General features: G+C 46.0%; 49 protein-coding genes and 1 tRNA gene. 25 read left to right on the forward strand and 25 right to left on the reverse strand.

Annotation, left to right across the window (positions count from 1 at the left end):
* Nucleotides 1–71: 71 nt before the first annotated feature.
* Nucleotides 72–494, reverse strand: a complete 423-nt coding sequence (locus QUA53_RS20715) for a hypothetical protein (RefSeq protein ID WP_333099602.1) — start codon at nucleotides 492–494, stop codon at nucleotides 72–74.
* 293 nt (nucleotides 495–787) lie between these two features.
* Here QUA53_RS20715 and gnd point away from each other — a divergent pair, with 293 nt between their 5' ends.
* On the forward strand, nucleotides 788–2,242 hold the full coding sequence (gnd, locus tag QUA53_RS20720) for a decarboxylating NADP(+)-dependent phosphogluconate dehydrogenase (RefSeq protein WP_333099601.1): 1,455 nt from the start codon (nucleotides 788–790) through the stop codon (nucleotides 2,240–2,242).
* A gap of 60 nt (nucleotides 2,243–2,302) precedes the next feature.
* Here the strand turns inward: gnd and QUA53_RS20725 are convergent, their stop codons facing one another.
* On the reverse strand, nucleotides 2,303–3,787 hold the full coding sequence (locus tag QUA53_RS20725; protein WP_333099600.1) for an alpha-amylase: 1,485 nt from the start codon (nucleotides 3,785–3,787) through the stop codon (nucleotides 2,303–2,305).
* Nucleotides 3,788–4,134: 347 nt separating this feature from the next.
* Here QUA53_RS20725 and QUA53_RS20730 point away from each other — a divergent pair, with 347 nt between their 5' ends.
* Nucleotides 4,135–4,605 carry a restriction endonuclease gene (locus QUA53_RS20730; protein ID WP_333099599.1) on the forward strand — a complete coding sequence of 157 codons (471 nt, stop codon included), beginning with the start codon at nucleotides 4,135–4,137 and terminating at the stop codon, nucleotides 4,603–4,605.
* A 75-nt stretch (nucleotides 4,606–4,680) separates the two neighbouring features.
* Nucleotides 4,681–5,094: an alternative ribosome rescue aminoacyl-tRNA hydrolase ArfB gene (gene arfB, locus QUA53_RS20735; RefSeq protein ID WP_333049207.1), complete on the forward strand. Its 414-nt coding sequence runs from the start codon at nucleotides 4,681–4,683 to the stop codon at nucleotides 5,092–5,094.
* Nucleotides 5,095–5,226: 132 nt separating this feature from the next.
* Here arfB and QUA53_RS20740 read toward each other — a convergent pair whose 3' ends face one another.
* On the reverse strand, nucleotides 5,227–5,505 hold the full coding sequence (locus QUA53_RS20740) for a helix-turn-helix transcriptional regulator (RefSeq protein ID WP_333099598.1): 279 nt from the start codon (nucleotides 5,503–5,505) through the stop codon (nucleotides 5,227–5,229).
* Nucleotides 5,506–5,850: 345 nt separating this feature from the next.
* Between QUA53_RS20740 and QUA53_RS20745 the strand changes: the two genes are divergently transcribed.
* Both QUA53_RS20745 and QUA53_RS20750 read left to right on the forward strand, forming a co-directional pair.
* Nucleotides 5,851–6,849: a hypothetical protein gene (locus tag QUA53_RS20745; protein ID WP_333099597.1), complete on the forward strand. Its 999-nt coding sequence runs from the start codon at nucleotides 5,851–5,853 to the stop codon at nucleotides 6,847–6,849.
* Between the two features lie 7 nt (nucleotides 6,850–6,856).
* Nucleotides 6,857–7,018 (forward strand): hypothetical protein, encoded by a 162-nt coding sequence (locus QUA53_RS20750; RefSeq protein ID WP_246276752.1) that lies wholly within the window; start codon nucleotides 6,857–6,859, stop codon nucleotides 7,016–7,018.
* Between the two features lie 609 nt (nucleotides 7,019–7,627).
* On the opposite strand, the gene QUA53_RS20755 is transcribed toward QUA53_RS20750, so the two are convergent.
* From QUA53_RS20755 to QUA53_RS20800, 10 genes are all read right to left on the reverse strand, one after another.
* Nucleotides 7,628–11,176 carry a PAS domain S-box protein gene (locus QUA53_RS20755; protein WP_333099596.1) on the reverse strand — a complete coding sequence of 1,183 codons (3,549 nt, stop codon included), beginning with the start codon at nucleotides 11,174–11,176 and terminating at the stop codon, nucleotides 7,628–7,630.
* A gap of 532 nt (nucleotides 11,177–11,708) precedes the next feature.
* Nucleotides 11,709–12,008 carry a Uma2 family endonuclease gene (locus QUA53_RS20760; RefSeq protein WP_333160148.1) on the reverse strand — a complete coding sequence of 100 codons (300 nt, stop codon included), beginning with the start codon at nucleotides 12,006–12,008 and terminating at the stop codon, nucleotides 11,709–11,711.
* Nucleotides 12,009–12,023: 15 nt separating this feature from the next.
* The gene (locus QUA53_RS20765; protein ID WP_333099595.1) at nucleotides 12,024–12,287 is read right to left on the reverse strand and encodes a hypothetical protein; all 264 of its coding nucleotides are present in this window, start codon (nucleotides 12,285–12,287) and stop codon (nucleotides 12,024–12,026) included.
* A gap of 206 nt (nucleotides 12,288–12,493) precedes the next feature.
* A tRNA-Val gene (locus tag QUA53_RS20770) sits at nucleotides 12,494–12,567 on the reverse strand.
* A gap of 87 nt (nucleotides 12,568–12,654) precedes the next feature.
* On the reverse strand, nucleotides 12,655–14,721 hold the full coding sequence (locus QUA53_RS20775; RefSeq protein WP_333099594.1) for a serine/threonine-protein kinase: 2,067 nt from the start codon (nucleotides 14,719–14,721) through the stop codon (nucleotides 12,655–12,657).
* 106 nt (nucleotides 14,722–14,827) lie between these two features.
* On the reverse strand, nucleotides 14,828–15,274 hold the full coding sequence (locus QUA53_RS20780) for an SRPBCC family protein (protein WP_333041342.1): 447 nt from the start codon (nucleotides 15,272–15,274) through the stop codon (nucleotides 14,828–14,830).
* An 88-nt stretch (nucleotides 15,275–15,362) separates the two neighbouring features.
* Nucleotides 15,363–16,799: a 9,9'-di-cis-zeta-carotene desaturase gene (gene zds / locus QUA53_RS20785; RefSeq protein WP_333099605.1), complete on the reverse strand. Its 1,437-nt coding sequence runs from the start codon at nucleotides 16,797–16,799 to the stop codon at nucleotides 15,363–15,365.
* Between the two features lie 60 nt (nucleotides 16,800–16,859).
* Nucleotides 16,860–17,186 (reverse strand): type II toxin-antitoxin system PemK/MazF family toxin, encoded by a 327-nt coding sequence (locus QUA53_RS20790; protein WP_333099604.1) that lies wholly within the window; start codon nucleotides 17,184–17,186, stop codon nucleotides 16,860–16,862.
* A gap of 34 nt (nucleotides 17,187–17,220) precedes the next feature.
* The gene (locus QUA53_RS20795) at nucleotides 17,221–17,475 is read right to left on the reverse strand and encodes a hypothetical protein (RefSeq protein WP_333099593.1); all 255 of its coding nucleotides are present in this window, start codon (nucleotides 17,473–17,475) and stop codon (nucleotides 17,221–17,223) included.
* A gap of 108 nt (nucleotides 17,476–17,583) precedes the next feature.
* Entirely contained in the window at nucleotides 17,584–19,236 is a 1,653-nt protein-coding gene (locus QUA53_RS20800) for a DUF6930 domain-containing protein (protein ID WP_333099592.1), read from the reverse strand.
* A 244-nt stretch (nucleotides 19,237–19,480) separates the two neighbouring features.
* On the opposite strand from QUA53_RS20800, the gene QUA53_RS20805 reads away from it, so the two are divergent.
* From QUA53_RS20805 to QUA53_RS20815, 3 genes are all read left to right on the forward strand, one after another.
* The gene (locus QUA53_RS20805; RefSeq protein WP_333075296.1) at nucleotides 19,481–19,834 is read left to right on the forward strand and encodes an iron-sulfur cluster assembly accessory protein; all 354 of its coding nucleotides are present in this window, start codon (nucleotides 19,481–19,483) and stop codon (nucleotides 19,832–19,834) included.
* An 87-nt stretch (nucleotides 19,835–19,921) separates the two neighbouring features.
* Nucleotides 19,922–20,338, forward strand: coding sequence for a tetratricopeptide repeat protein (locus QUA53_RS20810; protein ID WP_333041347.1), 417 nt, complete (start codon nucleotides 19,922–19,924; stop codon nucleotides 20,336–20,338).
* Between the two features lie 196 nt (nucleotides 20,339–20,534).
* Nucleotides 20,535–20,732, forward strand: a complete 198-nt coding sequence (locus QUA53_RS20815; RefSeq protein WP_006632682.1) for a hypothetical protein — start codon at nucleotides 20,535–20,537, stop codon at nucleotides 20,730–20,732.
* Between the two features lie 277 nt (nucleotides 20,733–21,009).
* Here QUA53_RS20815 and QUA53_RS20820 read toward each other — a convergent pair whose 3' ends face one another.
* Nucleotides 21,010–22,641 (reverse strand): DUF3352 domain-containing protein, encoded by a 1,632-nt coding sequence (locus tag QUA53_RS20820; protein WP_333099591.1) that lies wholly within the window; start codon nucleotides 22,639–22,641, stop codon nucleotides 21,010–21,012.
* Between the two features lie 148 nt (nucleotides 22,642–22,789).
* On the opposite strand from QUA53_RS20820, the gene thyD reads away from it, so the two are divergent.
* Nucleotides 22,790–23,716 (forward strand): thylakoid membrane protein ThyD, encoded by a 927-nt coding sequence (gene thyD, locus QUA53_RS20825; protein WP_333099590.1) that lies wholly within the window; start codon nucleotides 22,790–22,792, stop codon nucleotides 23,714–23,716.
* Nucleotides 23,717–24,106: 390 nt separating this feature from the next.
* Here the strand turns inward: thyD and QUA53_RS20830 are convergent, their stop codons facing one another.
* Complete coding sequence (locus QUA53_RS20830) at nucleotides 24,107–24,556, reverse strand: REP-associated tyrosine transposase (protein ID WP_333099589.1); 450 nt, start codon at nucleotides 24,554–24,556, stop codon at nucleotides 24,107–24,109.
* 386 nt (nucleotides 24,557–24,942) lie between these two features.
* On the opposite strand from QUA53_RS20830, the gene QUA53_RS20835 reads away from it, so the two are divergent.
* The 5 genes from QUA53_RS20835 to QUA53_RS20855 all read left to right on the forward strand — a co-directional run bounded on the left by QUA53_RS20835 (nucleotide 24,943) and on the right by QUA53_RS20855 (nucleotide 27,608).
* Entirely contained in the window at nucleotides 24,943–25,794 is an 852-nt protein-coding gene (locus QUA53_RS20835) for a hypothetical protein (RefSeq protein ID WP_333249053.1), read from the forward strand.
* Between the two features lie 543 nt (nucleotides 25,795–26,337).
* A complete protein-coding gene (locus tag QUA53_RS20840) occupies nucleotides 26,338–26,658 on the forward strand; it encodes a hypothetical protein (RefSeq protein WP_333099587.1) in 321 nt (106 codons plus the stop codon).
* Complete coding sequence (locus tag QUA53_RS20845) at nucleotides 26,655–27,080, forward strand: hypothetical protein (RefSeq protein ID WP_333099586.1); 426 nt, start codon at nucleotides 26,655–26,657, stop codon at nucleotides 27,078–27,080. Before QUA53_RS20840 ends, QUA53_RS20845 begins: the two co-directional genes overlap by 4 nt.
* A 7-nt stretch (nucleotides 27,081–27,087) precedes the next feature.
* On the forward strand, nucleotides 27,088–27,336 hold the full coding sequence (locus tag QUA53_RS20850) for a hypothetical protein (RefSeq protein ID WP_333099585.1): 249 nt from the start codon (nucleotides 27,088–27,090) through the stop codon (nucleotides 27,334–27,336).
* A complete protein-coding gene (locus QUA53_RS20855; RefSeq protein WP_333099584.1) occupies nucleotides 27,330–27,608 on the forward strand; it encodes a type II toxin-antitoxin system PemK/MazF family toxin in 279 nt (92 codons plus the stop codon). The genes QUA53_RS20850 and QUA53_RS20855 overlap by 7 nt, the downstream gene beginning before the upstream one ends.
* A 281-nt stretch (nucleotides 27,609–27,889) precedes the next feature.
* On the opposite strand, the gene QUA53_RS20860 is transcribed toward QUA53_RS20855, so the two are convergent.
* Both QUA53_RS20860 and QUA53_RS20865 read right to left on the reverse strand, forming a co-directional pair.
* Complete coding sequence (locus QUA53_RS20860) at nucleotides 27,890–28,831, reverse strand: glutathione S-transferase family protein (protein WP_333099603.1); 942 nt, start codon at nucleotides 28,829–28,831, stop codon at nucleotides 27,890–27,892.
* Between the two features lie 208 nt (nucleotides 28,832–29,039).
* Nucleotides 29,040–29,942, reverse strand: a complete 903-nt coding sequence (locus QUA53_RS20865) for a hypothetical protein (protein ID WP_333099583.1) — start codon at nucleotides 29,940–29,942, stop codon at nucleotides 29,040–29,042.
* Nucleotides 29,943–30,274: 332 nt separating this feature from the next.
* Between QUA53_RS20865 and QUA53_RS20870 the strand changes: the two genes are divergently transcribed.
* Both QUA53_RS20870 and QUA53_RS20875 read left to right on the forward strand, forming a co-directional pair.
* Complete coding sequence (locus QUA53_RS20870) at nucleotides 30,275–31,210, forward strand: class I SAM-dependent methyltransferase (protein WP_333099582.1); 936 nt, start codon at nucleotides 30,275–30,277, stop codon at nucleotides 31,208–31,210.
* Nucleotides 31,211–31,513: 303 nt separating this feature from the next.
* The gene (locus tag QUA53_RS20875) at nucleotides 31,514–31,837 is read left to right on the forward strand and encodes a hypothetical protein (protein WP_333099580.1); all 324 of its coding nucleotides are present in this window, start codon (nucleotides 31,514–31,516) and stop codon (nucleotides 31,835–31,837) included.
* Nucleotides 31,838–31,869: 32 nt separating this feature from the next.
* On the opposite strand, the gene QUA53_RS20880 is transcribed toward QUA53_RS20875, so the two are convergent.
* Complete coding sequence (locus QUA53_RS20880) at nucleotides 31,870–33,222, reverse strand: cytochrome P450 (protein ID WP_333099578.1); 1,353 nt, start codon at nucleotides 33,220–33,222, stop codon at nucleotides 31,870–31,872.
* A 197-nt stretch (nucleotides 33,223–33,419) separates the two neighbouring features.
* Between QUA53_RS20880 and QUA53_RS20885 the strand changes: the two genes are divergently transcribed.
* On the forward strand, nucleotides 33,420–34,322 hold the full coding sequence (locus QUA53_RS20885) for an alpha/beta fold hydrolase (protein ID WP_333099577.1): 903 nt from the start codon (nucleotides 33,420–33,422) through the stop codon (nucleotides 34,320–34,322).
* An 85-nt stretch (nucleotides 34,323–34,407) separates the two neighbouring features.
* Here the strand turns inward: QUA53_RS20885 and QUA53_RS20890 are convergent, their stop codons facing one another.
* The 6 genes from QUA53_RS20890 to QUA53_RS20915 form a co-directional block, all read right to left on the reverse strand.
* Nucleotides 34,408–35,268 (reverse strand): methylated-DNA--[protein]-cysteine S-methyltransferase, encoded by an 861-nt coding sequence (locus tag QUA53_RS20890; protein WP_333249056.1) that lies wholly within the window; start codon nucleotides 35,266–35,268, stop codon nucleotides 34,408–34,410.
* Between the two features lie 274 nt (nucleotides 35,269–35,542).
* A complete protein-coding gene (locus QUA53_RS20895; RefSeq protein ID WP_006632696.1) occupies nucleotides 35,543–36,049 on the reverse strand; it encodes a MogA/MoaB family molybdenum cofactor biosynthesis protein in 507 nt (168 codons plus the stop codon).
* An 83-nt stretch (nucleotides 36,050–36,132) separates the two neighbouring features.
* Nucleotides 36,133–36,468 (reverse strand): photosystem II reaction center protein Psb28, encoded by a 336-nt coding sequence (gene psb28, locus QUA53_RS20900; RefSeq protein ID WP_333075282.1) that lies wholly within the window; start codon nucleotides 36,466–36,468, stop codon nucleotides 36,133–36,135.
* A gap of 199 nt (nucleotides 36,469–36,667) precedes the next feature.
* Nucleotides 36,668–38,128, reverse strand: a complete 1,461-nt coding sequence (locus tag QUA53_RS20905; protein ID WP_333099575.1) for a DUF1565 domain-containing protein — start codon at nucleotides 38,126–38,128, stop codon at nucleotides 36,668–36,670.
* A 324-nt stretch (nucleotides 38,129–38,452) separates the two neighbouring features.
* A complete protein-coding gene (locus QUA53_RS20910; protein ID WP_333099574.1) occupies nucleotides 38,453–40,180 on the reverse strand; it encodes a hypothetical protein in 1,728 nt (575 codons plus the stop codon).
* Nucleotides 40,181–40,277: 97 nt separating this feature from the next.
* Nucleotides 40,278–41,333 carry an SMP-30/gluconolactonase/LRE family protein gene (locus tag QUA53_RS20915; RefSeq protein ID WP_333099573.1) on the reverse strand — a complete coding sequence of 352 codons (1,056 nt, stop codon included), beginning with the start codon at nucleotides 41,331–41,333 and terminating at the stop codon, nucleotides 40,278–40,280.
* 224 nt (nucleotides 41,334–41,557) lie between these two features.
* Here QUA53_RS20915 and QUA53_RS20920 point away from each other — a divergent pair, with 224 nt between their 5' ends.
* The 6 genes from QUA53_RS20920 to QUA53_RS20945 all read left to right on the forward strand — a co-directional run bounded on the left by QUA53_RS20920 (nucleotide 41,558) and on the right by QUA53_RS20945 (nucleotide 49,704).
* Nucleotides 41,558–44,674: a BTAD domain-containing putative transcriptional regulator gene (locus QUA53_RS20920; protein ID WP_333099571.1), complete on the forward strand. Its 3,117-nt coding sequence runs from the start codon at nucleotides 41,558–41,560 to the stop codon at nucleotides 44,672–44,674.
* Between the two features lie 187 nt (nucleotides 44,675–44,861).
* Nucleotides 44,862–46,070 (forward strand): flavin monoamine oxidase family protein, encoded by a 1,209-nt coding sequence (locus tag QUA53_RS20925; RefSeq protein ID WP_333099569.1) that lies wholly within the window; start codon nucleotides 44,862–44,864, stop codon nucleotides 46,068–46,070.
* 244 nt (nucleotides 46,071–46,314) lie between these two features.
* Nucleotides 46,315–46,836 (forward strand): DUF4242 domain-containing protein, encoded by a 522-nt coding sequence (locus QUA53_RS20930; RefSeq protein ID WP_333099567.1) that lies wholly within the window; start codon nucleotides 46,315–46,317, stop codon nucleotides 46,834–46,836.
* A gap of 151 nt (nucleotides 46,837–46,987) precedes the next feature.
* Nucleotides 46,988–47,731: a hypothetical protein gene (locus tag QUA53_RS20935; protein WP_333099565.1), complete on the forward strand. Its 744-nt coding sequence runs from the start codon at nucleotides 46,988–46,990 to the stop codon at nucleotides 47,729–47,731.
* A gap of 98 nt (nucleotides 47,732–47,829) precedes the next feature.
* Nucleotides 47,830–48,552, forward strand: coding sequence for a peptidylprolyl isomerase (locus tag QUA53_RS20940; RefSeq protein WP_333099564.1), 723 nt, complete (start codon nucleotides 47,830–47,832; stop codon nucleotides 48,550–48,552).
* 81 nt (nucleotides 48,553–48,633) lie between these two features.
* A complete protein-coding gene (locus tag QUA53_RS20945; RefSeq protein ID WP_333099562.1) occupies nucleotides 48,634–49,704 on the forward strand; it encodes a class I SAM-dependent methyltransferase in 1,071 nt (356 codons plus the stop codon).
* A 327-nt stretch (nucleotides 49,705–50,031) separates the two neighbouring features.
* Here QUA53_RS20945 and QUA53_RS20950 read toward each other — a convergent pair whose 3' ends face one another.
* Entirely contained in the window at nucleotides 50,032–51,756 is a 1,725-nt protein-coding gene (locus tag QUA53_RS20950) for a zinc metalloprotease HtpX (RefSeq protein WP_333099560.1), read from the reverse strand.
* A 226-nt stretch (nucleotides 51,757–51,982) separates the two neighbouring features.
* Between QUA53_RS20950 and QUA53_RS20955 the strand changes: the two genes are divergently transcribed.
* On the forward strand, nucleotides 51,983–53,266 hold the full coding sequence (locus QUA53_RS20955; RefSeq protein ID WP_333099559.1) for a glutamate-5-semialdehyde dehydrogenase: 1,284 nt from the start codon (nucleotides 51,983–51,985) through the stop codon (nucleotides 53,264–53,266).
* Between the two features lie 138 nt (nucleotides 53,267–53,404).
* Nucleotides 53,405–53,533 (forward strand): hypothetical protein, encoded by a 129-nt coding sequence (locus tag QUA53_RS20960; RefSeq protein WP_333099557.1) that lies wholly within the window; start codon nucleotides 53,405–53,407, stop codon nucleotides 53,531–53,533.
* Nucleotides 53,534–53,862 lie beyond the last annotated feature (329 nt).

Consider the following 53,862-nt stretch of genomic DNA (forward strand, 5'->3'; position numbering starts at 1 on the left):
TAGGGTTTCATCATGAGACTCCTCAAAAGATTGGGGTAGTGCTATTATCCTCTATCCTTTACATAAAAGCACTACCTCCCCGTCAACGTATCCGCATAAGGATCCGGCAAAGCTTGCTGCACCTCCAAAAGCGGCAAAGGATCTCCAGTCAACTGTTGGCTAATCAAATTTTTTTTTACCCCATCCCCCTTGCGATCGCGCTCTTGCAAATGCGATAATTCCTCTTGATAAACCGCAAGAATCCGCGCCAAACTCGCCGCCAAATCATCCCAATTCTCATCTCCTCCCAACTTCTCAGAAATTCCCTCAAATAACTCTCCCGCTTGCCTTTTTTGAACATAAGCTTTCAAAAGCTTTCCCGACTTTTGCAAAACGGCCTGATAAATATCCCCATCAGACCACCACAGACCCTGTTGACTCAGCAGCCAAGTCAAAATATACTCGCGAGCGTGTTGCTCCTTCACCCAGGCCGCGAGATACTGCAAATCTTCCATAGTTACAACAGTCTCCTCAATTGTCCTTAAAATGTCCGCTTGTTTGTATCTACCGTTACTGCGATCGACATAATACCTGCCTTATCATCACCTGCCCGCGTCATTAATATCCCTTAAATCTTAAAAAAACCCTACTGATTTACCAAACAGCAATTCTGAGAATATAAAAATAAACCTAAACCTCCTAGGTCTATTGTCCAATACTTTTAGTCCACCGGAAAGCGGTACACCCCGCCTCGCTTTCCTCTCTCGCAAATCAATCCTCAAGCGGGAACAACAAGCGGGTTATTAGCATGACAAAGCAAAATTTTGGTTTAATCGGTCTAGCAGTGATGGGCGAAAACCTAGCGCTCAACGTCGAAAGCAGAGGCTTCTCCGTGGCTGTGTACAACCGCACCGCAGCCAAAACCGACGACTTCATGGCACAACGCGCCCCCGGCAAGAACATTGTAGGCACCAAGACTCTGACAGAATTCGTCGATGCCCTAGAAACCCCGCGCCGAATCTTAGTCATGGTGCAAGCTGGGAAACCCGTAGATGCGGTCATCGACCAGCTCAAACCCATGCTGTCACCGGGCGACATGATTATTGACGGCGGCAACTCGCTATACGACGACACCGAACGCCGCACCAAAGATTTAGAATCGATGGGACTGGGATTTGTCGGCATGGGCATCAGCGGTGGCGAAGAAGGCGCGCTGAATGGTGCTAGCTTGATGCCCGGTGGCACCCGCACTGCTTACGGCCTACTAGAGCCCATTCTCACCAAAATTGCGGCTCAAGTAGATGACGGCCCCTGCGTCACATTCATCGGCCCCGGTGGCGCCGGTCACTACGTGAAAATGGTTCACAACGGTATTGAGTACGGGGATATGCAGCTCATTGCTGAAGCCTACGATTTGCTCAAAAACGTTGGTGGATTGAACGGCCAGCAGTTGCAGGAAGTTTTTGCCGAATGGAATACCACAGACGAACTCAACTCGTTTTTGATTGAAATTACGGCTAATATTTTCAAGTACAACGACCCAGAAACTAAGCAACCCTTAGTTGAGGTAATTATGGACGCAGCCGGCCAAAAAGGCACCGGCCGCTGGACTGTTATGAGTGCTTTGGAATTGGGCGTGAGCATTCCTACAATTATCGCTGCTGTGAATGCCAGAATCATGTCTTCTTACAAAGACGAGCGCGTTAAAGCTTCCCAAGTACTGACGGGGCCTAGCGGCAAGTACGAAGGCGATACTAAAGAGTTTGTGAACAAAGTCCGGGATGCGCTTTACTGCTCGAAAATTTGCTCCTACGCGCAAGGAATGGCACTGTTAAGCGCGGCATCGAAGTCGTACAATTACGATTTGAGTTTGAGCGAAATTTCCCGAATTTGGAAGGGTGGCTGTATTATTCGGGCTGGATTTTTGGACAAGATTAAAACAGCTTTCAAGGACGATCCCACGTTGCCGAATTTGCTGTTAGCGCCGGAGTTCAAACAGAGCATTCTCGATCGCCAATCGGCTTGGCGAGACGTGTTAGCTACTGCTTGCCAACTGGGGATTGCAGTGCCAGCATTTAGCGCCTCGCTGGACTATTTCGATAGCTACCGGCGCGAAAGATTGCCGCAAAACCTCACGCAAGCTCAGCGTGATTATTTCGGGGCTCACACCTACGAGCGCACCGACAAACCGCGCGGCGAATTCTTCCACTCTGAGTGGACGCAGACTGCTAAAGAATCGCTGCAAACCGGTACTACCGATTAATTAATTTTTGTAGGGTGCGTTTCGGCGCACCTTACAGATAGAACATGAGATTACTGCCAACTAATCTTTTTCCTGAATCCACACCGATACTGAACCGCCTTGACAGCGAAACTCGCCCCAACCCCACTCGTTAGTAGAAACAGGTTCCTGAATATGCCCTGTTAAGTCCACAAACTTAGCATGAGGTTTACCAACTTCCATCCACTTGAAACCCTCCGGGCCGTCACTCATAATTACTGCCATTGCCTGTGGATGTTTCCCATTGCCCAATCTCGTCCAGCCAATGGTATTCCAATGATCGAAATAGTCATGTTGAGGGCCGTAGGCGAAGTTTTTGCGAGCATGGAGAAACTTGTCAATTAACGATCGATGAGAGGGCAAAACAATTTTATACCGCTTGCCATCACGCCCCCAATCTTCATATTCTGCACCGTAATAATCGCCGTAGAAAACGCACGGATAACCTTCTCTTCGCAATAAAATAATCGCATAAGCAAGAGGTTTAAACCACGGTTCTACAACAGATTCAAGTGCTTGCAGCGGTTGGGAGTCGTGGTTTTCGACAAACGTTACTGCATGAGTCGGTTGCTGCTGCATCATTGTACCGTCTAAGATGCGCCGCATATCGTAGTTACCGCCCTGTTGGCTGGCGTAATGAAAGTTGTAATGCAGCGGCACATCAAAAACTGACATTTTGCCCTTAACTGAACCGACATACCAGTGCAGGATATCGATATTTGGTGCCCAATACTCACCGACAACAAACAAATCTTTGCCGACATATCGCTCCATTTCATCCAACCATTCCGGAAAAAACCAAGACGATATGTGCTTGATGGCATCTAAACGGAAACCCTCGGCACCTGTTGTGTCGAGATACCACTTACCCCAGCGTGTAATTTCATCTCGTACCCATTGATCTTGGAAATCCAAATCGCACCCCATTAAATATGCAAAATTGCCATTTTCTAGGGCAACATAGTCATCAAACATTTTCCCTTCTACCAAATAGACTGTGCCGCGATCGTCTGGATTGTATTCGTTGTAGTCTACTGCGTCAAAATGCCACCAGTGCCATTCAAATTGGGAATATTTACCTTTGCGTCCGGGAAAGTTAAAATGAGTGTAGCTTTTGATTTCTTGCAACCAACCTTTGGGATTTAGCCGATCGTGGTAAGGATAAGGAGTTGCCTTAAATATCTCTGCTGCATCTGCACCAATTTTATGGTTGATAACTACATCGGCATAGATTTGGATCTGAGATTGGTGCAGGGCTGCGATCGCATTCAAATATTCCTGCTTAGTACCATATTTGGTGCGAATTGAACCTTTTTGGTCGAATTCTCCCAAATCAAATAAGTCGTAAACCCCATATCCAACGTCGCTTTGCCCGCCCATTCCTTTGTAAGCTGGGGGCAGCCACAGTGCCGTAAAACCCGCATCAGCCAATTCTTTCGCTTGATTTTTCACCTCATCCCACAGGGTTCCTCGATCGGGAATGTACCAGTGGAAATATTGCATCATCGTGCCGTTGATATCTGCCATTTTTCACCCTTGCCTTGAGATGATACTGACAATTTAAGGCGATCTTAGGCTACAGCCTTGCCCATTGTCACTGTATCCCCATTAATTTTTTCTAAAACTCCGGTTTGGGTGTGATTAAAGTTTTGTTACAGTTTTCAACTATAACATCCCTTGACTTTCGCCTGACTCTTTGAACCATACTTGAACTTGAGTGCAGACAAAAAGCCCAATTCCTAGATCGGAAATCTAAAAGAATCACTAAGTAAGCTCACAAGGTACTTGTGAACTTACTTGTTATCTTAGTAAATAACTATACTGAGCAAATCTGCTACCATCAGAATTACTCCTTATTAAAAAAATGTAATTTTATGAAATCTTTTATTGGAAGAGCCGCTGCCGTTTTGGGTGTGATTGCGACATCGGTATTGGATACATTGAAAGAAGAAAAGGAAAAACAGCGTTTATTAGACAGTGGTATTCTGGAAGTGGATGAGATGACGGGCAAAGAGTTTGAAAAATTTTTAGAGTTTCATTTTAGAAACTTTGGTTATGGTGTTACTTTAACTCAAGATAGTCAAGATTATGGGGCGGATTTAATTTTATACAAAGATGGATTAAAAACTGTGGTTCAAGCGAAAAGAAGCAAAAATCCAGTTGGAATTAAAGCAGTTCAAGAAGTAGCGGGAGCGGTCAGACATTACAAAGGAAATAAAGGAAGAGTAATCACGAACAACAGATTTACAGAAAATGCTTACAATCTTGCTAAATCTAACGACGTAGAGTTGTGGGATAGAAAAAAACTCATCGAATTTATCTTGACAGCTAAGAACTGTAAATAACTTATATACTAAACTAAGTTATATATAAAAGATGCACTGCTTTCCCAGTATCTTTAATTTCACTGATGATGGATCATGCTACAAATTTCTAATACAGTGTTCATAGACGATCGCGAAATCGAGATTAGTGCGATTCGCTCTCAAGGTGCGGGGGGGCAAAATGTAAATAAGGTGGCGAGTGCGATTCACTTGCGCTTTGATATCCCAGCTTCCTCATTGCCCGATCGCTACAAGGAGCGTTTGTTGCAAATCAACGACCAGCGCATCACCTCCGAAGGTGTGATTGTCATCAAGGCGCAGGAACACCGCAGCCAGGAACAAAACCGGGAAGAGGCTTTGAGACGGCTGCAAGAACTGATTAAAAGTGCGATCGTCATACCGAAAAGGCGCAAACCCAGCAAAGCAACTCGCAGTTCCCAGCGCAAGCGTCTCGACAGCAAAACCAAGCGAGGGCAGATTAAAGCTCTGAGAGCGAAAATTACGGATTGAGGGATGAAAGGTTGATCGGGCTTCTGAGTTTTTAATTATAGCCTTAGTATTTTCCGGGCTTGGGCGCATGACTCAAGCGCTTTTCCCTAGACATTTCCGAACCCCTGCAGGTTAGTTGTCGTTAGGCGAGAGCTATCGACTTGGTAAGTCATCGGGAATTTTGGTTACATCTAATCCTAAAAGCTCAAACATAGTTTTTAGAGAAACCTGGTACAGGTTAGCCAGTGCAGCTACGTTTTCAACATTTGGCATGGACTTTCCTGATTCCCAGTCAGCTTGCATCCGCTCAGAAACGCCGATATGTTGTTTGACTTGAGGGCGGGTTAGGCCAGCTTGTTCTCTGAGAAGCCTTAATGGAGACTTGTCCTTTTCTTGCAAATTTTCTTCCACAGTGCATGAAGTTTGTTTCATGAAGCGAACCTCTTGACATGGTTGTTTAGATGAAGTAGACTTCATGTATAGCGACCAAACAAAGGCCCCCTGGCGAGCCTACTTTCGTCAAAATGCAGGTTTGAAAGACCGCCTTATTTTTCGTGTCTATCAATCGTGCCTGCATACCCAAGCGTATTTTTGCGGCTTGGGCGCATACCTCAAGCCTCTTTTCCTCAAGGCCGAGGAGGTGATGTCATGTAAAAGGTCGATCGACCTCACAGGACAACACAACTCAAAATTGTATCAAAGATCCAGACCAAAACTTCTCCTTTGCGATCGCACAACTTCCGTGCTATCGTGCCATTTCTCGAACCATTCCCGATCATGCCCACATCTATTGACAACTTCTACCTAGGCGATGTCGCCTCCAACTTTCACTTTGCAGGCCCGCTGCTAGACTTTGAAGAAGAAATCCAGAATCAATCTCCCTTTCACGATTTAGACTACCTGACAGGCGAAATTAAAAGGGGATTCCTAGACTACGTGCGTCAAGGAATCATGCTGGACGCGATCCGAAAACTGCGATTGTACAAAAACAAGTTCAAAACTTTTAAAACTTACTGCGAACAAGCATTAGGCAGGCAGTATTTTTACTGCACGCAAATTATCAAAGCTGCTGGCATTTGCCTGCGCTTAATTAAAGCCGGATTTGAGATTTTGCCTAGCTGCGTCGCTCAAGTTGTTCCTTTGTTCAAACACGCAATTACCGACCAATATGGCGACTGTCGTTTACAGGAAAAGTGGCAAGAAGTTGTCGATGTCATCCCCAAAGAAAGGATTACCGCAGTAACTATTGCCGAAACAGTTGACAACAATCCCAACCTCCGGCTAAAACAAATTCGCATTAAAACCGACACCTACGCCCTTTTAACGAAAAAAGCAGCCGCAGCCGGACTGTCAATTTCGGAGTTTTTGGCAAGGTTGGTTGGCGAATACAATCCCAGAAATTTAGACCAGCCAGCAGAACATACTCCCGAACAAGAGGAGATTTTAGACCAATTAGACGCGGAGTTTAAGAAGCCGGCAACGGAACAGACTTCAACTTCTGCCCCAGGAAAAGTTAAGTCTAAAGGTTTTGGAGTCAAAGTTGACCCTAAAGGTGGTAAAAGAGAAGTTAAGGCGAAAACTTCGGAAAGGGAAGTTAAGGCGAAAACTTCGGAAGGTGAAGTTAAGTTCAAAAATCGGCAAAGTGAAATCAAAGCCGAGAAACAGTCGAATTCATTTAATGAGAAAAATCATGAAGTCATCTGCCCAAAATCCAATCATGCGTCAACTGAAATTAATGGAGGTTCAACTGAACGAAATTCAGTGCCACCTTATTAAAGCCACAGTGTTGAATTGGTGGCAAATAGTTTTGCCTGACGGACAGAAGATTGCGATCGAACACGCGGGCGGCGGACACTGGATTTTTCGGGCTAACGGGCTTGAGAAATCTCATCCAGAAGTGCGGCTAGCGGTGTTAAGGGCGATCGCCGAAGGCTGTCGCCGATAAGTTACGGCTAAGGACACGGCGCGGTGCCGTGTCCTGAGATGGACTGGCGGACTGGTGGGCTGGGGGCGATCGACATTGCTTAAGGTTGCGATCGGAATTTCCCAACTGTGGGGCCAAGTTAAAATTTCCCGCGTTGTGGGTCCAGGGCAAGCGTCAAGGATATATTATCGGGTTTGGGGAGCAATGCCTTAGCAGAGCCTATTCATACATCTAAGCCAAGCAGCATTAGGCTAGCCCTCAATTCGTGACATTTTCTTCCCCGACTATACTCAAAAGACATCTCGAATAATCAATTTGAAATCCTTACTCAACCATCATATCAAATCTGTTAGCATCAGAATTACTCCTATCTCTCTACTCTTTATCTGCGTTAATCCTTTGTCATCTGCGCTTGCTAAAATTCTATTTTTTTACCGCAGATGAGGGCAGACAAACACAGATTAACGCCGATGAATTATATCAATTTTCGTTGCACCATCCAGCGGGAATTGTTGACTGTTGACTGGATTTGACTATTTCGATGCAAGCGGAATTTATCTCATTCAGTTTTTCGACTGACAGTTAACAGCTAACAGTCAACAATCATCAGGAGTGCAACCGTAGTTAATATTACTCTATTGGATGAAGCAATTTCTCAATTGTCTCCACTAATGTTTCAGGCTCAACAGGCTTGGGAAGATGCCTTTGAAATCCGGCTGCTAGTGCTTGCTTTTGATTGGTCTCCCCTGCATACGCTGTCAGGGCGATCGCGGGAATCTCTCCTCCCTCCTGTGTGGAAAGTTGTCTCACTTGACGAATCAACATATAGCCATCAATTTGTGGCATTCCAATATCAGCAATCAAAACATCTGGCTTAGATTCATTGAGTTTTTGTAGTGCATCTTTTGCTGAAGATACAGAGATAACTGTGGCTCCCGCTTCCTCCAAAATACATTGAACTAACTCTAAATTGTCTACTTCGTCATCGACGGCCAGGATACATAATCTAGCCAATGGTAAACAGTGAGATTTGAGTGAGAGATTATCGTTGCGATCGCTGTTTGCATAATTGCTTCTGGCGAATAAAGGAAGTGTGACAGTAAATGTTGCTCCCTGTCCTTCTCCAAAACTTTCGGCTTTGACAGTTCCACCATGTAGCTCAACGACGTGACGCACGATCGCTAATCCCAGCCCTAATCCACCAAATGTTCTCGTAATACTGCTATCGGCTTGTCGAAATGTGTCAAATACATAGGGAATAAATTCTGGCTTAATCCCTTTCCCTGTATCCCTGACTTGAATTTGAGCAAAGGAATCAATTTTTTTTAGCTCAACTTCAACTCTACCTCCAGTGGGGGTAAACTTAATGGCATTGGTGAGCAAATTCCAGACAACCTGTTGCAATCGGGTAGCATCTCCTAACACATCGCCGACATTGGGTTCTAGCTGAGTTTGAAGTTGAATGTTTTTCGCTTCGGCGGCTAAACTAACTGTTTCGATCGCAGCTTTAAGAGTTGTTTTCAAATTAATAGGAGTAGAGTTCAAACTCAGCTTCCCTTGCAGAATGCGAGAAATATCTAGCAAATCCTCAATCAGTTGAACTTGCAACTCGGCGTTGCGTTCAATTGTTTCGAGAGCTACCGCCGTCTTGCCAGAATCCAAGGTTCCCCTTCGCAGCAGCCGAGTCCAACCCAGAATCGGATTCAACGGAGTTCGCAATTCGTGCGACAAGACAGCTAAGAACTCATCTTTAATTCGGTTAGCTGCTTCTGCTTGTGTCCGTGCTTGCGATTCTGACTCGTAGAGCCGTGCTCGGTCGATCGACTGCGCTGACTGCTGTGCCAGTGCCAAAACGAAAGCCCGATCGCTCTCACAAAGCTGGGGAAGGGTGGAAAAACTCAGCGACAGTCCACCAACGGCTTGTCCTTCAATCAACAATGGCACTGAAATCCAGGCTTTTGAACCAGCCTTGGCATAAGCTTGGGCTAAATCAGGATAACGGGCAATTCGGTTTTCGATAGTTTCTAGCCAAACAGGTTGCCCACTTCGCACGGCTTCTGCCAGAGGATAGGGTGCATGAATCGAAAAACTGCGCTGAAATTCTGCTACGTGCTCGTACCCGATGGCTTTAATAATCTCCAGTTCGCTTGCATCCTGGTTTAATACCGCAACCAAACCACAACTTGCTCCGAGTGCGGACATTCCCTGTTCAATAATCACCTGAGCCACTTGAGCCGAGGTTAGGGATTCAGACAAAGCTGTCATCACCGTCAGCAGTCGAGCCGTCCGGTTAGCAGCGAGTTCGGCGGCTAATTTCGCTTGTTGTGTTTCATTATAGAGACGAGCGTTATCAATGGCGATCGCTGCTCGCTGAGCCAAATCTTCCGCCAAGGGAATGTCTTCTAGGCGATAGCGGCGATCGGATTCAGTAAACACAAAGGTAATGCTACCCAACACGCGCCCGCGTGCCTGTAGCGGTGCAATGATGCAGGACTTTAACCCAACTCCACGTATGATTTCCAGGTATTCAGCATTCGGCACTGCGGCAACTAACTGTTCATCTGTAATCTCAATCCCAATTTCAACCTGTCCTGTTTGCATCACTTTAGCAATGCCATACCCATCATCGAGATGTCTGGGAAAGCGTTGAGCCAACTCCCAGCCAAACTTCACTTTTTCGGGATCTGAATGAGCAACTGCAACCCGGCCAATTGTGCGATCGTCATTCAGCAGATCGACACTACACCAATCTGCAAAATAAGGAACTGCCAGCTTTGCAACGCTTTGGAGAGTTTGTTCATACTCTAGTGAAGAGGAAAGGACAGCACTCACTTGGGCTAAAAATGCTGATTTTTCCTGAGAAACCTCTGCTAAAGCACGGGCTGCCTGTTCTTGAACAAGCTGTACTCGTTCGTCTTCGGTTTGCTTGCGTTCAGTAATGTCGCTGAAAGCAGCAATGATATTGATAATTTGTCCCTCTGCGTCAAACAAAGGGGAAGCATTGATCGAGAGAATCCTGCGAGTTCCATCGGCATGGCTAATGCCATGTTCAATACCATAAACAGGCTCACCTGTTTGCATAACCCTCGCAAATGGGAGTTCCTCTTCTGGGAAAGGATGACCCTCCACGGTTGTAATGAACCAGGATGGATCGTTATAGCCTCGCTCCAGAATGTCGCTGCTAGTTAATCTTAAAATCCTCTCTGCTGCCTTATTCGCGGCAATAATCTGTCCGGTAGAATCTAGAATGGTGATGCCATCAGGAATAGTTTGGAAGATGCTAGATAATTGCGCTTCACCCTCACGCAGAGCAGTTTCTGCCTGCTGGCGTTGTGTAATGTCGTGCATCACGACAACAGCACCCTGTTTTTCGCCGTTTGCGGCAATAATTGCCTGTCCAGTTGCTAACAGCATTCGCGCCGTTCCATGCTGCGGAACAATCATCATTTCCACATCACGAACGTTCTGTCCTTGCAATGCCTGGAACAGGGGAATATCCTCTGTATTCATGGGTGTTTTGCCGTCGGGCAAATACAAGTTATAATACTGGGCCCATTGCTCCGGTGGAACTGGCTGCTGAGGTAGTCCATGAAAATCTTTAGCTGCTTGGTTAAATACCGTCAATATGCCCTCGGCATCGCAAGCTACAATGCCAGCTTGAACGTTGTTTAGAATTGCCTTCAAAAAGTCCTGTTTTTTCTGGAGAGTGGCTTCCACCTGCTGGCATTTGGCGATTTCGGCTTTCAATTGTCGATCTAGTTGAGATGTTTGAGTCGTATCTTGGAAGTAAATAAGTAAGCCATTTTCACTCTTGATGAGGCGAATTCTCAACCACTTGTTGAGTGAGGGGTAGTGTTCTTCAAACTCGATCGCCTTTGGCGTTGCGATCGCTTGATGACAATACTTATATAGCTCAGAAGTAAGATCGACCGAAAATATAGTCCATATATTTTTGCCTATCAGGTGTTGCCACTTCTTGTTTAAAAGCTGCTCTGCTTTATAGTTGACATAGGTGCAGTGCCACTCTGAATTAATAGAAATAAAAGCCTCAGTCATGTGAGCGACTATCACCGCAAATCGTCGTACTTCGAGTGCTGGGCAGTGCGTACATAGCTCTTGAGGGAAATTTACAGTAAGCTCTTGTCCATGATTCAAGGAGTGTGTACGTTCTACATTCATTGCGGTTAGTCCTGCCTATTTACCTATTATGCCAGTTATTGTTAGGGAATCAAGATATAATATGCCCAAAACCTAAGTCATTCAGTGTTTAAGCACACGGGCGATCGCCACTCATGGGACAGCACCGCTAAAAATTCGTCTTGAATCCGGTTAGCGGCTTGTGCTTGAGGCCGTGCAAGACGATCGCATTCTAACTGTTGTTCTCTTTCTTTTTCTGCTTGCTTGCGCTTTGTTCACGGATGGGGATAGTGCCGACGAGAATCGGGCTATCGTTTCTTTAACACCGAACTCATGCAAACTACGCAACTGCCCAGCAACAGCCTCGACGAAACGTGGCGACTGTACTAAATCTCTGGCCTAGACATATTCTGTCATTCCTAATTAATAATGCCAAATCCACCAGTTTGGTTGTAGAAACAACAAAACCCGCTTTGTGGGCGGGTTTTAGGTGACAAAACTGGACTCTAAAAAGTGACCCCTACAATGGCATTGTAGTGCTCTAACCAACTTAGCTATGCGATCGCCTCCGCACTTATCCACCGTTAAAAATTTGCTTAGCGGTCAAATTTAACTCGGGAAACACCGCTGATTCAATCCTTTCCTCTGACCGAAACAGCTTAATTTGATACTCACCATCTACTAACTGATAAACCGATAAAGTAGGCTGTTTAGGATAACCAATATAACGGCTACACCCTAAACCCAAATAATCTACAATCCAATATTTAGGAATGCTTAATGCTTCACACTCAATCATTTTATGTGCACAATCATCCCGCCAATTTGTGCTGACAATTTCAATAATTAATTTAATCGAATTTTCCTGAGTAATAACTGATTCTCTTTCCTATCTAGACTCATTGGCTTCTACGGCTTGTTTATCTAATACAATCACATCTGGATCGTAGCCAGAGTTATCGTTAAATTTAATTGTAGATTCCTTCGGAATAAAGTAAGGAATTTGGTTGTAATCGCCTGATTTACAAACCCAATTCGGTCGCCTGAAAACCCGCACTCGCTGAATGTTTACCAGTTGGATTGGGCATTTCAACCATAAATCCGTTATGTAATTAATAGCGTCCGTTTTCTGGTTTCCATTCCAGGAATTCATCAAAAGTCATTAACTTAGATATTGCTTGAGTCATGGTAAAGTCTCCAATGCTCTAATATCATTAATATCATTTGATTCTGATTCAGTAGGGTGCGTCAGATTTTTAAGTTCATTATCTAACTAATAGGTTAATTGTCTAGGGAAAGAAAAAACTCTCGGTAGGAGGGCAAACCTAAAACCCTTGATTTATAAATGATGGAAATTTATGGACACAACTGGACTCGAACCAGTGACCCCTACGATGTCAACGTAGTGCTCTAACCAACTGAGCTATGCGTCCTCACGGATTCCTAATGTAGCAGAACATTCGATCGCCTGTCAAGCAGAAATATGAGATTTTTTTAAGCGGGCACTCTTGACATCGCCCTTAATGCCCAATCCCCCGCCAAATCTTCACAGTTCGATCGCCCGCACCGCTAGCCAAACTCCCTCCATCAGCACTAAACGCCACCGACAAAACCTCCCCCCCGTGGCCCGTCAGAATTTCCAGCAAACCCCCCGTACCCGCATCCCACAAATAAATCGTGCCATCCCGACTCCCCGTCGCCAAAACCCGACCATCAGGACTGAACGCCACACACAAAACATCCCCAGAATTGTCCCTCATACTCCGCAGCAGTGTCCCTCGCCCCTGTGCATCCACCCGCCACAGCTTCGCCGTACCATCCCGACTGCCACTCGCCAAAATTAATCCTTCTCCTACTCCCCCCCTTACCAAGGGGGGGCTGGGGGAGGTCTGACCGGCAGGGGACACAGAGGAAGTCAATCCTTCTCCTACACCCCCCCTTACCAAGGGGGGGGTCGCAGCAAAAACGATCGCCCGCACCCAATCCCCGTGCTCCGCCAGAGTACAAATCGATCGACCTTTTTGCCAATCCCACAACTGCACAGTCATATCCCGACTGCCACTAGCCAAAAACTCCCCGCCAGGACTAAAAGCCACCGCCTCCACCCCGCCAGCGTGACCCGTCAAAGCCGACATCCGCCTTCCCTTATTCAAATTCCACAACTGCACAGTTTTGTCCCGACTGCCACTAGCCAAAACCTGACCATCCCGACTAAAAGCCACAGCATAAACCCTGTCTTCGTGACCCCGCAAAGCGTACCACCACTTACCCTTATTCAAATCCCAAATTTGAATTGTTTTATCACGGCCGCCACTAGCCAAAGTAGCGCCATCAGGACTAAACGCCACACAAGTCACCCAGTCAGAATGACCCGTGAGAGTGTACCACCGCTTACCGGTCTCCAACTTCCACATCTCAATCGTCTTGTCCTCACTGCCGCTAGCTAAAGTCGCGCCATCAGGACTGAAAGCTACCGACGTGACAGCATTAGAATGCCCTACGAGAGTGTGAACACACCTCCAAGTAGGCGCGCGCGCGGGTACAACCCGCTGCATCGGCGGCACAGGTATAATTGTGCCTGCAACCGTTGGCGGCACTGCATTCTGCAACGCAGGGGTTCTCTGCGGCATGGAAATTTTAGGCGCTGGTAGCGGCGGTGTCCCCGTTCCCGCCCCCGCCGACTGCAGCTGCAAATCTTTCAATACCTCAGCTACTGATTTGTAGCGCCGGCTGAGACTTGATTCGATCATTTTGTCGAGGATGCGACTTAATTTCGGATCGATTTGAACTTTTAAAAAGTCTCGCCAAACCCAAGCATCTCGATTGATATCAAACAAATCAAAAGGAGATATTTGAGTCAGCAAATAAATGCAAGTTACTCCCAAACTGTACAAATCGCTGGCATAAACCGCTTGACCTCTAATTTGTTCCGGCGCCACAAATTCGGGAGAACCGATGACTGTACCGGTTTCTCTCAAACCCTCCACAACTTTTGCAGCGCCAAAATCAACTAAAACTAATTCCCCGGTTAATGTTGGGTAAGTATAAATGATGGGAGTTTGAGAAATGCGGCGGCGGATAATATTGGGCGGTTTAATATCTCGGTGAATTACACTGCGATCGTGTACGAACTGCAATACTGGCAATAAATCCTTCAGCAGACTGAGAATCTGACTTTCGCTGAAAGGCCCAGTCCGTGCCAACTCTTCCTGTAAATTCTGACCTTCTATAAATTCCTGTACCAGATACTGATAACGTTCCTGCTGAAAGTGCGCTAGCAGTTCGGGAATTTGCGGGTGTTTCCCCAATTCGTCCAGCCGCACCGCTTCTCGGTTGAATAATTCTGCTGCTTTTTCGCTGCTGCTGGTACCTTGAGATAGCGGGAAAAACTGTTTAATTGCACAGCGGGGTTTGGAGGGTTTGTCTTCGTCTATTGCTAAAAAAGTGCGACCAAAACCGCCGCGCCCCAGGGGTTTGATGGCGCGGTAACGCTCTCTCAGCAACAGTTTGGAGCCGCAATTCAGGCAGAATTGGGTACGATCGGCATTTTGCGGGTTTTGACAGGCGGGGTTTAGGCAGTAACTCATAACTGAACCGAGAAGGAATCAGCAGCACATCTCTATGATACTGAGGCCGGGGGGCGATCGACTCTCGCGTTACAATTAAAAACCACAGGACTTTAGCCCTCAGAATTTAAGATGTGGCTTTCACTTTCAGAGCATACTCTTTAAACCTTTCCAAATCAGCCTGAATTGTCGATTCAACCACGCGGCCCAGAAATAGGTTATCCATCAATTTTCCCAGCCAGCCGGGAATTCCGTAAGCCACTGTCAGCTTGACGATACTGCTGTCTTTGCGATCGTAAAATCTTACGGCACCTCGATTTGGTAAGCCGTCTACCGATTCCCACTGAATTATCTGATGCGGCACTAATTTGAGAATCCGAGAAAGCCAGCTAAATTCTAACCCGCCAGTTGCGAGTTTCCAGCGAGACAATTCTGGATCTTCTTCGAGAACATGAACAGATTCTATCCACTTCATCCAGCGCGGCATTTGCTCTAAATCTGACCAGAGTTGCCACGCTAATTCGATGGGAATTGCTACTTCTACTTGGACACTGTGTTCTAACCAATCAGTCATGCGATTTTAGATTTTAGATTGAAGAATTGTTTCTTTTTTGTTCCCAGGGAGAGCCTGGGAACAAGAGAAAACGAGAGAGGACTAATGACTAATGACTGTAAGCTTCGAGAATTGCCTTAGCCGCTTGATGGCCTGAAAGTGTCGCTCCTTCCATGCTATCGATGTAGTCTTGCTGAGTGTAACTTCCTGCTAGAAAGAAATTGGCTATCGGAGTTTTTTGAGCAGGGCGGAAAACATCCATTCCCGGTGCTTCGCGATACAAAGATTGAGCGAGCTTAACTACACTGTACCAAGTCATGTTTAATTCCCGCGCTGAGGGAAATAAATCCTGAACTTGCTTAAGTACGTGTTGGGCGATCGCCTCATTGCTTTGTTTAATAAACGGATCTCCCGGTGTCAGCACCAACTGCAGCAGCGAACCTTTTCCTTCTTGATAATAATCTTTGGGACTTGTCAGCGCCAAATCTGCAAAACAAGAAAAATCTGCATCTGCTGAATATAGCAAATTATCGATTCCTACAGCGTGACTCAACTGTTTGCGCTTGCCTTCGTCTTCCAGTTCCGTTACCCAACCGTCAAACCGCAATTGTACTGTAGCAACCGGCACCGCATCTAATTTATAAATGTTGTCAAATTCTGACCATTTGCGCCAAGCTGGGGGCAATATTTTCTGAATTCCTGGCACGTCGCAGGCGAAAACATAAGCGTCGGCGGTAATATTTTCTTCTGTTTCGCCGTTAGCTACTAGCAAGCCTGTTACGCGGGTTTCTTCGCCTTCTTCAAACTGAATTTCTCTTACTCTGCGCCGCGTGTAAATTTTTGCTCCTTTCTTTTCCAAATATTCCACAATTGGCTTGTGCAAATATTCGTTGGGAGAACCGGCTAGCATCCGCATGACAGAGGCTTCGGTTTTTGATGCAAAGAATTGAAATATTGTCAACATACACCGCGCAGAAATATTTTCAGTGTCGATAAAACCCAGTGCGTAGGCGATCGGATTCCACATTCTTTTGAGCGAGTTTTGGTTGCCACCTTGGCTGCGGAACCAGTCAGCGAAGCTAATTTTATCCAAATCGCGGATAGTTTTCATTGCCCCGTCAAAGTCTATCAAACCTCGGACGATCGGGCTAGTTCCCAGGGCGATCGCATTTTGAATTTTGTCTTGTACGGATAGCTGAGATGTCGTGAAAAATGCCTTCAAACCGTGCAAAGGAGCACCCACCGGAAAGCGAAAATCTAAAGAACCTGTTTCGCCACCTCGATTGATAAAAGTGTGGACGTGTTCTTTGAGGATCAAATCGTCAAAAGCTCCCACTTTTTTCATCAGGGCAAATAAGTTATAATAACAGCCGAAGAAGACGTGCAAACCCATTTCAACGTGATTGCCGTCGGGATCTACCCAACTGCCGACTTTGCCGCCGACAAAGGGGCGGGATTCAAAAATTTCTACTTCGTGGCCGGCCTCCACTAAATCGACTGCTGTGGTCATTCCAGCCAGTCCCGCACCTGCGATCGCAACCCGCATTTTACCTATCCTTTCCCGTATTTTTACAGATTGTAACAAATTTTAGAATTTCCGAAACATTCAAAGTTCATAAATGCCGATCGACACTTGTACAGCCCTCTGAATTCTTGCTAGGACATCGGCACTAATTTGACCGTAAGGACCTTGTTCTAGGAATGTCTGCCGCAAAGCAGAAACGTTTTCACATACAGCTAGAGAATCAGCTTGCAATCCTCCCTCACCCGGAGGAATCAAGACGCGAGTAGGATTTTCTACTCCTGCAAGGTTACTTGTGAAAGGAACAACAATTACAGAATCAGTAAACTCGTTGCGGATATCGGGAGAAACCACAACTACAGGTCTTTTTTTTGTATCTCCTAACTGACGTAAAGCCCTAGAAAGATAAATCTCACCTTGGCGGGGATAAGTTTTTACTGTTGAGTTATAGTCCGTCGCTGCTCCATGTTTCTTCTATCTGTTCCTCTACCAAATTAAACCATTGTTTTTCATCCTCAATATCTTCTTGGCTGCGGTTTTGATAAAATTTCCGCAACTTGTCTTCTATTTGCTTAGCGTACCAGAGACGGAGAGCTTGTTCGATCGCCTCCGTCCAATTATCAGTAAATTGGTCTATTTTCTCCGCGAATTCAGCATCAAGGGCGACTAACACTTCTCGCTTTTGAGTATAATTTGACATAATCATTCTCCTTAATAATTTAAGAACTACGGTGCGCTGCGGCGCACCTTGCAAATTACTTTTACCTCTTTCTTCTTAAAACAGTCAACAGTCAACAGTCAACTAACTTCAAAACATCGGCATCAACTGAAGCGGCCCAATTCCCAACTCTTTAGCAGACACCCAGCGCACCTCAAGCAAAGCGATCATATCCTTAAACTGAGGCTGACCGCGAGAAGCACCCATCAACCCTTTAGCAATAATCAAACCGCACCAACCGTTGGTTAATTTACAGCGGCGATCCCACTTCTTGCGAGCTTCCTGATGCACCGGATCGTCTTCATTAAACTCTCCAAACAAATACAGCTCCCCATTTTTGGTTTGCAAAATACCCAAGTCATATTGCTCATCCTGAAAAGGATTTTCGCCCGGATTAAAACCAATCCCCTTCACGCCTCCAGCTTCTTTCAAATCCTGAATCATAGTTTTTGCCTTCGGATGAGAAGTTTGGATCATCACCACCGGCAAACCATCTCCGGCGGTATTAATATCAATTTCTGCACCTTGGTGAAACTGGACACTTTGGCGCAGGAAATCTACCGTTTCCCAAGGTACGGCGCCGAGACTCAAAAATGAATTTTGCGGCACCAAATCGTCCCGCAGCAGTGGCGTGTCAAATTCATCATCATCATCGTCATCATCGTCATCATCGTCATCACCGAGCATCTGTAATAATTCGTCTGATACCTCGGGCATCGTGGAAACTTTAACGGATACCTGTTGAATTTCTCCGTCAGCCTGCGGAACGGGGATGCGGTAGCGGCTGCTAAGACTGGGAAAAGTGTCCGATCCCAATTTCCGGCGACCGTTGCGGAAAAAGCGATGAAATGCTTCGAGAGCCACTAACATCGTGAGAGCTTCTTCTTCGTAAAGAATCGATCGCAATCCTTCTAAAGGATGCAGGTTGCCGAAATTTGGTTCAATTTCCGATGGAGGCAAATCGGCTAAATCAATTTCTTCGTCGTCGTCCTCATCAATATCTGCTGCACTTTCAAAGGTAACAAACAAACAGTCTTGCCCTAAAAAAGCCTGTTCTAAATCTTCAAAAGATTCATCGTTGACGACTCGTTCTCGAAACCGTTTCAAGGATTCTAGAGAACGGTACAGTAAAACTCCATAATCCATTCTGGCTTGCCCCAATACCGACACGTAGAGGCTGCCGACATCCCACTGATTGATTTCAATAGATATAATTTGGTGTTCGCTCAAAGTCCGCCACGGAGCATCATGCCAAATTTGAGCAGCTTTTTCCATTAAAACTTCAGCATACTGAGGGGGTAACTCAGGAGGTCTGTTGATCGCCACCTCTTCCATGCCGCGAAATATTTCGTCAATTAAGGGCAATTCCGGCACGTAGTCAATGGAAATGCTTAAATCTTGAAGTACGCCCCGCAGATAAAATTGAATTTCTCGGTTTTTAACTACTATTTTTTGGGGGCGGACTGCGGGAGCCGGACTTTGGGGATGTTCCATTGCCCGTAGCAGGGCCCGGACGATCGCCTCTGGGCCAGCATCTGGGCCTACCATGTCCATAGCCCTCACGACTCCTTCGGAGCCATCGACCCAGAGAATGCACTCGCCACCAGCTTCTAGAACGTCATCGTCATCTAGCATCATGTGTGAGTCAGCATTAGATAAGGGTCGGCGATCGCCCTCCCACACGCTGGGAATTTGAGGTAAGTTTTGTAGCCGACGAAGAGTAGAGCGATTCAGCGCTGCCATAGAGTAAGCCCGTTGGGTGAAGCATTGTTGCGGTGCCGATAGCCGGTCAACCGCTGCTTCTCAATCATAAACCCTATAGGGGGAGAGGACATCAAGCTGGGGAACGAGGCCCCACGGGAATTAAAAATTAGAAGCTAAAAATTCGGCCTTCAGCATCTAACCGAATGCCTTCTGGCGAATGCCTGTACAATGGAGCAATAAGATTAAACTCTTTGCATTAGACAGTCTCAGGAGTTCGGAAATTATGACTCAAGCCACTTCACAAAAGCGGGGAATTCAAATGACGGACTCTGCTATCCGTCAAGTTTTAGCCCTGAGAGAAAAACAAGGTAAAGACCTCTGCTTGCGGGTAGGGGTGCGCCAGGGCGGATGCTCTGGAATGTCCTACGTGATGGATTTCGCAGATCCAAGCACTGTGAAATCCGACGATGAAGTGTTCGACTACGACGGTTTTCAGGTAGTTTGCGATCGCAAGAGCATTCTTTATCTCTACGGTTTGGTTCTCGACTTCAGCGATGCTATGATTGGGGGCGGTTTTCAGTTTACTAACCCCAACGCAACTCAAACTTGCGGTTGTGGCAGTTCTTTTTCTACATAAATCGGAAAAGAGGGCATGGGGCAGAAAGTTGTTAACTGCCCCATGCCCTTTTCCGTGCAACATCCCAAATCTAAAATCTAAAATCGAATGACCCCTGAAGAATTGTTTAAAGACGGTTTCGATCGCTACCAAGCTGGCGAAGCCCCGGCTAATCTGATCCCCGTGTTTAAAGAAGTGTGCGAAAAAGCTCCCAAAAATGGCAATGCCTGGGCTAGCCTCGCGTGGCTCTACCTGTTGGAAAATAAACCTGCACCGGCTCAAAAGGCAGCGAAAACAGCCGTTAAATTGAACCCTCACGACCCCCAAGCTCGCATCAACCTAGCAGTAGCGATCCTGGATCTCAAAGATAAAGGAGTGCGCCCCCACGTAGAAGTGGCTCAGCAACTTCTAATGGCTTCGGAAGAGCTGCTCGACGAAGTTAAAAAAAATTTTGAAGAAGGATTAAAGAGAAAACCCGACTGGAAGAGTCTCGCCCGCGTTAAACAGTGGCTTCTGGAGCCGTAACCGCGCAAACAAGTCGATTTTTGGGCGGGGATCGAGGAAATCGGTTTTGCGGTTTATTACGACATCGTAATAAATCAATAAATAACTTTATGGAAAACTCAGAAAGTCAGTGCTAGTATTTGAAAACTTAGACGATTGACAAACCCGCTCAGCGGTTTTCAGATTTTTCTACGATAATACTAGGAGTTGTAAAAACATGAGCACTGACAGCCACGTTAACATCAAACCAGCAACCCGCAACCACAAAGGTTTCTTTATTCAGCCAGCTTCTTACAAGTTGATGAGCATCGATAAATCCGGCTGGGCATTGATTTGCATGGACAAAGCAGTTTGTCACTACGTAGACCCGGATGATTTGCAATTGCCGAATAAATCGGGAATGTCTGAAGGTTAATTCTGAAGTTTTGAGAGACTTTAAGATGCTTTATTTGAGTAGCTGCCCTCTATGGAGGGCAGCATCTTTTTTTGGTCAGGAAAAACTCCGGCCACGCGCAGTGAATCGGGATTTATATCAATTCCGGTTGCACTCCTGCGGCATTGTTGACTGTTGACTGTTGACTGTTGACGGGCGGGTCGAAAAACTGAATGGTTGAGTGTTAACTGTTGACTCGATTTTATTATTCCGATGCAACCGGAAACGATATTAAGGGATAGAAGGAGAGAAGGAAAAATTACCGGTTAGACTTGAAGGCAAAAAGCATCTCCAACTCAGCAGTTGTCGGTTGTGTAGAAGCTGTGGCTACGCTAACTCCTCGGAGAGAATTGAGCAATTCAGCAGCGGGCGGCGAAACTAAATTTGGCTGTACTGCGAGCAAATATTGGTTAGCCCAAGACATGGTTTTTTCCATATCTATGTAAAAGTAACCTTGGTTGGCCCGCGGTAAAGAAGTAGCGATCGCCTGAAAACTCGGACTGCTGCTTAACGGTTGCGGTGGCGTCGAAGTAATCACATCAACTAAAGGCCCGCCAAAAGCTACAAACACAGAATTTTCATTCAGCCAACCGTGTCCGAATAAAGTGCCTTGCTGGGGTATTTGCCACTCCGTAACCTCTTTGCCTTGAACTTGTCTGGGGGCAACGCTGACTGTAGGATTGCTTTTGGCAATCGCATCAAGTTTTTTCAAGGTTGCTTCCGCTGCAGGGCGATCGCTGGTTTCAAAAATCATCGCCGCCCCCATCCCCAACTGAGACAAAATCCCTTGATTGGAACCGATCGCCCCGATCGCAAATTCCCCGTTCATCCAACCAAAAACATCACGATCCGCATCCAAATCCAACCGCTTAAAACTACTCCTCACCTGCTGAACTCCCCTGTCAACTTCCGGACTATCTTTTGCCTGGGCTGTCGCTTGCGACCAAATTTGATCTAGTCCCTTGCCGCCGACTAAAGCAATAGTTTCACCAGGAAATCTGGGCAACAATTTCGATGCGAATTGTGGATTTTGCTGCACAAATTTAGGGTCTAACTGAGCAATAGTTTTTACCCTCAATCCCTCACTATCTGCTCCAATTCCCGCTACCAAAGACTTAACTTGTTTGAACTGCGAAAACACTGTCCAAGGCAACTGGATATCTGCGGGCAAATTAGCTTTCAATTGCTCAATTGCAGCAGGATAGTCAGCAATATAAACAGTTGCGATCGGATTCTTGACACCAGCACTCTCTGCAAAAAACTTAGTTGTACTCTGCTGCGTAGCGAGGGAGGGTTCTCCTTTAAAAGTATCGATCGCCAATTCCACAGGCTTTCTCAAAGGAGCCATCACTAATTGGTCGTTCAGCAAAGCCACACTGTAGCGCTTGCCAGTTGGCTCTGCAATCTCAAAAATTTTAACTCCTTTATACTCGGTTTCTTGAGTAGTTGCACCGGGCTGAGATTTTAATTTATTAGCAAAATTCCAAGCGCTAATTTTATTTTTCACGCTGACTACTACCAGCAGTTTTGGAGGCTCTGTATTCGTCACAGCATCAGGGGGCAGCAAAGCGACCATCACCCCCCCTAACCAAGGCTTTAAGTCCCTGTCAAAGTCGATTTGAGTGCCTGCCAAGCTTTGTTCTTGAAAGCCCTTCAAACCCTGACCAATCAACTTTTGAGCCCCTGGCGTGCCAAATCGCTGCAACTTTGACAACGCTTGGGGATTGGGGGAGATAAACGCGGCCATCATTGCTTCGTCGGGCACAACTTTGGCGCTGTCTTGAGGGTTGGATACTTGTTGGCTCAAACCCTGGAAGTAAAAGTAGACCGCAGCGCTACCTGCTGCGGCGATGGAGGCAGCAATTAGAAGCTTTGATTTTTTTGCAGGCATGGTTTGTGTTCCTCGCGTCCTTTATCAGTTTAATGAAAATACACTTGGCTTGTGGGGAGGCGATCGGGCCGGCTCTTTATTTTTGTATAATTCAAAACAAGTTTGGACGATCGTCTAAACTGCTAGAACTGTGCATTATTGGTAAAAGATGAAAGTAGCGATCGCGGGAGCAACGGGATTTGTAGGTAGCCGGCTGGTGGAGAAGCTGCAAGCTGCGGGACATCAAGTGGTGGTTTTGAGCAGGGATGCGGCGAAGGCTGGCCGAGTTTTTCCGGCTTCAGCTTATCCGAATTTGGAAGTTGTCGCCTACACTCCTGCGGAGTCTGGTGATTGGCAAAAGTCGATCGCGGGCTGCGACGCTGTTGTCAATTTAGCAGGGGTTCCGATTGCGGAGGAAAGGTGGACGGAGGCGCGCCAGCAAGCAATTCTGGACAGTCGCAGACTGACGACGGCAAAATTGGTGGAGGCGATCGTCAATGCTAATCCTAGACCATCGGTGTTTGTTAGCGCATCGGCGATCGGCTATTACGGAACCAGCGAAACCGCTGAGTTTGACGAAACGAGCCTCGCAGGAAACGATTTTTTAGCAACAGTGTGCAAAGACTGGGAAGCAGCCGCCCAACCTGTCAAAAATGCGGGAACGCGGCTAGCAATTTTGCGGCTGGGGATAGTTTTGGGAATGGGAGGCGCGTTGGCAAAAATGCTGCCACCTTTTAAACTATTTGCAGGCGGGCCGCTGGGCACTGGGAAACAGTGGTTTTCTTGGGTTCATCGCGAGGATGTGGTTGATTTAATTTTGTACGCTTTGCAAAATTCGCAAGTTGAAGGCGTTTTGAATGCGACAGCACCGAATCCGGTGCGGATGAATGAATTGTGCCAAACTTTAGGGGAAGTTTTAAAGCGGCCTTCTTGGTTGCCGGTGCCAAGTTTTGCTTTAGAAATGCTGTTGGGAGATGGGGCAAAAGTTGTTTTGGAAGGGCAGAAAGTGTTGCCGAAACAAACTTTAGCTAGTGGTTTTCAATATCAATATCCGACGCTGAAATTAGCACTCGAAGAGATTTTATCGGGAAGTTAGGAACCTACAGAACAGAACCCGCCGAATAGAATTCGGGGCTAAAGAAACAAAGTCCGAGCTGAGAGGGACTCAAACAAAATTCCTCGTTACCAGGCAGAGCCTGGTAACGCATATCCAGACGCTCTGCCTCGCTCCTTCAAACAAATCATCCGACTCAACAATCAATCAAATCAACTGGCAACAATCCATCCTGACCCATATAATTTCGATAACTAGAATATCTCCAACAAGCTGGATCGTCAACATAGCCGCGCCTAATACCAATTTTTTATGAGGTTGCATAGAATCCGATCCCCCCTAGCCCCCCTGAGTAAGGGGGGGGCAAGATTCCGATCAAAGTCCCCCTTCTTAAGGGGGATTTAGGGGGATCGAGATATGTGCAACTTCACATTAAATTGGTATAACAGGATTATTGTAGATATACTTCAATTTTTGCAACAGCATTGCCTCATCCAAAATAGCTTGCGGGTGGAACCCTTCTTGCCATAGCTGATATTTTTGGTCTTTTTTGTGTAGCTTTTTATAGAATGCGAGTTGATCGAGGATGTTTCTAACTTGATTTTTTTCAAGCAATTCAATTATGGAGCGAGCTGTAAATGATTTAAAATTTATCATTTGTGTTGACAATTCAGAAGAAGTTACGATTAAGTGCAAGTGATTTTCCATCAAAACGTAACCGTGTAAGGCTAAACGCTTCTCCCGTTGCATAAAACTTAAGGAATCTAAGACTATTTGTGCTATTTCTGCTTGACAGAATACAGGAATCCAGTTGATAATTGTAGAGGTGACAAAGTGCGGTTGGTTGTCGGAATATATTACTTTGTATCTGCTTCTTCCCATTGGGGCGATCGAGGGTTTATTTAAGGGTTGGGGCGAGGCCCAGCCTTTGGATATGCGTTCCCAGGCAGAGCCTGGTAACGAGGGAACGAGGGAATGGAGGGTTTGTTTAAGGCTTGGGGCGAGGCTCAGCCTCTGGATATGCGTTACCAGGCTCTGCCTGGGAACGAGGGACCAGGCAGGGCCTAGAAGGGAATGGAGGGTTTGTTGGTGGGTTGGGGCGAGGCTCAGCCTCTGGATATCAGTTACCAGGCAGAGCCTGGGAACGAGGGATGTGCTGTTAAATTATCACCTGATCGTAATAAGGGTGTCAACATAAAATATTTTCATAAGTTAGATTCACGAAAAATTTCTGCAAGTTTAACTCACATCTCTTGCGATCAAATCATATGGACACATCTGAAAAGTTTTGTTTTTGTACTCTAGCTGTAGGTGATAGGTATCGTGCTCATGTAAAGATGCTAGCTGAAGATATCCAGACCCATATGCCTTCCACAACTTTATGTATCCTAAGCGATCAACCAGAGCAGTTTAAAAATTTCCCTCATGTTCTGGTGTTCAAGCACCACCTCCAGAGTGTGAAAGGGTATCATGACAAACGTTTCGTTCTTGAAAAAGCTCTCTCACTATTTGAGAGTTGTATGTTTTTAGACTCTGATGTTAGATTGCTAGGCCCTCTAGTAGAAGAAATGAATTGGTCTCCTGGAATTACAGCAAGAGCAGGTACTGATTTGGTCAAACGCATACAAAACATTAAAAATCCGAAAGAAATTGAAGTTATAAAAGCAGCAGGGCAAAAACTAAATATTGATATTCAACAAGTGAAGTGGCTTCACGAGTTTATGTTTGTCATGAAGAGACAGAATGGATTAGAAGGGGAATTTTTTGAACTTTGGCAGACAATTTCTTACTTTTTTGAAATGCAAGAAATCTATCATGGTGAGGGTTATGCTATGGGGCTAGCTGCGGCTCGAATTGGGATGACATTTGATTTTTTTCGCGAAGACAAATTTCCATTCTTTAAGGATAATATTGAACGAGTAAGAATCCAAAATGGACAAGCAATTATTCAGGAGAAACAAATTTACTTCGACATCCATAAACAGATTGAATATCCCAAACGTTCCCTTTGGGAGAAAATTAACAACAAACTAAGTAAACAGGTTGTGTTTTATTATCGATTATTTAGACTGAGAGTTTTTATTAAAAAAGATCCTAATTATTATAAAATCTTTGGATGAGTATACAAAAAATAATGGCTCTTCATTACTTGGTATGCCAACTTGTATAGAAATGTAGTCAAAACCTTTGCGGAGCAAAGGTTTTGACTATTTATTTAGATGAATTGGGCTAGAATGAGCGATATTTCGTTTAATCCTTATTTAACAAGGTTTACAGCTTGATTTTGGGTTGTTTAGCATACTACGTACTGAAGAACCAAATATTTCAACCTGAAAGCAGATGATGCAGTAATTTGCAGTATAGAAAATGGAAAAATAGTCATAGAGCCTGTAAATCAGAAAGTTTCCAAATATACCCTAGATGAATTATTAGCAGGCGAAATAGAACCGGGCGAAGAAATCTCTTGGGGAAAACCAGAAGGAGAAGAATTTTGCTAAAATATATCCCCGAACGAGGTCATTTTATTCGCTTCAATTTCGATAATCACAGAGATTTATGGAGAAACCCGGTTTCTGAGCACGGGCGATCGCGCATCTCTACTAATTGCCTTCTAAAAAGTGAGATAATAATTAAGTTGATTGAGTAAAAAGCATAAACTTAGATTGTCAGTTCACTCACGCTATGCAGATGGCAGACTGGTGCTGAAAAACCAGCAACCGCCACGACTTGGGGAATCAAGACCCGATCCGAATGCTCTAGGCCCTGATTCTCAGTTAAGATGGGATACTTATAACCAGAGGATTTATCAGGCGCGAGAGTTTGATGAGTCAGGGCAACCCGTAAGAGATATTGATTTTACCAGTCCCACCTATCCTAATGGCAATCCCCGTCCAGATCATCTGCCGCCACCGCATCAACATCGGTGGATACCAAATCCCACTGGTGGTACTCCTACTAGAAGTAGAATCTTGGAAGCACTATGAAATCTGAAAAGTCGGCTATTACCTATAATATCGGTCAAAAATGGGCTGTGACTCTTTGCCCGGAAGCAGAAGAAACACTGGAATTGAAAGTTGCAAAAATCATTGAGTATTTAGACAAAAATTATCTCTTAAAGCAATGGGTAATATCTGATATTGAAGCTACGGGAAGTTACGGCAATTGCTTGACTGCGCGGTGTAATCAGGAAATATTTCAAGTATCTACTTCTGATTTGTTGGAGGTAATGGGGGAAGAAGGTCAAGTTATTGAATTAGATGCTAGTTTAATAAAAGATGACGAGGAATTGTTTAAAATATTGATTAGAGATGGGGTTTCAATTGATTTACTTGGGAGAGGGGAGATGATACCACTGACGGTTTTGGGGAAATATGTTTATGTTGACAAAGAACTGTTTATGTGGTGAATAATATATGACAGCAAAAATAAACATCAGCAACTTGGGTAATTCCTTAGCTTTGCCAATACCGGACTATATTGTAAAATATTTCAACCTGAAAGTAGATGATGCAGTAATTTGCCGTATAGAAAATGGAAAAATAGTCATAGAACCTGTAAATCAGAAAATTTCCAAATATACCCTAGATGAATTATTAGCAGGCGAAATAGAACCCAGCGAAGAAATCTCTTGGGGAAAACCAGAAGGAGAAGAATTTTGGTAAAATATATCCCAGAACGAGGTCATTTCATTCGCCTCAATTTCGATCCTCAAGCCGGACACGAACAAATGGGTACTAGACCTGCACTGGTTGTAAGTCAAACTAAATTTAACCGAAAAATGGGGTTTGTGTTTGTCTGTCCGATTAGCACCACACAACGCAAAAATCCGTTTTATGTTCCCATTCCTGAAGGTGAAGCGGTAACAGGTGTAATTATGACTGATCAACTCCGTTATGCAAGATTATCGCTCAAGGCAAGCAAGTTTGATTGGTGAATGTCCAGAAGATTTAGTTAAGGAAGTATTGAAGCGAATTGAACCTATTTTGTTTGAAGATATGACTGTTGATGAGTAGTTAATCATCAAGAATACGGCAGTTGTAGAGTTGGCATTAACAAGATCGACCCTCAGCCAAGAAATCGGGTTTCTGCGATAATTTTGGCATCCTCACGCCCGATTTGGGTAAGAAACCCGGTTTCTGAGTCCCCACGCGATCGCCCAAGCATCCTAGAAACCGGGTTTCTGCGATAATTCTGGCATCTTCACGCCCGATTTTGTTAAGAAACCCGGTTTCTGATCCCTGCGCGATCGTGAGCTTTGAGCAAACTCGCCGGATCGGGCCCAGCGGGGATAATGCAGCCGGGATTCAGCGGGAACAAATTGCCGTAATAATCGCGCTTCACAGCCTCCAAATCGCAAGTGCCAGCAACTCCCGGTAACTGGTACAAATCGCGCAGATAAGCTCCCAAATGCTCGTAATCTTGAATGCGGCGCACATTGCATTTGAACAAGCTGTAGTAAACTGCATCAAAACGGAATAGAGTAGTAAAAAGCCGCACGTCTGCTAAAGTCACCCGATCGCCACAAAGGTAACGACTCCTCCAGAGCGATCGATCGATCTCGTCTAAAACAGCAAACAATTCACTGCAAGCCGAGTCATAAGCAGCTTGAGATTGCGCGAAACCGCAGCGATAAACACCGTTATTCACCGATTGGTAAATCTTCTCATTCCACTCGTCAATTTGCGATCGCAAATCCAGAGGATAAAGATCCATTTGAGGATTGCTAGCAAACTCGTTAAACTCGGAGTTTAGCATCACAATAATTTCCGAACTCTCGTTATTGACGATCGTCTTTGTCGAGTCATCCCACAGCACCGGCACCGTAAACCGCCCCTGATAGCCCGGTAAAGCCAACTGGTAAAGTTCCGGCATCGTGTTGCAGCCAAAAGTCTCCGACTCCATCACCCACATTCCCCCTTCAGAGGGATAGACAACAGACACCGATATCGCATCTTCAAGCCCTTTGAGCGCCCTCGTCACCAGAGTGCGGTGCGCCCAAGGGCATCCCGTACCCACGAAGAGGCGATACCGTCCCGCAGCGGGCCCGTGAGGGTTGTCTGGTGCAGTGCTGACAAAGTTGCGGAAACTGCTGCTGGGGCGAATGTATGCTCCCGTGCGATCGGGCGGCGCTAGTTTTGACATCATTAATTGCCACATTGATGTCCAGACAAATTTGCCTAGCTTGACTGTTACGGATGAAGGAAGCGATTTGTTTTTCACAATGCGATTAAAAGAGGTTTGCTAAACATAATCAGCTTATTTTAACTCACATTGCGAAGTTTCTCCCCTCGTCCCCAGGCTCTGCCTGGGAACGCAGATACCGAGGCTCTGCCTCGCTCTGTTCCCTCACCTGAGAACGACTTTTCTAGTATCTGCCAGAGGCTATTTCAGCATAAGCTCGATCGATCAATTGGCGAGCAACTGTCTGAATTCCCGTATGTTCGTAATAATTGGTAGTCATGTCCAAAAACGCAGCGACATAATCCAATTTGTCATCGATAACATCAACGTATTGCTTGAGATTGCCTAAAACTGTGGCGGGAGTTAAGCCGCGAGACTGTACTAAATTGTTCATCCAACCTTGCGCTGAGGCGAAAGTTGCTGTCACAAATCCGAACTTTTGTGAATTATTTGCACCGGGAATTAGATTGCTGATATTTTGGAATGTTGAGTTTTGCTGCAAGGCTGAATGATTCAAGCCACCTAGGGTATTTTGCGCTACTCTAAGGAAGTCCGGGCCAAGGGGAATTAAACCGTCAGCGCATACTAATGCAGCCATCCGCATCAGAGATTCGCCTTTGTAATTGGATAAATAATTAGCAAAGCTTCCCACATTGTCAAGGGAAATATTGTTAAGTTTGCAGAAGGCAATTAGCTCGATCGCCACTTTGACGCACAAGTCGATCGTTTGAGTTGTGTCAGCTTTGGGAGTGAGGCGGTTCAGAAAGGAAAGAAAGCCAATGTTTTCGCTGATTTTACTGGCCATAGCCGTTGCACCTAACGCACTGTCAGCGCTGTCTGCTAACTGGTAAAGCCTTACTACCCCTTGATATGGCTCGTTGGGGTTGGCGTAAAGCTCGATCGCGCGATCGCGAATTTTACCAACTAATTTGCGCTTTGTTTCCCCTGTCACCGCTTCAATAGTATTATCAAAACCCGTTAGATTATTCCACTCCCCCGGAACTACAAAATCGAGAGATTTGAGCATCTTCACAGTGACACCACCAGACGGCAAATTGTTAACCAATTCCACAATAGATTTGCTCATCCCAAACTCCTGAATAGCCAGATTTAAAGTGTTCTTCCAAATACTCCAACTTCTGCCAATCCGATTCCAGATTCCAGGTTAATTCCCCAGAAAAAATTAGATAAGCGCAAATAAATATTACACGACGAGATCCAGTTTTGCAATCCTCTGATCTTTTCTCTCTTCTCGCTTCTCTGCGTTCTCTGCGCCCTCTGCGGTACATTAAAAAAAGTCTTTTCCACAAAAAATTTGCATTTCACTCGCTAGCACAAAGTTAAGTTTCATTATATTGACCGACTCCAAATCGCCTAAACGTGTTAAAATAAATGGCGGAAAATAGAAAAACATAAAATATGACTGTTGCAGTTAACAAAACTCCGGGAGTAGCCTCGCGTTTAGTAAATAGCGTACTTTCCATCAAGCCTTTGGCTAATCTAGCCAAGCACCAAGCGCGGGAAATGATGATAAAAAGAGCAGAAAAAATCGGAGTGCATTGGCGACAAGAATCCCAAGCACTTTTAGCTCGGAATTGGGACGCAGAATTGCTCAGCGTCCAAAATCCAGATCTTGTTTACCCAAAATATTATCTAACTTCATTCCACGCTTACGAACAAGGTAATATGAGCTGGGAAGCTGCTACAGAAGTTGAAGTTGCCGCCCGTACAGTTCACGCCACAATTTGGCCGGAAGCAGGTGCAGAAGGCGATGCAAAACTCCGCGCCAGCTATCACGAGGTCATCAAATCTCAGATTGCTTCTTCACCGCAGGATATTGTTGATTTAGGATGCAGTGTGGGAATGAGTACCTTTGCTCTTGGGGATGTTTACCCGGAAGCGAAGATGACTGGGGTGGAATTGTCGCCTTATTTTTTAGCAGTTGCTAAATACCGTTCCCAACAGCGAGAATCTGAATTTTTAAATCAAAAGTCTCCGACTTGGGTTCACGCTGCTGCTGAATCTACTGGTTTGCCTGCGGCTGCTTTTGATTTAGTTTCTATTTGTCTAGTTTGTCACGAATTGCCACAGAAAGCTACTAGAGAAGTGTTCCGGGAAGCGAGGCGTTTGCTACGTGTTGGCGGACACTTGACAATTATGGATATGAATCCTCAGTCGGAAATTTATGCCAAAATGCCTCCTTATATTTTGACTTTGCTCAAGAGTACGGAGCCTTATTTGGATCAGTATTTTGGGTTGGATATTGAGCAAGCTTTAGTTGATTCTGGTTTTGCCCAGCCCACAATCACTTGCAATACAGTCCGACACCGCACTATTGTTGCTGAGGCAATCTAGCGATTTTCAGTATAGTGCACTACGGATATCGGGTAGGACACGGCACTGCCGTGTCTAAAGCTGTCTTTATTTAATTCGATTAAAAACTGCTATAAATAGTAAAGTTGCATCGATATTATTAAGTTCTTGGGGTGGTGCGTGAGTGTAAATAGTCTAAGCTGTGGATTTTAAAACTTCTGCGATCGCGCCCCCTACTGATAAATAATTCCCATGCAACCGGATTTGATATTAGACCGACGTAGGAACTATTAACAGCGCCATTTGTTACTGATTTTGATCGAACCCTAACTAAAGGACATCATCATGAACTTGACAGCCCCCTCTCAAAAGGTCATTGATTGTTTGCAGGTTATCTTGGATGCCACGGCAGCGAAAAATTACGAGCTTTTTACAACAGTGGGCGATGCAGGCTACAAAGCGAGCATTACACAAAAAATGTTTGACGATGTTAGCGAGCAACTCGCTTCCCGCCTGGAAAAGGGATACTCAATTAATTATTTTGGTGAGCTAAAACAAGGTAATTGTCAGATTTATTTGTGGAAGCTGAGTTTTGAAGATGGTGGAGATGAATTTGTCGTACACATGACGATGAATGGAGACAAAGTTGCTGGGATTTTCATCGAATAACATATCTTGCTTGACACGGCTTTTCAAAGAATCTAACGCCGATCGCCCACAACCGTTAACCGAAACCGATCGGGCGGCACAAAGGTGATTCCCCGGCGCGCCGGACGAATTGGCCGATCGAGATTCGATACAAACTCACGGGAAGATAGCACCGTTGCTAAAACCAGCTTCATTTCAAACATCGATAACGCCATCCCGATGCAGCTTCGACTCCCGCCTCCAAATGGTAAAAATTCAGAGGCGGAAAACTTGCGATCTAAAAAGCGATCGGGGTTGAATTGAGCGGGATTTTCGTAGGTTTCAGGGCGACGGTGGGCCAAATAGACACAGGGGATTAAAATCGTTCCCGGTTGATATGTATAGCCTTCGAGTTCGATCGTCCGTTTCACCTTGCGCGGCTGCGAAATTAAGGCAATTGGATAAACCCGCAGCGCTTCCTTGCAGACTGCTGTTAAGTAGGGCGACTGCGAAAGCGCGATCGGATCGGGATTCTCGCCTAATTCATCCAATTCCTGCCGCAACCGAGCAAGGCATTCGGGAAACTGATGCAGCCAGTAAAACGCCCAAGTCAACGCCGATCCAGTCGTTTCATGTCCCAACAACAACAGCGTCATTAACTGATCGCGCAATTCTCGATCGCCGATGGATTCGCCGCTGTCGTCGCGGGCCATCATCAAGACTGACAGAATATCCGTGCGAGACGAATCGAGAGAATGCGATCGCCTCTCGGCAATTTCCGCATAAATCAGCGAGTCAATCTGCGCCATCTGCTGCAAAAACTGCCCCCACGGACTCCAAGATCCCAAATTTTGCTGCAACGGTTCAAAGAAAAATTGTATCGAGTAAAGTTCAGAGGTAATCGCTTCTAAAAGCTTGCTGAGGAGTTGTTTCAGGCGTTCGTAGCGCTCTCCCGGCACTAATCCAAACACGACTTGCAAGATTACTTGCAGCGAAATTTCTGACATTTCTTGGCGGACTGCGATCGCATCTGGGGCTTTCCAGTCGATCGTCTGCTTTTTCGTCAAATCAACAATCAAATGCCCTTGACTGTGCAACTGTTCCCGATGCAGGGCGGGCATTAATAGCTGTCGCTGTCGCAGATGTCGCGGCCCTTCATTCATAATTAGGGATTCATTTCCCACCAGCGGGCGAAATACGTTGGTCACTTTGCCAAACTCAAAGGCATCGGCTAACGTCGTAAACACCGCCTGAATCGCTTCTGGACGGCCCAGAAACACTACGGGGGGCGAAGCGGGGCCCAACACGCGGGCGGTAAATGTATCGCCGTATTTGGCAGAGTAGCGATCGAAAAATGCGATCGGGTCAGCTACCAGCGAAAGCGTTTGGAACAGAGCAGGAGAACGTGATCCGGTAGGCAGCGTCATTGCAAAACTGGCGGTACACAATGTTTCTAGTGTATTTTGACATACTCCGAAGTTTTCGATCGACCGTTGGCACCCTGAAATTTATCTGCGGTCGATCGACTGGAGGCGAGATCCCAGGTTTCTGAGCATAAGTTACACCAGAACTATGAATAGAGCATTCGCTTAAAATAATCTTCAAGAATTAGGTAACAAAATAGATGAAAGCCAAAAAGCATCTTTTTATCAATTTAGCTTCTGGTATCTCAGCATTTCTAGTGGTTGGCTATTTCGGCATCTCAGCTTATTCAGGACATACTCTTTCAAAGCCAAACAGATGCTTTGACCCTCTTAAAGCATCTGTTTTTGCTGTTCCTCCTGAAAATGTAAAATTTCGTACACCTGATGGCGTGGAGATTGCTGGTTGGTTTATTCCAGAAAAAGCAACAGACAAGGTATTAATTTTAGTGCATGGATTGAATTCCAGTCGGACTTGTGAGCTTGCTGGAAAGTTTGCCGAGTTTGGTTCAGCTATGAATCAAAAAGGCTTTTCGATACTTACGATCGATCTGCGAGGACATGGGCAAAGTGCTGATTCTCGCTTCACCTTTGGAATTACAGAAAGGCGAGATGTTATTGCAGCAGTGGATTGGCTTAAAATCAGGGGCTTTAAGCCAAAAAAGATTGGGGTTTTAGGTTTTTCAATGGGTTCTGCTACTGTAATTGGGGCAGCAGCAGATGACTCTGACATCGGAGCAGTGGTCACTGACAGTAGTTACGCAGAGGTTTATCCAATTATTCAGAAGCATTGGCAGTCAGCTTCAGGATTACCGGGGATATTTCTTCTTTCTACCATGATGTTTGGACATTTGTTGACTGGATACGATCTAACTTCTTCTAAGCCAGTGCAGGAGATAGGTCGTATTTCCCCTAGACCTGTTTTGATTATTCATAGTGCGATCGATCCTTATACGCCTATAGAAAACGCTCGTCAACTCAGAGAAGCATATCCTTCGGCCGAATATTGGGAAACCAATGCGAAGAAACATCCAGAAAGCTACAATACGAACCCAAAGAGGTACGTTGACAAAGTTGCTGATTTCTACAATCGGAGTCTCAAGTAGGGCTGTATAATCCGGTCGAGAAGGCTATTTAGGGTTTCCCTACCGGGCGGTTCATAATCGTGGCGCAAACAAACCAAAAGGATAATCAATCGCAGATTGTACGGCTAGCTTCCCAACCTAACATGACTGTTTTACGCTCTACTCCCCAACCATAGCCACCGAGTTCTCCAGATTCTCGAATCACACGGTGACATGGAATTAGATAGCCGATCGGATTTTTACCGATCGCATTTCCTACAGCTCTAGCAGCAGTTGGGCGAGCTACCATTTGAGCTATAGTCTGATAGGTGGCGATCGCACCAAATGGCAATTGCAAAAGTGCTCGCCAAACTTGAATCTGAAAGTTAGTGCCTTTTACCAAGAGCGTTAGTGGTTTTTGCTCGCTGAGAGTTTCTGAATTGAAAATCAGGTCACGCAATGATTTAGTCGCTTGCTCATCACGAATGATTTCAGCGTTTTTCCATGCCAATCGCAGTCTTTGTGCGGCGGTTTGTTCATCTGTTGTCTCCAAGAAATAAAGATTACAAATACCACGGGTAGTTGTAGCAATTAGAGATGTGCCAAAGGGGGTATCATGAATGCCATAGCGAATTTGTAAACCTACTCCGCCTGTTTTGAACTCCCCTGGTGACATTGCTTCTAAGTTCACAAATAAATCGTGTAATCGTCCGGGACTCGATAGCCTCACGTCCAATGTTAGGTCTAAAAGGCTTTTAGTCTGAGTGATTTTTGACTTGGCATATTCAACTGTCAGATATTGCAAAAACCGCTTGGGGCTAATGCCGGCCCATTGAGTAAATAGCCGTTGAAAATGATATTCACTCAGTCCTATGTGTTGGGCCACAGTTGCCAGATTGGGCTGGTTTAGGTGGTGTTGTCGCATAAAGGCGATCGCCCGAGCAATCCGGTGATAATCTTCGCTAGCATAGACACTCGCATTCTGCATCGAAATCATCTAGTCTAAGTCAAGGGAATTTTGATGTTTCCTTACTTTAGCTATAGAGTAGGCTCAAAGCCACCCGTTTCTTGCGGTGAATTCAGTCAGTCGATTTTAGATTTTAGATTTTAGATTGAAGAGATTGAAGAGATTGAAGAAAGCGACCTCATTGCTAAACCGGGGGCTGGCGATGAGGATTCAAAGCTTTTTTCTCACTTCCCGGAGGCATCGGGGGGTTGTAACCAAATTGCTTTCTGCCAGGTGATTAACCGAACTTTCGCTCTCACCCACCGCGCAACTGCGTCACCAAGTGAACTAATTCAGGTAAAATTAGCTTTTCCACAGCTAGTTTCACGCCATTGCTAGAGCCCGGAAGAGAAAAGACTAACTTGCCTTGATAAACGCCTGCAACGGCGCGAGAGGCGATCGCCCTCGAACCAATTTCTTGATAGCTCAAAAACCGAAATATTTCACCAAATCCTGGTAAAATCCTGTCTAGCAAACTCTCCATCACATCATAAGTCGTATCTCGGGGAGCGATGCCCGTGCCGCCGTTAAAAATGATTGCATCCACATCTTCACGCTGGGAAAAAGCCTGCATTTGCAATACAATTTTGGCCGCATCATCTTTAACAACAGTGTAAGCTACCACCGAGTGACCCGCATCTTTTAGCAGCTTCTTAGTTAACAAGCCACTATTGTCGGTTTCAGCGGAGCGCGTGTCGCTAACAGTAATGATAGCGCAGTTTACGGTTATTTTAGATAAGTCGGGGTGAGGAATTTGCGTCATAGTTTCTTCTTCTAAGCAATCGGCAACCGGCAACCGGCGATCGGCTAATTACCAATTACCAATTACCAATTACCAACTACCCATTATGCCTTGCTAAATCCTAAACCGTTTGCTTCCGAGTAGCGTTCCATGAAACGGATAAATCGATCCCATTCGGCGGAACTTTTCATGATATAAAGAGCTTCCAAACCCGCAGGCTGACCGTTGATGAACTTAGCCTTAACCTCGCGAGTGAGGAGTTCGCCTTCGTCGTCGATCAGGTACATTCCAGTAATGTCTTCGGTACTGGTGCTGCTGAGAGCTTTGGGATTTTCAAAGAGAAACGTGGCAGTGCCTTGCTCTCCGCTTTTAGAACGGGTTAGGCGCACTTCGGGCACAACATCTTCGTCTATACCCCGAGAAAATTGAATTTTAGCCATAATCTGACACTCGAACCTTAAGGATTGCTTAATTTCTTAATGTTTAATCATAAAACGATTCGGGTACTCGCAAATCAAGACTTGGGAGAGTGGGAGTGGGTGAGAGTGGGTAAGAGGGAGGCAATCGGTGACAAGGGCGAGAGGATATGGGTTGGTTCTTTGTAGCCCAAGTTATCCTCTCCCTTGTCTCCTAATTCCCTCAGACGATGTAGGGAGAGTTAATGGGCTCGGTTCGGTTTGTGGCTACCAGAGTTTGGTAGATGAGGGCGGATATCTCGCCACGGGTAATGTCGTGGGCGGGAGAAAACTTTTCGCGCGCGGGATAGTTGACCACGATTTTGCGCTCTGTGGCGGTTGCTATCTCGTCGGTGGCAAAACTGGGAATCTGAGCTCGATCGACATAAACGCTCAAAGAATTGGGGTTGCCGCCACCCAACTGCAAGCCGTTTACCAAAGATACGATCGCCTGAACTCTAGTCAAATTCTGCTCCGGGCGAAACGTGCTGTCTGGATATCCAGCCAAAAAGCCAGCTCGATTAGCTTGGTCGATCGCTCCCTTGGCCCAAAAATCCGCCGCCACATCCTTAAAAACTGCTGCCTCACGGCGTGGCACCAATTCAAATGCCTTCGCCAGCATAGCTGCATACTGAGCTCTGGTTACAATCTCGTAAGGTTGAAAAGTGCCGTTGGGAAAGCCGCTAACAATATTCATCTTTGCCAAGCGATCGATAAAATCCTTAGCCCAATGCGTGCTGATGTCGCTAAACTGTAGCTTGCCAGGAATCGGAGTTGGCGTCACATTGCCCAAATCAAATAAACCTTTCACCCGCGAAGAATTGAGCTGATTTCCCACCGCAGAAATCTTAACCTCAGTCGCGTTTTGCAAGTCTAATTCACCGTTATTCTGAAAAATATTGCCGCCCAAATCTTGAGCAGTACCAATATCTGGCAGCGACTTCCCCACCGCAGTCAAACCGTCTTCGGTATTTTTTTCAATGCGATTCTTGCGTAACATCGGCTGAGATTCCCCCGCTAAAACGATACCGGATCGATTTTCCAAAATTTGGTTATCAACAATCAAAGGAGCCGACTGAGCTTGCAGAGAAATCCCGAAACCCGTCTTTTGAAAAATATTGCGCCGTATTGCTCCTTTAGCAGTTCCCGCCACAATCACCCCAGCGGATGAGTTTTCCACAAATATGTTGTCTAGAATCGCAGGATTAGCAGTGCCCGCGGCAAAAACGCCTTCGCCCTTACAAAGTGTGAAAGTGCAGTTAGCCACAGTCGGAGAAGTTGACTCAATCCAGACACCCGTGCCGCGACTATCGAGATTAGTAACAGTTACTCCGCGCAATTCCGAAGTAGTTGCTAGCAGTATCGTGATATTTTGTTCCGCAGCGGTGGGACTGACAAATTTGCCGCTGCCTTGAATCAGAATGCCTCTACCTTTGTTAGCTTCATTGCCAATAACTTTTACTCCAGAGGGAATTTCCAAGGGGAATTTTTCGCCACTAGCAGCGCTGTAAATTCCCGGTGCTAACTCAATAGTGCTTCCCGATGCAGCGCGGGCGATCGCGCGGGCTATAGTTTTGAATGGGGCCGATTGGGTGCCCGCTGCGGCATCACTGCCTGTTTGCGGGTTGACGTAAAGTGTTGCCATGTTTTTGTTAAAGAGATAATTGGCGATCGAGCTTTTGTGCAATTTTCATTGTCTGCGAACTTGACCCCGGATCTATATTCACCTGTGATTGCGGAGATTATTTAATTGCCCGATATCCGCAACATCACTCATCAGGAGTCGCAACCGCAAGGGGATTTCACTACAAATCGCTAAACTATTAATTCTTGGGTCAGAAACCGGGTTTCTTGCCTCCGGTTTAACCTAAAAGTCAAGATTTTTCGTCAATAAAGTTGATTTTTTCTCGTTCTCAGTTCGGGGATGGTATGGCATTTTTTTCTGGGTGTGAGCCGTTCTAACTCCAGTTTATTTCACAATACAAGACGCCTCCAAAACCACTAGAGCTTCATTCTGAAAAACAGCACAGCTTGTGATTGCTGAAGCTAAGGCGGGAATTTGCCCTTGTTCGAGAGAAAGCCTCGCCTCCGGTGTTGAATCAAATTGATTTAGCCAGCCATCATCCTTTATATACTGAAGAGTCAAAGCATTGCGATCGAGCATCCAAAAATCAACTCCATAGCTATTAATGAAATTTTGCAATACAGCTCTATCGGGAGTGTATTGAGCGCGAATCAAATCGTTAAGTCGCTGTCTATATTTGCTGTAGTAGCCTTTCTGATACGGCACTGCATATTCTTTTGCCACCAAAACCGAACGCTGACTAAATATTGGCAAATAGTCACTCTCTGCAGCGATCGAAGCAATCAAGATATCTTTAGGTTGTTGCTCAAAAAATTTGTACAAACCCGGCATTTTACCTTCGACATACCCGACTGTGGGAAATTTTTCTACTAAGCAGGGATAAAGAACAACTGCGATAGCGATTGTCGCTGTCGTAATTAGTGCCACTAAATTTTTTAAATTAAATTTTGTTGCGGTTTTTGATGCCCAATAACCGACTCCATCGATAATGAAGGTTAGGCTGATAGCACTTATCAAAACAACAATAAATCGCAAGCCGTAGGCCGTATAGCGACCTGGTTGATACAACTTAAAAATGGTAGCGTGAGCCGCAAAAAACATCGCCAAGGATGCTAAAAATAGCTGAAGTAAAAGCCAGATTTTGCTTTGAATCTGATTGGCTAAGGGAAAAGCCGATCGTAAAAACAGCAGCAGCGGAAATAACAATCCGACACAGTGAGTTACAGGCGTAAACAGCGACTTGGGAAACATCCCGCTACCCCGCCCTGTTAACCAATAATCTTTAGGGTTTGGACGAAAAAAAGCATTTCTGCCGTTGGGGACAAATTCGGCCATTTGCTTCGCTTCTGCTGCGGTATAAGTTGGGCCAAATTCAGAGTTGTCTAAGGCGTAGGGCAGCATTACTAAAAAAATAACTCCCAAACCTGTAGTGCAAAATAGGTAATTTGTTCGATCGCCCGACAAGCACAAACCGCCGTTTTTCCAGCATAGCAGGCGCAAAACTAAAATTCCAGCAGCAACCAAGGCGTAAGGAGGATAGAATAGTCCGATCAGCGCGATCGCTCCCAAACAAGGCAGCAAGGAACTGCGCGACAAATAATATAAAAAAGCAAGGAATATCGGATATATAAAAGCTCTTGGCGTTGTAGAAGCCAAATCATCAGTCATCCACATATGCTGATTTAACAGCAAAGATGCAATAAATCCCGTCATCGGCACTGGCAGCATTTCTAGGCACAGGCCAAAACAGTAATAAGTGGAGATTAAGCCTAGAAATAGTGGCAATATTTTGTGAAATAATAGCGGGTGAATGCCAATTGTTGCGGCTAGTTTGTAGAGCGTGCTGTATCCTGCGGGGGCGACAGATTGAAAGTAATTAGCAATGAAATCGTTGGGGAATAATTCAGGATCGACAAACCGCATCATCCAGAAAACGTGCTGCCTCGCATCGTCTTGCACCATATACTCGGCGCTAAAGGCTTGCTTGAGTCCTAAAACATCATAAAGTGCAGCAAATGTCAAGCTCAAAGTCAACCAAAATATTGTGTGCAATCGGGATTTGCGATCGACTGTAGCAGTTAGAAATTTGTGCAACCGAGCTATTAATACCATTAGAGATTTGAGATTCGAGATTAAAGAATCGGGAATGACTGATTCTCAAACCTACGATTATATCATACCCCGTCAATCACCCCTAATAAAAACCGCTTTACTTCCAACTTCGCCCGATTTTAGATCGTTTTCCAGGCCGCACACCCGCAATTTTAAGGCGAATCCGATACAGACTTGTATTAGCCGTAATATAAAGCATTTTGCGATCGCTTTCTCCCCAAGCCAAATTAGTCGCCGTCTCAGGTACAGAAATCCTCCCCAAAAGCTTGCCATCCGGCGATACAATCCACACTCCCCCCGGCCCGGTGCTGTAAACATTCCCCTCTAAATCAACTTTTAAACCGTCGGGAACTCCGCCTTTAGTGGCGGCATCTTTTAACTCTGCAAAAAGCCGCTGGTTGGTAACAGTTCCGTCCGGTTTTACATCAAAAACAGCAATGTATCCCGCTTCCGAATTGTTAACATAAAGCTTTTGCTCGTCTGGTGAAAAGGCAATGCCATTCGGCAGCACTAAATCCTTAACCAGCAGAGCTAATTGCCCGTCGGGTGCCAGCCTGTAAACACCGTAAAAACCCAATTCTTCCTGGTCTTTACTAACACCGTAGGACGGATCGGTAAAATAAATGCTGCCGTCGGATTTAACAACCAAATCGTTCGGACTGTTGAGCCTTTTTCCCTCGTATCTATCCGCCAATGTGATAACTTTGCCGTCTTTTTCAGTGCGCGATACGCGGCGATTTTCGTGTTCGGCAGTAAGCAAGCGGTTTTCTTTGTCTAAAGTATTCCCGTTGGCTTTTCCCGAAGGGCGGCGAAATACCTCAACTTGCTGGTTTGAGGTAAATTTATAGATAATATTGGCGGGAATATCGCTAAACAGCAAAAAGCCGTCTGGATGCCAAATTGGGCCTTCTATAAATTGGAAATCCCCAGCTAGTTTTTCTAATTTTGCGCTGTCATCTAGAATATTTTGCAGGGTGTTTTTTTCCTCCCTGTTTTTCGTACGGGCGGTCAATATTGTAGATTTTGATGTTAATTTATTGGGCGAGTTGCTGTCAGGGAAAAGTTTTAAAAAAAGATTTTGGGAAAGCGTGTTGCTGAATGCTACAGTCAAAACTATAAACAAAAGGCTGATTGTAGCAATTTTGGCTGTCATGTTTGCCTTGTTAATTGCATGGATTGAGAGCGGTAGTGCAATCGATCGTACCGCATCTATCTTGGATTTATATTAAAAATACAAAACTGTGGCTAGTTTAAACAGAGCGTCGCGCGGATAACATAGTATAGCAATGTCATTTCAATTAGCGATCGCCACCTGCTGACATTCCTGAAGTTGACACGCCGGAGCATGGATTAAAATCACAAATAATATCTAGCTATATGCTTTCTACCTTAGATATCAAACTATTAGGCGGATTCTGCCTTTCCTGTGCAGACAAGCCCGTTGTCGGTGTCACCGCAGAGCGCCCGCAAGCTTTGTTGGCTTACCTGGTACTGCACCGCGATATCCCCCAAACCCGTCAGCGGCTTGCCTTTCAATTCTGGGCCGATTCAACGGAGGCCCAAGCTCGCACCAACTTGCGCCGGGAACTGCATCACCTGCGTCACGGACTCCCCGATGCCGATCGCTACCTGCTGGCGGATGCCAAAACCCTGCAATGGAATCCCCATGCGCTTTTCGTGCTGGATGTGGCTGAGTTTGAACGGGCATTCGCCGCAGCAGAAGCAGCGGAACGAGCAGCAGATGTTAGCGGTGCCAGAACAGCCTGGGAGCAAGCGATCGCGCTTTACGGCGGTGATTTGCTGCCGAGTTGTGAGGATGAGTGGATTTTTCCAGAACGCGAACACCTGCGACAGAAATTGCTCCATGCTCTCGAATCTCTGACTCGCCTGTCGGAAGCTCAGGGTGATTATCGGGCTGCAATCCGCTCTGCACAGCGCTTACTGGAGATCGATCCGTTGCACGAAACCAGCTACGCAGCTTTGATGCGATCGCACCATTTGAACGGCGATCGCGCCAATGCACTCCAAGTCTACCACCGCTGCATGACTTTGCTGCGCGAGGAACTAGGAGTTGACCCTAGTGCGATCGTTCGCAAGCTCTACGAGCAACTGTTGCTAGAAGACGAAGCGCCCGACATTCAACCATCCTCTCAGTCCGCCGGGCCGCCCCAAACGAATTTGTTTCCCTCACCTGTGGCTTTGTCGCCTCTAGTGGGACGCGATCGCGAATGGGCATCGATTCAGCAGTGGGCAAAGCCGATACTGCTTGGGAACTGTGGCGCGAACGCTAACGCTGAGGCATCGCCAGTGCTCTTGCTCGCGGGCGAACCCGGAATCGGCAAAACTCGCTTGCTGGAAGAGCTGCGAGCCACGGCACAGGCGGTTCAAGTGCTGTGGGGACGCGGATTTGCCGCCGAGATGGTGCGACCCTACGGTATCTGGATTGATGCTTTGCGATCGATCGTTATTCCCCCCGCCCTCAACATTCCGCCGGAGCTAGGTTTCTTGCTCCCAGAGCTCGCTCAACCTGGGAAAGCTCCGCCCGATCGCAGTCATCTGTTTGATGCGGTGGTACAATTGCTGGCTCAATCTGCCAGTGAGGCTGCGTTAATCGTCATTCTAGATGACATTCAGTGGATCGATGAAGCCTCATCGGCATTGCTGCACTACGCCATCCGCTTGCTGAGTCATAAGCCGGTTTTATTCGCCTGCACCGGGCGTTCCAGGGAACTAGAGGAGAATGCGGGCATTTCGCGGGTGGTGCAGGCACTCAGACGAGAGCGACGGCTGCTAACGCTGGAATTGCATCCTTTCGATCGACAGCAAACGGCTGAATTGATTCGCAGACAGCAAGCGGTTAGTGCGTTAGAGCTATCTCCAGAAGCGGTGGAGCGCGTATTTATCGATAGTGGGGGCAATCCCCTGTTTGCGCTGGAAGTTGCCCGCGCATTGTCCCAGGATCGGTCTACTCATGCTGATAATTTAGAGGCTTTGATCCGCGATCGCCTCCACCAATTGGATGACACGGCTCGCGAATTTTTGCCTTGGGCCGCTGCATTGGGGCGGAGCTTTAAACCGACAGCGGTGGCTCATGTGGCAGACTATCCGCTGCCGAAATTGCTGATGGCGATCGAACAGCTCGAACAACAAACCATTATCCGTCCCAGCGCCTCTCTCGGTGACGAAATGGGCTATGACTTTGCTCACGATATTGTGCGTCAGGCTGTCTACCGGCAGTTGTCACAACCGCGCCGCCATTTAATACATTTGCAAATTGCTCATAAGTTGCATCAACTCTCCACACCAGACAACGCCTGGGCTGGCGATATTGCCCGTCACGCGGCCATCGGGGGCGATCGAGAATTAGCAGCGTCTAGCGCCTTGTCAGCCGCCGAACGCTGCCTGAAATTGTTTGCCTACACGGAGGCGTCCGACCTAGCTCAGCTTGGGATTGAGCAGTGTCAGGGACTTGACGATCGCACTCGCATTCAACTGCATTTAAAATTGCTGCGGGTGAGCGCGATCGCAGGCGTTACGGGCGATCGAGTTTCTCAACTCGACAGCGAGGTGCACCGCTTAATCGATGAAGCAAATGCTCTCGGTTTAGAAGAAGCAGAAGCCACGGGACTTGAGGCATTGGTGATCCTGCATTTCGATCGCAGCAACTTCGCTAACGTTCACCAACACTCGCTGCGGGCAGCAGAGGTAAGTCGGGCATCCAGTCCAGCTACTGCCGTGCGATTGCTGGTATATAGCGGGTCTTGCTTGGCTGAAATTGGACGGGAAATGACGCGGGCAGAAGCTTTGTTGCTGGAGGCACAGTCCCTGGCGGCGAGAGTTGGCGCTCAAAACATCGGAATTGCCCAAGGGTTGGGGGCTGTAGGGCGCCATCACGGGAACTATGCCCAAGCGCGAATTTTGTTGCAACAGGCGTGGCGATTGGCTGCGGCCCAGCAGGATCGCTGGTGCGAGTGTTATAACCTCAGCTATTTGGCGATGACGGAACTGGAAGCGGGCGATCCGGCGGCGGCCTTGCCTTATTGTCAGGAAATGGCGATCGTCGCAGCCAAAATTAAAGGCGAAGGCAGTGAAGGTGCGATCGCCCAGGCACTTTTAGCTTTAGCAAACTATCAGCTTCAGCAAATTGGAGCGGATGCTGCTTTGGAGCGGGCGATCGCGACTTTGCAGCAGGTGGATGCCAAACGGATGCTGTCTTACGTGCTGATTGGGGCGGCTCAAGTGGATTTAGAGCGCGATCGGCCTCTTTTGGCAACAGCCCGCGCCGAAGCTGCTTTAGAAGCTGCTCAGACGGTCGATCATCCCAGCGATATTGCTCTGGCTTGGGCGATTTTGATTGAGGGTGCTTTAGGTTTGGGCGATCGAGAGGGGGCGACTGCGCGGTTTCAATCCCTGCGCGATCGCATCGATCGTCCTGCGCTGAGTTTCCGCGCCCGCACTGCTGTCGATCGGGCGATCGAACAGATTAGTCATTAGTTATTAGTCATTAGTTGTAGCTAACTGCAATTGGGGATGGTGTTCATCACAGGGAACTTTACTTTACTTCATATCGCCGATGTAATTTTTTAAACTCTTCCGCTTGTTTGATAATTGCTTCATATTCTCCTTTTTTGCTAAATTATGCAAAACCTTTAGTATTACTGTAATTATTGGGTAGACCGCTATGTTTAAAATGAATCGCCGTCAATTTCTATTAAGTAGCGCTTTAACGTTTGGTGCGGTAATAGCCCATGCTCAAGTTAAAGCCCAAAACTCCCGAACTCCAGGAGCATTAGAGAAAGGACTATCCTCTAAGAAAGTGATCGTTGTTGGAGCGGGATTGTCTGGTTTGGTTGCCGCTTACGAGTTAGCAGCAGTAGGTCATACAGTAACGGTTTTAGAAGCCCGTGAGCGAGTAGGAGGGAGAGTTTTGACCTTGCGAGGCAATTTTAGTGATAATCATTTTGTAGAAGCAGGAGCAGCAAGAATTCCATCCGATCACAATTTAACACTTGGCTATGCTCAACATTTTGGTTTGACTCTCAAGCGTTTTTTACCACCAGATGGGCTTTACATTTCCGTGAAAAATGGGCAACGTCTTCTGATTCCTGCTGATGATTTAGCTAAAATTATACCGGGAGGAGACATATCAAAAGTTGTTAAAATTGCTCAAGGTTCAGATCGATTGCCCCAAGCCTTTGCTACCGCTCTAGTTGATAAAATTCATCTCGGATCTGCGGTTACTCGCATTGAACAAACTTCTTCAGGGGTTCAAGTCTTGTGCCAATCAGGACAGCAATACACTGGAGACTGCGTAGTATGTACTGTTCCCTTGACAGTCTTGGGACAGATAAATTTTCAGCCTCCACTATCACCTCAAAAACAGCTTGCTATCGCTGGGGGTTATAACTATCGCGCAGCGACACGAATGTTTGTTGAATTCTCCGAAAGATTCTGGGAAAAAGCAGGATTGAATGGTTGGGGGTTGTTTGACGATCGTCCTGAAGAACTGTGGCAACCCAGTTGGGATTTTCCTGGAAAAACAGGTATTTTGGAAGCTTATCTGAAAGGGGAAAATGCCCTTGCTATGGATGCCCTCGCCCCAGAACAACAATTGCCTCAATTACTACAGCGATGGGAAAAGATTCTCCCTGGTGTAAGTGCTTATCAGGGCAAGATGACCAGTTATTCTTGGGCTAAAGACCCTTGGTCGAGGTCAGGTTGGGCATACCCGACTGAAGACCAAGAAAAAAGGTTGTTTGATGAACTTGGAAAGTCGGAAGGTAAAGTCTATTTTGCTGGAGAACACACTTCTACTACGAGGGGATGGATGCAGGGCGCATTAGCATCTGGATTGAGGACTGCGAAAGAGATCCATCAGGCAAGAAGTTAATTTTCTGATATTTTTGTGCGATCGCACTATCATTTAAAGATTGGCTGAGAATGCCAGCGCAGATCGGACTTTATCCACGTTTATTCTGGGGGGTGAAAACTCGCTCACATTGTCCACTGCGAGGCGCTGAAAAAATTCGGGTGAGAGTGAGGAAAATCATCAATCGCTACAATTAGTCATGAGTCATTAGTTAACAGTCAACAGTGACCAATCAACAGTCATTACTAATTAAGAGGAAGTAATTATGTCTCTTATCAAAGTTGAAACAGTTGCCGCTCAACCAATCACCGCAGAAATGTTAGCTGATACGCGAGTTTTGGATTGTCTTGGGGCAAGAAATGCCAAGTGGTGCTACTCTTTACTATCAGCCGATCGCGATCGCATGATTTGCACCTTTGAGGCACCAGATGCAGAGTCTGTGCGACAAGCTTATCGCCAAGCCGATGTTGGATTTAGCAAGGTTTGGACAGCCCAAGTTATTGAACCTGAAGGTGTGCCCCCTGTATGGAACGAACCAATCCTTAAGGTGTGGGAGGGAAGCTATCCGAATGGCTTTACCGATGAAGAGTGGAACGAAGCCCATCGATTAATTTTAGCGTGCTATGAGGAACGGGGTATTGAATGGGTGCGTTCCTCTGCGTCGCTGGATAAAACTCGCGTGGTGTGCGAACTGAACGCGCCCGATGCCGAAGTGATTCAAGAAGCCCACGGTAAAGCTGGAATTCCCTTCGATCGCGTTTGGTCTGCGGAAGTTCTCAAACCTTGAATTCGCGCGGACGATCGCGCTTGGATGCTTTGGGAACGCTTCGAGAACGCTTTCGGAACGGTTTCGGAACGATCGCCTCGTTAGATTGATATCAAGTTAATAAAACAACCAGCAAATTAACTCATCCCTTTACACTTTAAGGAGAAATAAAATGGCTGAATTTGACCTTGGTACCTTGCCATCTAATAGTGCCGTAGTAGTTCCGCGCCGCACTATCAGTAATCTCAACAGCAAAGACACCTACAGTTTCCGTCTGGATAGCGATAAAAATATCAACCTTGGGCTAGTTGGTATGACCGACGATCTGAATGTTCAACTATTTCGCGATTTCAATAGCAATGGCTTAGTTGATGGTAACGATAAGCAAATTGCTATTTCAGATCGATTGCGTTTGGATGAAGTAATCAACTTGTCCTCAGCAGTTGCTGACGTTGATGCAGGCAATTACGTGGTGCAAGTCAATCGGAACCGTGCGTTCAACGATACTCCCTACAATTTGAGAGTATCGGCTGACGCGATCGGAACACCCAGCAAAGTCCTCGCCGTAGAAGATGATTTCGGTGCCGTCTTTTCCAACGACAAACCAAGAACTCATCAAGGTTCGGTGGGTAACACCGACACCACCGATACTATCCATCTGGCTGTCAATACCCAGGGATTTTATCACTTTGGTCTCAATAATCTCAGCGCTGATGCCGATCTCCGATTGATTCAAGACAAAAACAACAATCGCGCCGTCGATGCAGGTGAGGTAATTGGAAGTGTGGTTAAGCGAGGCACTATTTCCGAAGGATTTGTCCAAAACTTGGCTCCTGCAACTAACTACTATCTTCAAGCCTCTCAATTCACAGGTAACACTAATTATTCTGTTACCTTGACTCCGATTCCCAACTAGAAAATCCTGGATGTAAAAACTATATCTGTAGGGTGCACACTGTGCACCTTACCCTATCAATTGTTCGTTCAAATTGCTTTAATTGAAGCCAGACAGCTATGACCGCAGTTTTATTACAAATCCGCAATTGCACCATCTCTGGGGAGGAGATAGTTCCTCGACTTGCCAGCTACCAAATGCTGCCCCAATTATACCGCGAGAGCATCATTGATGAAGCGATCGCCCCCATCGATTGCACCGCTGAAGAAATCGTGAATGTCCGCCAGCAGTTCTACGAACAAAATCAACTGATCGACGAAACCACACAGCAGCTTTGGCTACAACAGTACGGGATGAGTCTGGAATTTTTAGAGACTGTTTTCATTCCGCGACTGCTCAAAATTGAGAAATTCAAACACCAAAATTGGCATCACAAACTGGAGTCCTATTTTCTGCAACGCAAGCGATCGCTAGATCGAGTCATCTATTCTTTGATTCGGGTTAAAGACGCAGAAATGGCGCGCGAACTGTATTTTCGGATTCAAGAAAAAGAGCAATCCTTTGCCGAACTGGCGCGCGAGTATTCCCAAGGCCCAGAAGCTCAAGTCAATGGAATCGTTGGCCCGGCAGAACTCGGCACAATCCACCCGAATTTGGCGCATCTGTTGGCGATAAGCCGGCCCGGTCAGCTTTGGCATCCTATCCCTGTAGAAGGATGGCTGGTAATTGTCAGATTAGAAACATTGATTCCGGCTCAGTTCGATCTAGCGATGCGTCAACGTTTGCTGCGCGAATTATTTGAAACTTGGGTGCAAGAACAGATAGGTGAAATGTTAAATTGACGGGCAGGAATCTGACGCTCTTACCCCTGGCAACATCCAATCTTCCAAATAGAAACTTTTGAATACCATCACGCTTAAATTATGATGACACAAACATTCGATCAAACCAAAGCAGAAGCATTCGCCGGACGGATGCTGGACATTCTCAACAGTGGCGCACTCTCCGTCATGATTTCGATCGGGCATCGCACCGAACTGTTTGACACAATGGCAGAATTGCCGCCCTCTACCAGTCAACAAATTGCCGATGCTGCCGGATTGAACGAACGCTACGTGAGGGAATGGCTCGGTGCAATGGTAACGGGTCGCTTAGTGGATTATAATTCGATCGACAAAACCTACACTTTGCCGACAGAATATGCAGCATTCCTGACACGGGCTGCGGCTTCTGACATTGCGCCCTTTGCTCAATTCATTCCGGTGTTGGCATCGGTGGAAGACCGGATTATCGATTGTTTCTACAAAGGTGGCGGTGTACCCTACTCAGAGTTCAAACGTTTTCATGCCGTGATGGCAGAAGATAGCGGTCAAACCGTGGTATCTGCTCTATTTGACCACATTCTGCCGCTAATTCCTGGGCTTACCGAAGCGTTGGAAAAGGGTATTGAGGTGCTAGATGTCGGCTGCGGTAGCGGGCGAGCACTCAACAAGCTGGCTGAAGCCTTTCCGAATAGCCGATTCACAGGCTATGATTTTTCGGGAGAAGCCATCGCCACTGCCAACACCGAAGCGCAATTGCGGAAGTTGAATAATATCCAGTTTGAGGTGAAGGATGCCGCGACATTGGATGAGTGCGATCGCTACCATTGGATCACCACATTTGATGCAATTCACGATCAAGCCAGACCCGATATTGTACTCCAAAACATCTACAAAGCTCTGCGTCCCGATGGTGTTTACTTGATGCAAGATATCCGCGCCACAACGGATGTAGGCGGCAACATGGAACATCCGATTGCACCGTTACTATACACCATTTCTTGTATGCACTGTATGACAGTTTCTTTAGCCTACGGTGGTATGGGACTGGGAGCGATGTGGGGTCAAGAAAAAGCCCTGAAACTTTTGAGTGAAGCTGGGTTTAGCAGCGTTGAAATCAAGCAACTCGCCCATGATTTTCAGAACGACTATTATATCCTCAAAAAGAGCTAAAATCATGTGCAAAATTTGTGCTATAGGCCAACAATTGCAGAAGAAAAAACAGCCGAATTCGGGGTTGTTGGATACCAGCCAATTTTCGGTCTTCATCGATCTGAAGCAATTGTCCTCCACACCGGAATTCAAATCAGCTAAACTACCTAACAATCCTCAGTCATCGGTTAAGCTCCTAGTTTAACACTCAGGGATTCTAATCAGGAAGAGGTTAATCTCTCAACTGCTTATGTTGGCGCAAATGCTGTCCTCCTTAACCCTGATTTAAGGCGAATAAAGTCTTTACTATGAACCTGTTGGTAGTAAGGACTTTATTGCGTTCAAATTTCAAGCTGGAAATGAAACAAATAGCACTGCAATACCAAGAACGATCGCCCCTATACCCATCACAAAAGACCAGAAGCGGTGATAACTCTTAACCGTCGTACCGCTATCGCTTTCAAGCTGAATCAAATCCATCCAAGGTGCAACACCCCGGCGGAACCAACCCAAAGCGCTAACATCCATTCCAATCAAACTTTCAACCCGTTTCATGCCAAACAGAAAATTACCAATTGGCCCAAAACGAGAAGCATAGCGCAGATAAATCATGCCCGTTCTATCTTGCAGTTTCAAATCAGAACCAAAGGTATAACCCGCATCGCCGCGACCAATTAATTCGCCTTGCAGTTGCGACGGTTGACCCCGCAAAGGACTTGCATAAGGGTCAGACATTAAGGTTAAAACATCCAAGTGTTCTGCTTCTTCGTAATTGGGGAACATCACCAAAGTCTTGAGCAAAATTCCCGCACCCAAACCGATTAAAGGACAAGCAACCATCATCATCGGGTTTACAGCATACAGGGAAATGCCGATCGCAAAACCCACAGCTAACCCCAGAGTTTCTGCACTGTACAGCAGTAAATCGAACACAAAATTGCCGTACAATCTCCGCTTGCTCAAATCGTTGCCTTCGCCGACAATCCGGCCCATGTCAAACTCAATATCCAAGCCTAATTGTTCGGCATAAGTGCTCAAAGCGCGAACTCGTTTACCAGTCAGCGGGTGAGTAGAGTTCAACTCCATCCACCAACCCCAGGGATTAAACATATCCCACAAAAATACTCGCCCAATTTTTTCCGGTTCCGAAGTAATCCTGTAAGCAGTGCCGGTAGATGTGGCAGCTTTGGCATCGTAAATGCCTAAAGCGCGAGTTCCTTCTAATAAGCGGCTGGGTTCGGTTGCTCTTTGTCCTTCTTCCAGAATACCGTAAGCAATTTTTACCAAAGCGCGAGACAAAGCGTTGGGATTTCCGGTTGTTTCGGCTGCAAAATGGTCGGCAAAATATTCTCGCGTCCGCGACAAATACAGTAATAAATAAGTGCCGGCGATGTAAAATAAATAAGCAACAGCAGCTACAGTACCGGCCGCATCTTTAGCTTTTTCGCCACCACTTCGACCCATTCTTTGAGCTGTTGTGTAAATTAAATAAGTAATCTGCACCAAAGTCGAGGCTAAAGTCATTACTGCAAAGTCCCAGTGGACGATGTGACCGAGTTCGTGGGCGTAAACAGTGGCAATTTCTTCGTCGTCTAAATAGGTAAAAAGACCTTGACTGACCACTAAGCGAGCGCTATTGGGAAATGAACCGTAAGTAAAAGCAGTAGGGTTTTGATCGTCGATAATTCCTAAACGAGGCTGCTGGAGTTTTTTCTGCTTGCAAACCTTCTTAATAACTTTCGCTGTTTCGGGACTTAGGCTTTCAATTTCTGCTAGGGAAACCCAGCGGGTATTGTAGAGCCAATTTTGGCTTAAGTCCATCAAGTAAGGCGATAGGAAAAAAGCAGCGATGTTAAAAATCAGAGTTATGGGAAGTGCGATCGCCAATCCGGCTACTGGATCGGGACTGTTGAGAATCAAAACAGAGGCTAAAGATAGCGCTAACACCATACCAAACAGCAGGCTGATGGTGACGCCAGAAGCTAAAACGAGATTTCCGCCAGTTTTCTGTATCAGTTTAACGCCGGCTTTGGCGGCTCGCCCTGCCTTGCGTAAAGGGGCGTGAGATGACATAATAATCTCCAAAGGTTATTGACAAAAGGAAATGACCGTGGGATTTTATCTATACTTCACTGTTTTAACCTGTTAATGCAGATTGCTGTCATGGATCTCAACAAAAATATAGAACTTTCTCTATAATTGTTAAGACTGAAAACCACCCCTAAATTTATTTGGGGGGATTTAATGCAAAATTCAAAACCCAAAACCCAACAATCAAAACTATTTAAAAGTTACTGCCATGTCTATTATTGAAATTGCCCAAAAAACGCGCGTATCTGCTAGAAAATTGGCAGTTTTGTCCGCTAATGCCAAAAATCAAGCTATTGAAGCTATTGCGAAAGCTTTAGAAGCTGCTGCGCCGGATATTGTGGCGGCGAATGCTGCTGACTGCAAGGCGGCTGAGGCTGATGGAATTGCGAAACCGCTGTACGATCGCCTAAAGTTGGATGAGAGCAAGTTGAAAAGTGCGATCGCAGGCGTGCGCGACGTTGCGAAACTCCCAGATCCCGTAGGTTCCCTGCAAATTCACCGCGAATTGGATACAGGATTAATTCTGAAGCGCATCACCTGTCCTTTGGGCGTTTTAGGCATTATTTTTGAAGCGCGCCCCGAAGCTTTAATTCAGATAATATCCTTGGCAATCAAATCGGGAAATGGTGTCATCCTCAAAGGTGGCAAAGAAGCAGTCCGTTCCTGCGAAGTCTTGACAAAAGTGATACATCAAGCATTAGCAGAAACTGCGGTTAATCCAGAAGTCGTGCAGTTACTGACCACGCGAGAAGAAACAATCGAACTGCTCAAAATGGATGAATACGTAGATTTGATTATTCCCAGAGGTTCTAATTCCTTCGTGCGGTTCGTGCAGGAAAATACGCGGATTCCCGTCTTAGGACACGCCGACGGAATTTGTCATTTGTACGCAGACAAAGCGGCGGATATTCAGAAAGCAGTAGAGATTTCTGTAGATACCAAAACTCAGTATCCAGCCGCCTGCAATGCCATTGAAACTTTGTTAGTTCACAGTGCGATCGCCCCCAAATTCCTGCCCGCAGTTGCCGAAGCTTTGCAGCAGAAAAAAGTTGAACTGCGGGGAGACGAAAAAACTCGCGCCCTCCTAGAAAATATTGCCGAAGCGACAGAAACCGATTGGTCTACAGAATACAGCGATTTGATTTTATCAATCAAAATAGTAGATTCTGTGGAAGAGGCAATTAATCATATTAATACTTACGGTTCCAGACATACAGATGTCATTGTCACCGAAGACAGCGAAGCCGCCGAAACATTTTTAAATGGAGTCGATGCGGCCGGAGTTTATCACAATTGTTCGACTAGATTTGCTGACGGTTTCCGCTACGGTTTCGGTGCAGAAGTGGGGATTAGCACGCAGCAAATGCCGCCTCGCGGGCCTGTTGGTTTAGAGGGGTTGATTACCTATAAGTATCGAGTTGTTGGAGATGGCCATGTTGCGGCTAGTTATGTGGGAAAGGATGCGAAGGGGTTTACTCATAGGGATTTGTAAAAAAGTAATACTATTTGCGAAAAACATCGCTACAATAGCATTGAAAAAAGGGACAATACTACATTTTATCAACCCTAACAAATGTTGCATGAGTTTTGATAAATGCTATAATAACAACAGTATTGAGTTGTGAAACAGATGTCCGCTAGCATCACAATTAACCCTTACGAAATTCAGCAAATCTCACAAGCGCATACAATCAGTTCGTCAAAGCTGCGATCGCTCGCCCAAAAAGCAGAAGGTTTAGCAACAGCAGTAGAGAAGTAGAATTGCTTCTCATCTTGATGCTGTCGTCAAATCGAGGTGAAGTCAACTGGCTGTGCATATTCTGCACAATTGTATCCCAGTAGGTGATTCAGCTTTTGGGGAGATGTCTAATGTTTCTGCTCCCAATGACAACTTGAGTAATTTTTACTTAATTCTGTCTGGTCTGGAAATACAGCACTTCCGGATGTTATGAGGTACAATAGAATCGACTAAAAATAATATACCAATGAAAGCATACTTAGTAGATTTGCACTCCTTTCATAGTAGCAGCCCATTTAGAACAGAAGCTGTCGATCAGAAAAACAGCAGAAATATTTGCCTGCAGTAAA

This window comes from Microcoleus sp. Pol12B3 (assembly GCF_036701355.1).
GTDB lineage: Bacteria > Cyanobacteriota > Cyanobacteriia > Cyanobacteriales > Microcoleaceae > Microcoleus.

Bases quoted from the DNA above. Each gene is read 5' to 3' on its own strand.
- QUA53_RS20715 (WP_333099602.1), bottom strand. From the start codon at position 494: ATGGAAGATTTGCAGTATCTCGCGGCCTGGGTGAAGGAGCAACACGCT.
- gnd (WP_333099601.1), top strand. From the start codon at position 788: ATGACAAAGCAAAATTTTGGTTTAATCGGTCTAGCAGTGATGGGCGAA.
- QUA53_RS20725 (WP_333099600.1), bottom strand. From the start codon at position 3,787: ATGGCAGATATCAACGGCACGATGATGCAATATTTCCACTGGTACATT.
- QUA53_RS20730 (WP_333099599.1), top strand. From the start codon at position 4,135: ATGAAATCTTTTATTGGAAGAGCCGCTGCCGTTTTGGGTGTGATTGCG.
- arfB (WP_333049207.1), top strand. From the start codon at position 4,681: ATGCTACAAATTTCTAATACAGTGTTCATAGACGATCGCGAAATCGAG.
- QUA53_RS20740 (WP_333099598.1), bottom strand. From the start codon at position 5,505: ATGAAACAAACTTCATGCACTGTGGAAGAAAATTTGCAAGAAAAGGAC.
- QUA53_RS20745 (WP_333099597.1), top strand. From the start codon at position 5,851: ATGCCCACATCTATTGACAACTTCTACCTAGGCGATGTCGCCTCCAAC.
- QUA53_RS20755 (WP_333099596.1), bottom strand. From the start codon at position 11,176: ATGAATGTAGAACGTACACACTCCTTGAATCATGGACAAGAGCTTACT.
- QUA53_RS20765 (WP_333099595.1), bottom strand. From the start codon at position 12,287: ATGAATTCCTGGAATGGAAACCAGAAAACGGACGCTATTAATTACATA.
- QUA53_RS20775 (WP_333099594.1), bottom strand. From the start codon at position 14,721: ATGAGTTACTGCCTAAACCCCGCCTGTCAAAACCCGCAAAATGCCGAT.
- QUA53_RS20780 (WP_333041342.1), bottom strand. From the start codon at position 15,274: ATGACTGATTGGTTAGAACACAGTGTCCAAGTAGAAGTAGCAATTCCC.
- zds (WP_333099605.1), bottom strand. From the start codon at position 16,799: ATGCGGGTTGCGATCGCAGGTGCGGGACTGGCTGGAATGACCACAGCA.
- QUA53_RS20795 (WP_333099593.1), bottom strand. From the start codon at position 17,475: ATGTCAAATTATACTCAAAAGCGAGAAGTGTTAGTCGCCCTTGATGCT.
- QUA53_RS20800 (WP_333099592.1), bottom strand. From the start codon at position 19,236: ATGGCAGCGCTGAATCGCTCTACTCTTCGTCGGCTACAAAACTTACCT.
- QUA53_RS20805 (WP_333075296.1), top strand. From the start codon at position 19,481: ATGACTCAAGCCACTTCACAAAAGCGGGGAATTCAAATGACGGACTCT.
- QUA53_RS20810 (WP_333041347.1), top strand. From the start codon at position 19,922: ATGACCCCTGAAGAATTGTTTAAAGACGGTTTCGATCGCTACCAAGCT.
- QUA53_RS20815 (WP_006632682.1), top strand. From the start codon at position 20,535: ATGAGCACTGACAGCCACGTTAACATCAAACCAGCAACCCGCAACCAC.
- QUA53_RS20820 (WP_333099591.1), bottom strand. From the start codon at position 22,641: ATGCCTGCAAAAAAATCAAAGCTTCTAATTGCTGCCTCCATCGCCGCA.
- thyD (WP_333099590.1), top strand. From the start codon at position 22,790: ATGAAAGTAGCGATCGCGGGAGCAACGGGATTTGTAGGTAGCCGGCTG.
- QUA53_RS20830 (WP_333099589.1), bottom strand. From the start codon at position 24,556: ATGGGAAGAAGCAGATACAAAGTAATATATTCCGACAACCAACCGCAC.
- QUA53_RS20835 (WP_333249053.1), top strand. From the start codon at position 24,943: ATGGACACATCTGAAAAGTTTTGTTTTTGTACTCTAGCTGTAGGTGAT.
- QUA53_RS20845 (WP_333099586.1), top strand. From the start codon at position 26,655: ATGAAATCTGAAAAGTCGGCTATTACCTATAATATCGGTCAAAAATGG.
- QUA53_RS20850 (WP_333099585.1), top strand. From the start codon at position 27,088: ATGACAGCAAAAATAAACATCAGCAACTTGGGTAATTCCTTAGCTTTG.
- QUA53_RS20860 (WP_333099603.1), bottom strand. From the start codon at position 28,831: ATGTGGCAATTAATGATGTCAAAACTAGCGCCGCCCGATCGCACGGGA.
- QUA53_RS20865 (WP_333099583.1), bottom strand. From the start codon at position 29,942: ATGAGCAAATCTATTGTGGAATTGGTTAACAATTTGCCGTCTGGTGGT.
- QUA53_RS20870 (WP_333099582.1), top strand. From the start codon at position 30,275: ATGACTGTTGCAGTTAACAAAACTCCGGGAGTAGCCTCGCGTTTAGTA.
- QUA53_RS20875 (WP_333099580.1), top strand. From the start codon at position 31,514: ATGAACTTGACAGCCCCCTCTCAAAAGGTCATTGATTGTTTGCAGGTT.
- QUA53_RS20880 (WP_333099578.1), bottom strand. From the start codon at position 33,222: ATGACGCTGCCTACCGGATCACGTTCTCCTGCTCTGTTCCAAACGCTT.
- QUA53_RS20885 (WP_333099577.1), top strand. From the start codon at position 33,420: ATGAAAGCCAAAAAGCATCTTTTTATCAATTTAGCTTCTGGTATCTCA.
- QUA53_RS20890 (WP_333249056.1), bottom strand. From the start codon at position 35,268: ATGCAGAATGCGAGTGTCTATGCTAGCGAAGATTATCACCGGATTGCT.
- QUA53_RS20895 (WP_006632696.1), bottom strand. From the start codon at position 36,049: ATGACGCAAATTCCTCACCCCGACTTATCTAAAATAACCGTAAACTGC.
- psb28 (WP_333075282.1), bottom strand. From the start codon at position 36,468: ATGGCTAAAATTCAATTTTCTCGGGGTATAGACGAAGATGTTGTGCCC.
- QUA53_RS20905 (WP_333099575.1), bottom strand. From the start codon at position 38,128: ATGGCAACACTTTACGTCAACCCGCAAACAGGCAGTGATGCCGCAGCG.
- QUA53_RS20910 (WP_333099574.1), bottom strand. From the start codon at position 40,180: ATGGTATTAATAGCTCGGTTGCACAAATTTCTAACTGCTACAGTCGAT.
- QUA53_RS20915 (WP_333099573.1), bottom strand. From the start codon at position 41,333: ATGACAGCCAAAATTGCTACAATCAGCCTTTTGTTTATAGTTTTGACT.
- QUA53_RS20920 (WP_333099571.1), top strand. From the start codon at position 41,558: ATGCTTTCTACCTTAGATATCAAACTATTAGGCGGATTCTGCCTTTCC.
- QUA53_RS20925 (WP_333099569.1), top strand. From the start codon at position 44,862: ATGTTTAAAATGAATCGCCGTCAATTTCTATTAAGTAGCGCTTTAACG.
- QUA53_RS20930 (WP_333099567.1), top strand. From the start codon at position 46,315: ATGTCTCTTATCAAAGTTGAAACAGTTGCCGCTCAACCAATCACCGCA.
- QUA53_RS20935 (WP_333099565.1), top strand. From the start codon at position 46,988: ATGGCTGAATTTGACCTTGGTACCTTGCCATCTAATAGTGCCGTAGTA.
- QUA53_RS20940 (WP_333099564.1), top strand. From the start codon at position 47,830: ATGACCGCAGTTTTATTACAAATCCGCAATTGCACCATCTCTGGGGAG.
- QUA53_RS20945 (WP_333099562.1), top strand. From the start codon at position 48,634: ATGATGACACAAACATTCGATCAAACCAAAGCAGAAGCATTCGCCGGA.
- QUA53_RS20950 (WP_333099560.1), bottom strand. From the start codon at position 51,756: ATGTCATCTCACGCCCCTTTACGCAAGGCAGGGCGAGCCGCCAAAGCC.
- QUA53_RS20955 (WP_333099559.1), top strand. From the start codon at position 51,983: ATGTCTATTATTGAAATTGCCCAAAAAACGCGCGTATCTGCTAGAAAA.
- QUA53_RS20960 (WP_333099557.1), top strand. From the start codon at position 53,405: ATGTCCGCTAGCATCACAATTAACCCTTACGAAATTCAGCAAATCTCA.